The organism is Streptococcus oralis (assembly GCF_023109315.1).
Classification (GTDB): Bacteria; Bacillota; Bacilli; order Lactobacillales; family Streptococcaceae; genus Streptococcus; species Streptococcus oralis_BS.
Map to the genome: position 1 here is coordinate 259833 of NZ_JALDUF010000002.1, position 57671 is coordinate 317503.

General features: G+C 39.8%; 53 protein-coding genes, 1 pseudogene and 1 other annotated feature (2 of these 55 cut by a window edge). Of the genes and pseudogenes, 52 read left to right on the top strand and 2 right to left on the bottom strand.

Annotation, left to right across the window (positions count from 1 at the left end):
• From M1F74_RS03940 to M1F74_RS03995, 12 genes are all read left to right on the top strand, one after another.
• Nucleotides 1-477: the 3' portion of a TIGR01906 family membrane protein gene (locus tag M1F74_RS03940; protein WP_000694706.1), read on the top strand. It extends 141 nt beyond the left edge of the window; 477 of the gene's 618 nt are visible here — the last part of the coding sequence; its start codon lies beyond the left edge, outside the window; its stop codon occupies nt 475-477.
• Between the two features lie 220 nt (nt 478-697).
• Nucleotides 698-1099: a Spx/MgsR family RNA polymerase-binding regulatory protein gene (locus tag M1F74_RS03945; RefSeq protein ID WP_002875821.1), complete on the top strand. Its 402-nt coding sequence runs from the start codon at nt 698-700 to the stop codon at nt 1097-1099.
• The gene (locus M1F74_RS03950) at nt 1100-1378 is read left to right on the top strand and encodes a UPF0223 family protein (RefSeq protein ID WP_247946351.1); all 279 of its coding nucleotides are present in this window, start codon (nt 1100-1102) and stop codon (nt 1376-1378) included.
• Nucleotides 1368-2141, top strand: coding sequence for an inositol monophosphatase family protein (locus tag M1F74_RS03955; RefSeq protein WP_247946352.1), 774 nt, complete (start codon nt 1368-1370; stop codon nt 2139-2141). The genes M1F74_RS03950 and M1F74_RS03955 overlap by 11 nt, the downstream gene beginning before the upstream one ends.
• Nucleotides 2142-3446 carry an RsmF rRNA methyltransferase first C-terminal domain-containing protein gene (locus tag M1F74_RS03960; protein ID WP_247946353.1) on the top strand — a complete coding sequence of 435 codons (1305 nt, stop codon included), beginning with the start codon at nt 2142-2144 and terminating at the stop codon, nt 3444-3446.
• Nucleotides 3447-3656: 210 nt separating this feature from the next.
• Nucleotides 3657-4535, top strand: coding sequence for a phosphate ABC transporter substrate-binding protein PstS (locus M1F74_RS03965; protein ID WP_007520299.1), 879 nt, complete (start codon nt 3657-3659; stop codon nt 4533-4535).
• Nucleotides 4535-5452: a phosphate ABC transporter permease subunit PstC gene (pstC, locus tag M1F74_RS03970; RefSeq protein WP_001070951.1), complete on the top strand. Its 918-nt coding sequence runs from the start codon at nt 4535-4537 to the stop codon at nt 5450-5452. The genes M1F74_RS03965 and pstC overlap by 1 nt, the downstream gene beginning before the upstream one ends.
• Nucleotides 5442-6326, top strand: a complete 885-nt coding sequence (gene pstA / locus M1F74_RS03975; protein WP_247946354.1) for a phosphate ABC transporter permease PstA — start codon at nt 5442-5444, stop codon at nt 6324-6326. Before pstC ends, pstA begins: the two co-directional genes overlap by 11 nt.
• 10 nt (nt 6327-6336) lie before the next feature.
• Nucleotides 6337-7140 (top strand): phosphate ABC transporter ATP-binding protein PstB, encoded by an 804-nt coding sequence (gene pstB / locus M1F74_RS03980; RefSeq protein ID WP_000049851.1) that lies wholly within the window; start codon nt 6337-6339, stop codon nt 7138-7140.
• Between the two features lie 12 nt (nt 7141-7152).
• Entirely contained in the window at nt 7153-7911 is a 759-nt protein-coding gene (gene pstB / locus M1F74_RS03985; RefSeq protein WP_000138671.1) for a phosphate ABC transporter ATP-binding protein PstB, read from the top strand.
• 11 nt (nt 7912-7922) lie between these two features.
• Nucleotides 7923-8576, top strand: a complete 654-nt coding sequence (gene phoU, locus M1F74_RS03990; protein WP_000946476.1) for a phosphate signaling complex protein PhoU — start codon at nt 7923-7925, stop codon at nt 8574-8576.
• Between the two features lie 156 nt (nt 8577-8732).
• The gene (locus M1F74_RS03995) at nt 8733-9548 is read left to right on the top strand and encodes an ABC transporter substrate-binding protein (protein ID WP_247946355.1); all 816 of its coding nucleotides are present in this window, start codon (nt 8733-8735) and stop codon (nt 9546-9548) included.
• A 19-nt stretch (nt 9549-9567) separates the two neighbouring features.
• Here M1F74_RS03995 and M1F74_RS04000 read toward each other — a convergent pair whose 3' ends face one another.
• Nucleotides 9568-10839: a PLP-dependent aminotransferase family protein gene (locus M1F74_RS04000; protein WP_247946356.1), complete on the bottom strand. Its 1272-nt coding sequence runs from the start codon at nt 10837-10839 to the stop codon at nt 9568-9570.
• Nucleotides 10840-10984: 145 nt separating this feature from the next.
• Between M1F74_RS04000 and budA the strand changes: the two genes are divergently transcribed.
• From budA to alaS, 10 genes are all read left to right on the top strand, one after another.
• Nucleotides 10985-11716 (top strand): acetolactate decarboxylase, encoded by a 732-nt coding sequence (budA, locus tag M1F74_RS04005; RefSeq protein ID WP_247946357.1) that lies wholly within the window; start codon nt 10985-10987, stop codon nt 11714-11716.
• Nucleotides 11717-11725: 9 nt separating this feature from the next.
• Complete coding sequence (locus tag M1F74_RS04010) at nt 11726-12481, top strand: YhfC family intramembrane metalloprotease (protein WP_247946358.1); 756 nt, start codon at nt 11726-11728, stop codon at nt 12479-12481.
• Between the two features lie 110 nt (nt 12482-12591).
• Nucleotides 12592-13497 (top strand): UDP-N-acetylmuramate dehydrogenase, encoded by a 906-nt coding sequence (gene murB / locus M1F74_RS04015; protein ID WP_247946359.1) that lies wholly within the window; start codon nt 12592-12594, stop codon nt 13495-13497.
• Between the two features lie 158 nt (nt 13498-13655).
• Nucleotides 13656-14813 (top strand): ABC transporter ATP-binding protein, encoded by a 1158-nt coding sequence (locus M1F74_RS04020; protein ID WP_000742901.1) that lies wholly within the window; start codon nt 13656-13658, stop codon nt 14811-14813.
• The gene (locus M1F74_RS04025) at nt 14794-15600 is read left to right on the top strand and encodes an ABC transporter permease (RefSeq protein WP_247946360.1); all 807 of its coding nucleotides are present in this window, start codon (nt 14794-14796) and stop codon (nt 15598-15600) included. Before M1F74_RS04020 ends, M1F74_RS04025 begins: the two co-directional genes overlap by 20 nt.
• Nucleotides 15597-16370 (top strand): ABC transporter permease, encoded by a 774-nt coding sequence (locus M1F74_RS04030; RefSeq protein ID WP_247946361.1) that lies wholly within the window; start codon nt 15597-15599, stop codon nt 16368-16370. Before M1F74_RS04025 ends, M1F74_RS04030 begins: the two co-directional genes overlap by 4 nt.
• On the top strand, nt 16367-17437 hold the full coding sequence (locus M1F74_RS04035; protein ID WP_247946362.1) for an ABC transporter substrate-binding protein: 1071 nt from the start codon (nt 16367-16369) through the stop codon (nt 17435-17437). Before M1F74_RS04030 ends, M1F74_RS04035 begins: the two co-directional genes overlap by 4 nt.
• A 186-nt stretch (nt 17438-17623) precedes the next feature.
• A complete protein-coding gene (locus tag M1F74_RS04040) occupies nt 17624-17989 on the top strand; it encodes a DUF3021 family protein (protein ID WP_247946363.1) in 366 nt (121 codons plus the stop codon).
• Nucleotides 17990-18240: 251 nt separating this feature from the next.
• Nucleotides 18241-18726: an LURP-one-related/scramblase family protein gene (locus tag M1F74_RS04045; RefSeq protein ID WP_247946364.1), complete on the top strand. Its 486-nt coding sequence runs from the start codon at nt 18241-18243 to the stop codon at nt 18724-18726.
• Between the two features lie 21 nt (nt 18727-18747).
• The gene (gene alaS / locus M1F74_RS04050) at nt 18748-21366 is read left to right on the top strand and encodes an alanine--tRNA ligase (RefSeq protein WP_247946365.1); all 2619 of its coding nucleotides are present in this window, start codon (nt 18748-18750) and stop codon (nt 21364-21366) included.
• Between the two features lie 87 nt (nt 21367-21453).
• On the opposite strand, the gene M1F74_RS04055 is transcribed toward alaS, so the two are convergent.
• Nucleotides 21454-22902: an alpha-amylase gene (locus M1F74_RS04055; protein ID WP_247946366.1), complete on the bottom strand. Its 1449-nt coding sequence runs from the start codon at nt 22900-22902 to the stop codon at nt 21454-21456.
• A 272-nt stretch (nt 22903-23174) separates the two neighbouring features.
• On the opposite strand from M1F74_RS04055, the gene M1F74_RS04060 reads away from it, so the two are divergent.
• From M1F74_RS04060 to rplJ, 30 genes and pseudogenes are all read left to right on the top strand, one after another.
• Nucleotides 23175-24338, top strand: a complete 1164-nt coding sequence (locus tag M1F74_RS04060; protein WP_247946367.1) for a class I SAM-dependent rRNA methyltransferase — start codon at nt 23175-23177, stop codon at nt 24336-24338.
• Nucleotides 24335-25012, top strand: a complete 678-nt coding sequence (gene aroD / locus M1F74_RS04065) for a type I 3-dehydroquinate dehydratase (RefSeq protein ID WP_247946368.1) — start codon at nt 24335-24337, stop codon at nt 25010-25012. Before M1F74_RS04060 ends, aroD begins: the two co-directional genes overlap by 4 nt.
• The gene (locus tag M1F74_RS04070; protein ID WP_247946369.1) at nt 25002-25856 is read left to right on the top strand and encodes a shikimate dehydrogenase; all 855 of its coding nucleotides are present in this window, start codon (nt 25002-25004) and stop codon (nt 25854-25856) included. Before aroD ends, M1F74_RS04070 begins: the two co-directional genes overlap by 11 nt.
• Before the next feature lie 18 nt (nt 25857-25874).
• Nucleotides 25875-26942, top strand: a complete 1068-nt coding sequence (gene aroB / locus M1F74_RS04075) for a 3-dehydroquinate synthase (protein WP_247946370.1) — start codon at nt 25875-25877, stop codon at nt 26940-26942.
• Between the two features lie 9 nt (nt 26943-26951).
• Nucleotides 26952-28118 carry a chorismate synthase gene (gene aroC / locus M1F74_RS04080; protein WP_247946371.1) on the top strand — a complete coding sequence of 389 codons (1167 nt, stop codon included), beginning with the start codon at nt 26952-26954 and terminating at the stop codon, nt 28116-28118.
• 9 nt (nt 28119-28127) lie between these two features.
• Entirely contained in the window at nt 28128-29231 is a 1104-nt protein-coding gene (locus M1F74_RS04085) for a prephenate dehydrogenase (protein ID WP_247946372.1), read from the top strand.
• Nucleotides 29232-29241: 10 nt separating this feature from the next.
• Nucleotides 29242-29580 carry a YlbF/YmcA family competence regulator gene (locus M1F74_RS04090; protein WP_000065973.1) on the top strand — a complete coding sequence of 113 codons (339 nt, stop codon included), beginning with the start codon at nt 29242-29244 and terminating at the stop codon, nt 29578-29580.
• A gap of 90 nt (nt 29581-29670) precedes the next feature.
• A complete protein-coding gene (aroA, locus tag M1F74_RS04095) occupies nt 29671-30954 on the top strand; it encodes a 3-phosphoshikimate 1-carboxyvinyltransferase (RefSeq protein WP_247946373.1) in 1284 nt (427 codons plus the stop codon).
• Nucleotides 30947-31423 carry a shikimate kinase gene (locus tag M1F74_RS04100; RefSeq protein ID WP_247946374.1) on the top strand — a complete coding sequence of 159 codons (477 nt, stop codon included), beginning with the start codon at nt 30947-30949 and terminating at the stop codon, nt 31421-31423. The genes aroA and M1F74_RS04100 overlap by 8 nt, the downstream gene beginning before the upstream one ends.
• Nucleotides 31420-32268, top strand: a complete 849-nt coding sequence (gene pheA / locus M1F74_RS04105) for a prephenate dehydratase (RefSeq protein WP_247946375.1) — start codon at nt 31420-31422, stop codon at nt 32266-32268. The genes M1F74_RS04100 and pheA overlap by 4 nt, the downstream gene beginning before the upstream one ends.
• Entirely contained in the window at nt 32265-33560 is a 1296-nt protein-coding gene (locus M1F74_RS04110) for an LCP family protein (RefSeq protein ID WP_247946376.1), read from the top strand. The genes pheA and M1F74_RS04110 overlap by 4 nt, the downstream gene beginning before the upstream one ends.
• A gap of 145 nt (nt 33561-33705) precedes the next feature.
• Nucleotides 33706-34125, top strand: a pseudogene (locus tag M1F74_RS04115) (LicD family protein); the annotation flags it as partial.
• Nucleotides 34126-34169: 44 nt separating this feature from the next.
• Nucleotides 34170-35384 carry a CDP-glycerol glycerophosphotransferase family protein gene (locus tag M1F74_RS04120; RefSeq protein ID WP_247946377.1) on the top strand — a complete coding sequence of 405 codons (1215 nt, stop codon included), beginning with the start codon at nt 34170-34172 and terminating at the stop codon, nt 35382-35384.
• On the top strand, nt 35381-36346 hold the full coding sequence (locus M1F74_RS04125; RefSeq protein WP_247946378.1) for a glycosyltransferase family 2 protein: 966 nt from the start codon (nt 35381-35383) through the stop codon (nt 36344-36346). Before M1F74_RS04120 ends, M1F74_RS04125 begins: the two co-directional genes overlap by 4 nt.
• 7 nt (nt 36347-36353) lie before the next feature.
• Complete coding sequence (locus M1F74_RS04130; protein WP_247946379.1) at nt 36354-37457, top strand: glycosyltransferase; 1104 nt, start codon at nt 36354-36356, stop codon at nt 37455-37457.
• Between the two features lie 12 nt (nt 37458-37469).
• On the top strand, nt 37470-38489 hold the full coding sequence (locus tag M1F74_RS04135; protein ID WP_006148070.1) for a hypothetical protein: 1020 nt from the start codon (nt 37470-37472) through the stop codon (nt 38487-38489).
• A gap of 32 nt (nt 38490-38521) precedes the next feature.
• Entirely contained in the window at nt 38522-39976 is a 1455-nt protein-coding gene (locus M1F74_RS04140) for an O-antigen polysaccharide polymerase Wzy family protein (protein WP_247946429.1), read from the top strand.
• Nucleotides 39976-41010, top strand: coding sequence for a prephenate dehydratase (locus M1F74_RS04145; protein WP_247946380.1), 1035 nt, complete (start codon nt 39976-39978; stop codon nt 41008-41010). The genes M1F74_RS04140 and M1F74_RS04145 overlap by 1 nt, the downstream gene beginning before the upstream one ends.
• A 640-nt stretch (nt 41011-41650) precedes the next feature.
• Nucleotides 41651-42780 (top strand): IS3 family transposase gene (locus M1F74_RS04150; protein WP_247946381.1). Its coding sequence is split into 2 segments (ribosomal slippage): nt 41651-41915 and nt 41915-42780, totalling 1131 coding nucleotides; the frame shifts between segments, so codons are not numbered across the junction.
• 118 nt (nt 42781-42898) lie between these two features.
• Nucleotides 42899-44380, top strand: a complete 1482-nt coding sequence (locus M1F74_RS04155; RefSeq protein ID WP_247946382.1) for an oligosaccharide flippase family protein — start codon at nt 42899-42901, stop codon at nt 44378-44380.
• A gap of 14 nt (nt 44381-44394) precedes the next feature.
• Entirely contained in the window at nt 44395-45210 is an 816-nt protein-coding gene (locus M1F74_RS04160) for a LicD family protein (protein ID WP_247946383.1), read from the top strand.
• Between the two features lie 91 nt (nt 45211-45301).
• The gene (locus M1F74_RS04165) at nt 45302-47809 is read left to right on the top strand and encodes an MBL fold metallo-hydrolase (protein WP_247946384.1); all 2508 of its coding nucleotides are present in this window, start codon (nt 45302-45304) and stop codon (nt 47807-47809) included.
• A gap of 185 nt (nt 47810-47994) precedes the next feature.
• Complete coding sequence (gene mecA, locus M1F74_RS04170; protein ID WP_247946385.1) at nt 47995-48735, top strand: adaptor protein MecA; 741 nt, start codon at nt 47995-47997, stop codon at nt 48733-48735.
• 147 nt (nt 48736-48882) lie between these two features.
• A complete protein-coding gene (locus tag M1F74_RS04175) occupies nt 48883-50169 on the top strand; it encodes a homoserine dehydrogenase (protein WP_000216365.1) in 1287 nt (428 codons plus the stop codon).
• A gap of 1 nt (nt 50170) precedes the next feature.
• On the top strand, nt 50171-51040 hold the full coding sequence (gene thrB, locus M1F74_RS04180; RefSeq protein ID WP_247946386.1) for a homoserine kinase: 870 nt from the start codon (nt 50171-50173) through the stop codon (nt 51038-51040).
• A 258-nt stretch (nt 51041-51298) separates the two neighbouring features.
• Nucleotides 51299-52237, top strand: coding sequence for a peptide-methionine (R)-S-oxide reductase MsrB (gene msrB / locus M1F74_RS04185; protein WP_084872065.1), 939 nt, complete (start codon nt 51299-51301; stop codon nt 52235-52237).
• A gap of 59 nt (nt 52238-52296) precedes the next feature.
• Nucleotides 52297-54021 carry an ABC transporter ATP-binding protein gene (locus M1F74_RS04190; protein ID WP_247946387.1) on the top strand — a complete coding sequence of 575 codons (1725 nt, stop codon included), beginning with the start codon at nt 52297-52299 and terminating at the stop codon, nt 54019-54021.
• Between the two features lies 1 nt (nt 54022).
• On the top strand, nt 54023-55771 hold the full coding sequence (locus tag M1F74_RS04195; RefSeq protein WP_167265420.1) for an ABC transporter ATP-binding protein: 1749 nt from the start codon (nt 54023-54025) through the stop codon (nt 55769-55771).
• A gap of 96 nt (nt 55772-55867) precedes the next feature.
• Nucleotides 55868-57127 carry a TRZ/ATZ family protein gene (locus M1F74_RS04200; RefSeq protein WP_247946388.1) on the top strand — a complete coding sequence of 420 codons (1260 nt, stop codon included), beginning with the start codon at nt 55868-55870 and terminating at the stop codon, nt 57125-57127.
• Nucleotides 57128-57202: 75 nt separating this feature from the next.
• Nucleotides 57203-57338: a sequence feature (ribosomal protein L10 leader region), on the top strand.
• A gap of 38 nt (nt 57339-57376) precedes the next feature.
• Nucleotides 57377-57671: the 5' portion of a 50S ribosomal protein L10 gene (gene rplJ, locus M1F74_RS04205; RefSeq protein ID WP_001287266.1), read on the top strand. It continues 206 nt past the right edge of the window; the window shows 295 of its 501 coding nt (coding positions 1-295); the start codon lies at nt 57377-57379; its stop codon lies off the right edge, out of view.

The window sequence follows — 57671 nt, forward strand, 5'->3', positions numbered from 1 at the left end:
GAAACCATTCTGTATAATTTTCATATCTTGATGAATTACCTGACCAATCCCTTTAGTCAGGTCTTAGAGATGCCAGATTTTCGTTCATCAGCGGCAGGTTTACACCACTTTGCGGTGGTGAAGAGTCTTTTTCACTTAGTTCAGCTAGTTGCCCTAGTGACGCTACCAAGTTTTTATTTCTTTGTTAGAAAGATTGTGAAAAAAGGCTTTTTGCCCCTATATCGTAAAAGTATCTTGACTTTAGTGCTATTGCCTCTGGTCATTGGGCTTGTGGGAGTGTTGATTGGTTTTGAGCAATTTTTTACTCTGTTCCATCAGATTCTCTTTGTGGGAGACGATACCTGGCTTTTTGATCCAGCAAAGGATCCCGTTATTCTGATTTTGCCAGAGACTTTCTTCCTCCATGCTTTTTTACTTTTCTTTGCTTTGTATGAAGGAATGTTTTGTTTCCTTCTTGTTAAAGCTTCAAGGAAATAGTGGAAAAAATTCTGTATTTTTAATAAAAAACGAGAGAAGGTGCTCTGCTCCCTATTTATTGTTAGGTTATCCTAAAGATAAACTTGCAAAGCAGGAGATTTTTGCAGAAAACAGTCTATTTTCTATGAAAAAATAGGCTTTTTTTCTAAAAATACCTAGTCAAGCGCTTTATTTTTTTGTATAATAGAAATACTAAGTATAGATAAAAGAAGAGAAAAGCATGATTACACTATTTTTATCACCGAGTTGTACATCATGTCGTAAGGCAAAGGCTTGGTTAGAGACGCATAAAGTGCCCTTTCAAGAGCATAATATTATGACTAGTCCTTTAACAAGAAAAGAATTACAACATATTCTTTCCTTGACCGAAAATGGTACTGATGACATCATTTCAACTCGTTCAAAAATTTTTCAAAAATTGGATATTGATGTAGAGAGTATCTCGGTATCGGAGTTGCTTCAGTTGATTGAGCAATATCCTAGTCTTTTGCGTCGCCCAATTATTACAGATACCAAACGCATGCAGATCGGTTTTAATGAAGATGAGATTCGTGCTTTTCTCCCTCGTAGTTACCGTAAACAAGAACTAAAAGAAGCAACATTGAGAGCTGGTATTGGATAGATGAACAAACAGTATAGTTACCCACTAGATTTGTCGTGGAGCACTGAAGAACTTGCTTCAGTGCTCTCTTTTTTTAATGATGTTGAAGCTGCTTATGAAGATAAGGTAGAAGTAAAAAAACTGCTAGATTCCTATAAGGAATTTAAGTCTGTCGTTCCGAGCAAAAGTGAAGAAAAGCGCCTAGGTCGCGAATTTGAGACGGCTAGCGGTTATTCCTTCTATCATGCGGTTCAATTAGCAAAAGAAAAAAGAGAAGGGAAGATTTCTCTTGGAAACTAAATTTGAATTTGCCAAACAGATTGTGCAGGAAGCTGCTGACTATATTTGGGCTCACATGAAAGAAGATTTGCAGGTTGAGTGCAAGTCTTCACCTACTGACTTAGTGACACGTTTGGACAAGGAGGTCCAGGAACTCTTGGTTGATCGGATCAAGTCCTCCTATCCTGAGGACTTGATTTGCGCGGAAGAGGGCTGTTTGCGTGCTGCGGTCGATCAAGGTTCTGTTTGGGTGATTGATCCCATTGACGGTACCAATAACTTTGTCGCTCAGCAGGAAGATTTTGCCGTGATGTTGGCTTATTTTGAGAATGGTGTGGGCAAATTTGGCATCATCTATGATGTTATGAAAGGTGATTGTTACCATGGTGGTGGTGCCTTTCCTCCTTGTCGCAATAATGAGCCCTTACCGCCTTTTAAAAAGAAGCCCCTCAGAGAATTCCTGGTTGCTGGTAACTCAGGTATGTTTGAAAGCAATGAGTGGGGCCTGGCGGATTTGGGGCGAGCAGCGTTGGGAGTCCGTGTCTACGGCAGTGCGGCCATTAGTTTTGCCAAGGTTTTATCGGGTCGTCTTCTGACTTATATTACCTACTTACAGCCATGGGATTACGCTGCGGCCAGTATCTTAGGGGAAAGTCTGGGTTATCGTCTTCTTACAGTATCAGGTGAGCCCGCTGATTTTAAAACGCGTCAGCCTGTCATGATGGTGCCAATCGAGATGCAAGAAGTGATTCAGTCTTATATCTACGAAAGGAAAGAGAACTAAATGCAATTTCCAGAAGGATTTGTTGAAAAATATGAAGCGATACTAGAAGATGAGGCAAGAGACTTTCTTGCCTCTTTTAAGCGGGAAGCGGTTTCGGCTTTTCGAGTCAATCCCTTAAAAGAAAGTCAATTGTCGTTTGCGGATGCTATTCCCAATACACCTTGGGGGTATTATGGTAAAGTTTCTGGGAAATCTCCAGAGCACGCGACAGGTCTTGTTTATTCGCAAGAGCCTGCAGCCCAAATGGTGGCCCAGGTGGCTCAACCAAGTCCTAGCATGAAGGTCTTGGACTTGGCGGCAGCACCAGGTGGAAAATCCACTCAACTAGCCGCTTATCTGGCTAATCAAGGAGTCCTTGTCTCCAACGAAATTTCAAGTAAGCGTGCTAAGATTTTAGTGGAAAATATGGAGCGATTTGGAGCGACAAACGTTGTCGTGACCAATGAATCTGCTGACCGCTTGGCCAAGGTTTTTAAAGGTTACTTTGATGTGATTGTCCTTGATGCACCTTGCTCGGGTGAAGGAATGTTTCGTAAGCAGCCAGATGCCGTGGATTATTGGAGTACCGATTATCCTAGCCAATGTGCTAGTCTCCAAAGAGAAATTTTAGAAGATGCAGTGACCATGCTTGCAGAAGGTGGTTGTTTGGTCTATTCGACCTGTACTTGGGCACCTGAGGAAAATGAAGAAATCGTCCACTGGTTACTTGATACTTATGAATTTGAATTGCTTCCAGTCGAGCATGTGAACGGTATGGTGGCAGGAATTGATCTTCCTGAAACTGCGCGGATGTATCCTCATCATTTCAAGGGAGAAGGCCAGTTTGTTGCCCACCTGCATTTTAAAGGACAAAATCCAGCACCTAAATTCAAAGCTAGCAAGAGCAATCTAAGTCGCGAACAGCAGAACTTGTGGCATGATTTTGTTCAAAAACACTTGCGAGTCAATCTAACTGGTATCTTGCAGACTTTTGGAGATCAACTTTATCTCTTGCCAGAGATGCTACCTGATCTAGGGAAACTCAAAATTGCCCGAAATGGACTTCATCTGGGGACGTTTAAGAAGAAACGTTTTGAACCAAGCTTTGCTCTCGGTTTGGCCTTGAAACCAAGCCAAGTAAAACAAAGTGTCGAAATCAATGATGAGGACTTTGTAAAATATGTGGCTGGTGAGACCGTTCAATTGTCTGAAGCTCGACCAAATGGCTGGTACCAAGTTGTGGTTCAAGGAAACGGATTAGGCTTTGCCAAGGTAACGGGAAATGTTTTGAAAAATTACTATCCAAAAGGACTCAGATTTAGGTGAAAAAGCTAGTCAAAGAGCCTATTCTATGTTATAGTGGAAGTATGAGTTTTTTCTGATAGTCTTTCATTATTACTTATATTATACGATGGAATTTCTCGCTCCTAAGAATGCCTAGATAAAATAAAGCGGGACAATCATTGATGATAATTGGATGATCAGGACAAACGGAAGAAATCAGAACATTTATCATTATGTTCAAGGAGAATAACAGTGAAAAAAAGAAAAAAGCTCGTCATGTCTCTTGCAGCACTTTTGATGGCAGGTTCTCTAGCAGGATGCGCTAGCTGGATTGATCGTGGAGAATCTATGACAGCTGTTGGTTCAACAGCTCTTCAACCTCTTGTCGAAGCAGCAGCAGATGAATTCGGTTCTAGAAACATCGGAAAAACAGTCAATGTTCAAGGTGGAGGATCGGGTACAGGACTTTCCCAAGTCCAGTCTGGAGCAGTTGACATCGGGAACTCTGACGTCTTTGCAGAGGAAAAAGAAGGAATCGATGCTTCGGCTCTAGTAGACCACAAGGTTGCAGTGGCTGGTCTTGCAGTGATTGTAAACAAAGAAGTGGATGTTGAAAATCTCACAACCGAGCAACTTCGCAAAATCTTTACAGGTGAAGTGACCAACTGGAAAGAAGTTGGGGGCAAAGACCTGGCAATTTCAATCATCAACCGAGCAGCAAGTTCTGGTTCACGAGCGACGTTTGATACGGTCGTTATGAATGGCCAATCGGCAATGCAGAGCCAAGAACAGGATTCTAACGGGATGGTCAAGTCCATTGTATCCCAAACTCCTGGAGCCATTTCTTATCTAGCCTTTGCCTATGTAGATGATTCCGTGAAAAGCATGAAACTGAATGGGTATGAACCTACGTCTGAAAATGTAACGACCAACAACTGGCCTTTGTGGTCTTATGAACATATGTACACACTCGGTCAGCCAAATGAGTTAGCTGCTGAATTCCTGAATTTCGTCCTCTCAGATGAAGCCCAAAATGGAATTGTTAAGGGCATGGGCTATATCTCTATCAATGAAATGAAAGTCCAAAAGGATGCTTCAGGTACCGTTACAGCAGTAGAAGGAGGTCAATAATGAATCAAGAAGAATTATCTAAAAAATTACTCTCTCCTTCAAAGAACTCTCGCCTTGAGAAGTTTGGTAAAGGTTTGACCTTCACCTGCCTTTCTTTGATTGTCATCATTGTGGCGATGATTTTGATTTTTGTAGCCCAAAAAGGCTTATCAACCTTCTTTGTCAATGGAGTGAACATCTTTGATTTCCTCTTTGGACAAACTTGGAATCCTTCAGGGAAACAATTTGGTGCCCTTCCGATGATTTTGGGTTCCTTTATTGTGACGATTTTATCGGCCCTCATCGCAACACCCTTTGCTATCGGTGCTGCAGTCTTTATGACAGAAGTCTCACCAAAGGGTGCAAAGATTTTGCAACCGGCCATTGAACTCCTCGTCGGGATTCCTTCAGTCGTCTATGGATTTATCGGTTTGCAAGTTGTGGTGCCTTTTGTCCGTAGCGTCTTTGGTGGAACTGGTTTCGGGATTTTGTCAGGGATTTTCGTTCTCTTTGTCATGATCCTACCAACTGTAACCTTTATGACAACAGACAGCTTGCGTGCTGTTCCTCGTCATTACCGTGAAGCCAGTTTAGCTATGGGAGCCACTCGCTGGCAAACCATCTGGCGTGTGACCTTGAAAGCAGCACGTTCAGGTATTTTCACTGCAGTGGTCTTTGGGATGGCGCGTGCCTTCGGTGAAGCCCTTGCTATTCAGATGGTTGTCGGAAACTCAGCAGTTATCCCAACCTCGCTAACAACACCAGCTGCGACTTTGACTTCTGTTTTGACTATGGGTATCGGAAATACCGTCATGGGAACGGTTGATAATAACGTTCTCTGGTCATTGGCCTTAGTATTGCTCTTGATGAGTTTGGCCTTTAACAGTGTGATTAAATTGATTACGAAAGAAAGAGGAAAGAAAAACTATGCACGCTAAGAAATTAGATAAACTTGCAACAGCTGTCCTCTATACCATCGCTGGTATCATCGTGGCCATCTTGGCATCCTTGATTCTCTATATCTTGGTGAGAGGGTTACCGCATATCTCTTGGTCCTTCTTGACAGGGAAATCTTCCTCTTATCAAGCAGGTGGGGGTATCGGGATTCAGCTCTACAATTCCTTCTTCCTTTTGATCATTACCTTGATCATTTCTGTTCCCCTGTCTATGGGAGCTGGCGTTTTCCTAGCTGAGTATGCAAAAAAAGGACCTGTGACCAATTTTATTCGTACCTGTATTGAGATTTTGTCTTCTCTACCATCAGTCGTTGTGGGTCTCTTTGGTTACTTGATCTTTGTTGTCCAGTTTGAGTATGGATTTTCAATCATTTCAGGTGCCTTGGCCTTGACGGTCTTTAACCTCCCTCAGATGACTCGAAATGTTGAGGACAGTTTAAAACACGTTCACCATACGCAACGTGAGGCTGGTCTGGCCCTTGGAATTTCTCGTTGGGAGACGGTGGTCCATGTCGTCATTCCAGAGGCCCTTCCAGGTATCGTAACGGGTGTTGTCTTGGCATCTGGCCGTATCTTTGGTGAGGCCGCCGCTCTTATCTATACGGCAGGACAATCTGCTCCAGCCCTTGACTGGTCTAACTGGAATGTCCTCAGTGTTACCAGCCCTATCTCAATCTTCCGACAAGCAGAAACTCTGGCTGTCCACATCTGGAAGGTCAACAGTGAAGGAACCATTCCTGATGCTACCATTGTATCTGCTGGTTCTGCCGCAGTGCTCCTCATCTTTATCTTGATTTTTAACTTTGGAGCTCGCAAACTCGGAAGCTATTTACACAAGAAATTAACCGCTGCCTAAAGGAGAAGCCATGTCAAAATATAACTGGGATGAAAAGCATATCATCACCTTCCCTGAAGAAAAAGTGGCCCTCTCTACCAAGGATTTACATGTTTACTATGGTAAAAATGAATCCATCAAGGGCATCGATATGCAATTTGAAAAAAATAAAATTACAGCCTTGATTGGTCCTTCTGGATCTGGGAAATCTACTTATCTTCGCAGTCTCAATCGGATGAATGATACCATTGATATTGCCAAGGTAACAGGTCAAATCCTCTACCGAGGGATTGACGTCAACCGTCCAGAAATCAATGTCTATGAGATGCGCAAGCATATCGGAATGGTCTTTCAACGTCCAAATCCATTTGCCAAGTCTATCTACCGTAATATCACTTTTGCTCATGAACGTGCAGGAGTCAAGGATAAGAAGGTCTTAGATGAAATTGTCGAAACCTCTCTCCGACAGGCTGCCCTTTGGGACCAGGTCAAAGACGACCTCCACAAATCAGCCTTGATGCTTTCTGGTGGTCAACAGCAACGTCTCTGTATCGCTCGCGCCATCTCTGTCAAGCCAGACATCCTCTTGATGGATGAGCCAGCGTCAGCCTTGGATCCGATTGCGACAGCCCAGCTAGAAGAAACCATGTTGGAATTGAAGAAAGACTTTACCATCATCATCGTTACCCACAGTATGCAGCAGGCTGCGCGTGCAAGTGACTACACAGGATTTTTCTACTTGGGCGATTTGATCGAGTATGATAAGACATCCAATATTTTCCAAAATGCCAAGCTACAGTCTACCAATGACTATGTAACGGGACACTTTGGTTAGAAAGGAAGCAGTATGACAGAACCGATTTTGCAGGTTAAGGACCTGTCCGTTTATTACAATAAAAAGAAGGCTTTGAATAGTGTTTCCCTTTCTTTCCAACCTAAGGAAATAACCGCCTTGATTGGTCCTTCTGGATCAGGAAAGTCCACCCTGCTCAAAGCCATCAACCGCATGGGCGATCTAAATCCTGAGGTGACAACAACTGGAACAGTGATTTATAATGGCCACAATATCTACAGCCCCCGTACCGATACGGTTGAATTGCGTAAGGAAATCGGTATGGTTTTTCAACAGCCCAATCCCTTCCCTATGTCTATCTATGAAAATGTTGTCTACGGCTTACGTATCAATGGAGTCAGGGATAAACATGTTTTGGATGAAGCGGTGGAAAAAGCCTTGCAACGCGCTTCTATTTGGGATGAGGTCAAGGATCGCTTGCATGATTCAGCCATTGGTCTCTCAGGTGGACAACAACAACGTGTTTGTGTTGCCCGTGTCTTAGCAACCAGTCCCAAGATTATTCTCTTGGATGAACCGACTTCAGCTTTGGATCCTATCTCGGCTGGTAAGATTGAGGAAACCTTGTATGGTCTGAAAGATAAATACACCATGCTCTTGGTAACACGTTCGATGCAACAGGCCTCTCGTATCTCTGATAAAACAGGATTTTTCCTAGATGGGGATTTGATTGAGTTTAACGATACGAAGAAAATGTTCCTAGACCCACAAAACAAGGAAACAGAAGACTATATTACAGGAAAATTTGGATAAGGAGTTGAATGATGTTACGATCTCAATTTGAAGAAGATTTGGAGAAATTGCACAACCAGTTCTATGCCATGGGACAAGAAGTGCTCTCACAAATCAATCGTACAGTGCGTGCCTTTGTCACACATGACCGTGATTTGGCAAAAGAAGTTATTGAGGAAGATGCAGAAGTAAATGGATATGAAGTGAAACTCGAAAAGAAATCATTTGAAATGATCGCGCTTCAACAACCTGTTTCTCAAGACCTCCGTACTGTATTGACCGTTCTTAAGGCAGTATCAGACCTGGAACGCATGGGAGACCATGCAGTGTCAATCGCAAAAGCAACTATTCGTATGAAGGGGGAACAACGCATCCCTGCCGTTGAAGAAGAAATCAAAAAAATGGGGCGCGATGTGAAAAACTTCGTTGAAGCTGCTCTCGAACTTTACCTGAATGGTTCTGTGGATCAAGCCTATGAAGTAGCGGCTATGGACGAAAAAATCAACCATTACTTTGATAGTATTCGTGATCTTACTACAGAGGAGATTAGGAAACATCCTGAAGCCATCGTTACAGGCCGTGATTACTTCCAGGTAATTTCCTTCTTGGAACGTATCGGAGACTACGCTAAAAATATCTGTGAATGGGTTGTTTACTTTGAAACAGGGAAGATTGTCGAACTATAAGAAACGGTTTAAATATACAGAATAAAAGGCTGATTGTGATAAATCAGTCTTCTTTTTATGAAAAGAATTGTTTTGCAGTCAAAATCTCTAAAAGGGTTGACAACTATTTTTAAAAGAGTTATAATTATTCAGAAATAATAGAAAGGTCGTTTATTTATGAAATTTAAGAAATGGATATTAGTTGTGTGTAGCATGCTGACCAGCATGGTTTTGGTAGCTTGCCAGTCAGGAACGGATAATTCCCAGTCAGCTGTGGACGCTATTAAACAAAAAGGGAAGCTAGTTGTTGCGACCAGCCCAGACTATGCACCTTTTGAATTCCAATCCTTGGTAGATGGTAAAAACCAAGTGGTTGGGGCAGATATTGATATGGCTCAAGCGATTGCGGATGAGCTTGGGGTTAAACTTGAAATCTCTAGCATGAGTTTTGACAATGTTTTGACCAGCCTTCAAACTGGAAAGGCTGACTTAGCCATTGCAGGAATTAGTGCTACAGATGAGAGAAAGGAAGTCTTTGACTTTTCAATCCCTTACTATGAAAACAAGATGAGTTTCTTGGTTAGAAAAGCCGATTTAGACAAATACAAGGATCTCTCAAGCCTTGCAAGTACGAATATCGCAGCTCAAAAGGGAACTGTTCCAGAAACCATGGTTAAGGAACAATTGCCAAATGCCCAGTTGACATCTTTGACCAATATGGGGGAAGCCGTCAATGAATTGCAGGCTGGAAAAGTGGATGCTGTTCATATGGATGAACCAGTTGCTCTTAGCTACGCAGGTAAAAACTCAGACCTTGTCGTTGCATCTGTTAACTTGACGATGAAAGATGGCGAAGCCAATGCTGTTGCTATCAAGAAGGATCAATCCAACTTGAAAGCAGTAGTCGATAAGGTTATCCAAAAACTAAAAGATGACGGAACCTATCAAACTTATCTTGAAAAGGCAGCGAAACTAACAGAAGTTGAACAATAAGAAAAAGCAGAGTTGGACTTTAATCCAACTCTGTTTTTATGTATTCTAATAGCTCTTCTAGATTTTCAAGAGTGACTTTGGCGAACTGATAAGGGCAGGCATCCAAATAAGCCTTCTCAAAAAAGTCTAGTTTGAGTGAGCTGTGTTTCAAACTGGCAATCTTAGGATAGTGTCTCAAATCAAGCAAAAGACCATCGTGTAGAGGATAGTGGGGCAAGGGACAGGTGTTTCCTTCAAGCACTTTTTTTATCCGAGCCTGATAGTTCTCTTGAAGGCTCAATCGAGCCAGTCGATTTTTTTCAAATAACTGGCTATCGATGTAAAGAGAAAGAGCCTTTTGCATGATGAGATTGCTGTCATAGTCCAGGATATTTTTGTAGGAAACAAAAGCCTCTTTTAGGGCATTTGGGAGAATGAGAGCGGTGATACGAAGGGCTGGAAAGAGGCTGGTTGAGAAGGACTTGATATAAATGACCCGATCCTCAGTGTCCAGATAGTGGAAAGTTTGCCCTTTTTTAGGGTCTAAATCCCCTAGATAGTCATCCTCTACGATGTAAACACCATACTGATTTGCTAGATCCAGAATAGCCCTTTTTTCCTGATCAGAATAGGAATGGCCGAGAGGATAGTGGAAGCGAGGAATGGTATAGAAAAACTTGATTTTCCCAGATTTGAACTGTTTTTCCAGTTCTTCAAGGTCAATGCCATCAATACGGCGTTCAATGGTCTGGTAGGCTAATCCTTGAGCGACCAAGAGGCGGTTCATTCGGTGGTAGGTCGGCTGTTCGACCAAAATCTCAGCTCCCTCGCTCGGAAAGTTGATCTGAGAAAGGATAAAGAGAGCTTGCTGGGTGCCAGAAGTCAGAACCAGTTGGTCGGGTTTGCAGTAGAGGGCTTGGTTGAAAAGAAGTTGATGGACAGATTGTCTCAGTTCCTCAAGTCCTTCTTGGTTGTCATAGTAGTTGAAGAGGTAGTTTTCTCTTCCAATTAGGGTTTCATTGACGCAGATTCTGAAGTCGTCATAGGCACTGGCATGTTCATCAGTGACTTCGATTTCCAAGTCTTGGTGCTGTCCTTGTTCCAGAACATAGTAACCACTCTGGGGTTTGGCATAGAGGTATTGTTCATGGCGTAATTCCAGTAGGGCTCGTTGGATAGTGTCCTTGCTACAGTGGAAGTCCTGGCTCAGTTGACGGATAGAGGGAAGCCGGCTACCTGTTGGAAATTTTCCTGATTCGATCCCCTTTTTTAGGAAGGAAACGACTGCTTGGTATTTACTTTCTTTCTTCATTCCAGACCTTCCTTGATTTTGTTACATTGTACCTTTTTTTTGCCTCCTTTGCAATGGGAAAAGCATTTCTCCCTTTCACAACTAGGAGCAAATGTGGTATACTTAGAAAGTATGATGATTCATTGAATAAAAGATAAGAAAGAGAATGGATAGAAAAGTGCAGGAACCGGTAAAATTATTTCAATACAATACTTTAGGTGCCCTAATGGCAGGTCTCTATGGTGGAACCATGACAGTGGGAGAATTGTTGGAGCATGGTGACCTTGGTTTGGGAACCCTTGATTCGATTGATGGAGAGTTGATTGTCCTTGATGGCAAGGCTTATCAAGCCAAAGGTTCAGGGGAGCAACCTGAAATTGTAGAAGTTGCACCTGATGCCCTTATCCCTTATGCGGCAGTGGTCCCCCATCAGGCAGAAGTGATTTTCCGCCAGCGCTTTGAGATGACGGACAAGGAATTAGAAAAGCGGATTGAGTCCTACTATGATGGGGAAAATCTCTTTCGTTCCATCAAGATTCATGGGGAATTTGCCCACATGCATATACGGATGATTCCCAAGTCAACAACAGACACCAAGTTTGCTGAGGTTGCCACTCATCAGCCTGAATATAGTCGTGAAAATGTATCGGGAACCATCGTTGGTTTTTGGACACCAGAGATTTTCCATGGGGTCAGTGTTGCAGGCTACCATTTGCACTTTATCTCTGATGATTTGACCTTTGGTGGGCATGTGATGGACTTTGTTATCAAAGAAGGAATGATCGAGGTTGGAGCAGTCGACCAGTTGGACCAACGTTTTCCAGTCCAAGATCGCCAGTATTTATTTGCCAAATTTAACGTTGACGAGATGAAGAAAGATATTGATAAGTCAGAATAGGAGAAAAAGATGACACTACATATTATCCTTACTATGATCGCTTTGGTTTTAGTCCTAGTGGGTGGGACTTGGTACGCCAAAAAACGCTTTAAGATTTCTCTTGCAGTGATGGGTTTGGGGGCAATCGCATTTTTTGTTTCTTCTCAAGTGTTAGAGAAGATAGTTCACCTTCTGGTACTTCATCCGCAAAAAGACGGAACCATTTTACTCGCGCAGGAGCATCCTTTCTTATACGTTCTTTACGGGATTGCCATGGCAGCCCTCTTTGAGGAAACTGCCCGCCTTGTCTTTTTTAAATGGTTGGAGAAAAAGAGAAAGTTGGAAGATAGAGATGCTTGGGCTTATGGCTTAGGACATGGAGGCTTAGAGATGCTCTACCTCGGAATGGGAAGTTTGATTAGCCTTTTGATCCTCTTTTCACTAGTACAGTCATCAAATACTGATATGGCGAATCTTCTTACAAAGAGTACATTAGAAACAGTTCAGTCTCTATCAGCATGGCAGATCTATCTACTAGGAGTTGAGCGTGTTTTGGCTCTAGTTTTGCAAATCGGTCTTTCCATCTGGGTTTACCAAAGTGTTAGCCAAAAGAAATGGATCTATCTCTTTGCTGCCTATGGCTTACATGCCTTGTTTGACTTAGCTCCAGCTCTATCTCAAGTGGACTGGATTGCAAATCCACTTCTAGTGGAGGGCATTCTTCTTGTAGAAGTACTGGCCTTCGTCTGGCTTACAAAATCTACATTTTGGAAAAAATCATCATAAAAAGAGGTTCACCTCTTTTTTTATGCGATGCTTTGATACTTCCATTTTTCGGTTCGTCAAAAGCCTTTAAAAATGGTATAATGAAATGACTTTACAAAAGGATAAGAGATATGACATTAGTAACTAAAATACAAGAACAATTAGAAGGAATTGATATTCGTTTCAAGGAACCCTTGAAGACCTATACCTATACCAAGGTTGGAGGTCGAGCGGATTACCTAGTTTTACCACGCAATCGCTATGAGATGGCGCGTGTCGTCCAATTTGCCAATCAAGAGAATATTCCTTGGATGGTGCTAGGAAATGCCAGCAATATCATCGTGCGTGAAGGTGGAATCCGTGGTTTTGTCATCTTATGCGATAAGCTCAATAACGTTTCAGTTGATGGTTACACTATTGAAGCAGAAGCGGGTGCTAATTTGATCGAGACAACACGCATTGCACTCCGTCATAGTTTGACTGGTTTTGAGTTTGCTTGTGGCATTCCGGGAAGCATCGGCGGTGCGGTCTTTATGAATGCGGGTGCCTATGGAGGAGAGATTGCCCATATCTTGCAGTCTTGTCAAATTTTGACCAAGGAAGGGGAAATCGAAACCTTGTCTGCCAAGGACTTGGCTTTTGGTTACCGCCATTCAGCTGTTCAAAATTCTGGAGCTGTTGTTTTGTCAGCTAAATTTGCCTTAGCTCCAGGAAATCACCAGGTTATCAAGCAGGAAATGGATCGCTTGACTCACCTTCGTGAACTCAAACAACCTCTAGAGTACCCATCTTGTGGTTCAGTCTTTAAGCGTCCAGTGGGGCATTTTGCAGGTCAGTTGATTTCAGAGGCTGGTTTGAAAGGCTATCGTATCGGTGGTGTTGAAGTATCTGAAAAGCACGCTGGTTTCATGGTCAATGTTGCTGACGGTACAGCTAAAGACTACGAGGACTTGATCCAATCTGTTATTGAAAAAGTCAAGGAACACTCAGGTGTCACCCTTGAGAGGGAAGTCCGAATCTTGGGTGAGAAAGAGTAAAATTTAGGCAGAAAAGCTGCTACTATGTCAATGGAAAGGGGGTGAAAGCCTATCGTTAGCGAAGATGCATGTAGGCAGTTCAATCTCCTACACGAGGTAGTAGTGGCCTGACAGAGCCCTGATCTGTTAATTTATGAAAAAGAAGGAATTTATGCCAATTGAAAAAACCAATTATCGAATTCAAAAACGTCTCTAAAGTTTTTGAAGATAGCAACACCAAGGTTCTCAAGGACATTAACTTTGAGTTGGAAGAAGGGAAGTTCTACACCCTACTAGGCGCATCTGGTTCAGGGAAATCAACTATTCTGAACATCATTGCAGGTTTACTGGATGCGACGACAGGAGATATTTTACTGGACGGGGTGCGGATCAATGATATCCCGACCAACAAGCGAGACGTCCATACGGTCTTTCAATCCTATGCCTTGTTTCCACATATGAATGTGTTTGAAAATGTTGCCTTTCCACTCCGCTTGCGTAAAATCGACAAGAAAGAAATCGAGCAGCGTGTAGCAGAAGTTCTCAAGATGGTTCAGTTGGAAGGTTACGAAAAACGTTCCATCCGTAAACTCTCTGGAGGACAACGGCAGCGTGTGGCTATTGCCCGCGCCATCATCAACCAACCTCGTGTGGTCTTGTTGGATGAGCCTTTGTCAGCGTTGGACTTGAAATTGCGAACAGACATGCAGTACGAACTGCGTGAACTGCAACAACGATTGGGGATTACCTTTGTCTTTGTCACTCACGATCAGGAGGAAGCCCTGGCTATGAGTGACTGGATTTTCGTTATGAATGATGGCGAGATTGTCCAGTCAGGAACACCTGTGGATATCTACGATGAGCCCATTAACCATTTTGTTGCCACCTTTATCGGTGAGTCCAACATCTTGCCGGGAACCATGATTGAGGACTACTTGGTTGAGTTCAATGGCAAACGTTTTGAAGCGGTCGATGGAGGGATGAAGCCAAATGAACCTGTTGAGGTTGTTATTCGTCCAGAGGACTTGCGTATTACTCTTCCTGAAGAAGGCAAGCTCCAAGTTAAGGTCGATACCCAGCTCTTCCGTGGGGTTCACTACGAGATTATCGCCTATGACGAACTCGGAAATGAATGGATGATTCACTCGACTCGTAAGGCCATTGTGGGTGAGGAAATCGGTCTGGACTTTGAACCAGAAGATATCCATATCATGCGTCTCAACGAAACCGAAGAAGAGTTCGATGCTCGTATCGAAGAATACGTAGAAATCGAAGAGCAAGAAGCAGGTCTGATTAACGCGATCGAGGAGGAAAGAGATGAAGAAAACAACCTCTAAACTCTTTGTAGTGCCCTACATGCTTTGGATTGCACTCTTTGTATTGGCACCCTTGGTCTTGATTTTTGGGCAATCCTTTTTCAATATTGAAGGGCAGTTCAGCTTAGAAAACTATAAATCTTACTTTGCGTCACAAAACTTGACCTATCTCAAAATGAGCTTCAACTCTGTGCTCTATGCAGGGATTGTGACCCTAGTGACTCTTTTCATCAGCTATCCAACAGCTCTCTTTTTGACCCGTCTCAAGCACCGTCAACTCTGGCTCATGCTGATTATCCTGCCGACTTGGATCAATCTCCTCCTAAAGGCCTATGCCTTTATCGGGATTTTTGGTCAAGATGGCTCCATTAACCAATTTCTAGAATTTATCGGAATCGGTTCGCAACAGTTGCTCTTTACGGATTTCTCCTTTATTTTTGTCGCAAGCTACATCGAGCTTCCCTTTATGATTTTGCCGATTTTCAATGTCTTGGATGATATGGACAATAATCTCATCAATGCCAGCTATGACCTCGGTGCGACCAAGTGGGAAACCTTCCGCCACGTTATTTTCCCTCTGTCTATGAATGGAGTGCGAAGTGGGGTTCAATCCGTCTTTATCCCAAGTTTGAGTCTCTTCATGCTGACACGTTTGATTGGTGGGAACCGTGTTATCACACTGGGAACGGCTATTGAGCAGAACTTCCTGACCAATGACAACTACGGTATGGGTTCCACCATCGGTGTGATTCTCATCCTGACTATGTTCATCACCATGTGGGTGACCAAGGAAAGGAGAGAACGATGAAAAAATTTGCCAATCTCTACCTAGCCTTTGTCTTTATCATCCTTTACTTGCCAATTTTTTACTTGATTGGCTATGCCTTTAATGCTGGCGATGATATGAACAGCTTTACTGGTTTTAGCTTGAGCCATTTTCAAACCATGTTTGGTGATGGTCGCCTTATGTTGATCCTCACCCAAACCTTTTTCTTGGCCTTTCTATCAGCCTTGATAGCGACTATTATTGGGACTTTCGGTGCCATCTATATCTATCAGTCTCGTAAGAAATACCAAGAAGCCTTTCTATCACTCAATAATATTCTCATGGTTGCGCCTGACGTTATGATTGGTGCCAGCTTCTTGATTCTCTTTACACAACTTAAGTTTTCACTTGGATTTTTGACGGTTCTATCTAGTCATGTGGCCTTTTCCATCCCTATCGTGGTCTTGATGGTCTTGCCTCGTATCAAGGAGATGAATGATGACATGATTCATGCGGCTTATGACCTTGGCGCCAGTCAGTTTCAGATGTTTAAGGAAATCATGCTTCCTTACCTGACTCCGTCTATCATTGCAGGTTATTTCATGGCCTTCACCTATTCGCTAGATGACTTTGCCGTGACCTTCTTTGTAACGGGAAATGGCTTTTCGACTCTGTCAGTCGAGATTTACTCTCGTGCTCGTAAGGGAATTTCGCTAGAAATCAATGCCCTGTCTGCCCTTGTCTTTCTCTTTAGTATTATCCTAGTTGTAGGTTATTACTTTATCTCACGTGAGAAGGAGGAGCAAGCATGAAAAAACTCTATTCATTTTTAGCAGGAATTGTAGCAATTATCCTTGTCTTGTGGGGAATTGCGACGCATCTAGATAGTAAAATCAACAGCCGAGATAGTCAGAAACTGGTTATCTACAACTGGGGGGATTATATCGATCCCGAACTCTTGGAGCAATTCACAGAAGAAACAGGTATCCAAGTCCAGTACGAGACCTTTGACTCCAACGAAGCCATGTATACCAAAATCAAGCAGGGTGGAACAACCTACGATATTGCCATCCCGAGTGAGTACATGATTAATAAGATGAAGGACGAAGACCTCTTGATACCACTCGATTATTCAAAAATTGAAGGAATCGAAAATATCGGACCTGAGTTCCTCAACCAGTCTTTTGACCCAAACAACAAGTACTCGATCCCATACTTCTGGGGGACTTTGGGAATTGTCTACAATGAAACCATGGTAGAAGAAGCACCTGAACATTGGGATGACCTCTGGAAACCAGAATACAAGGATTCGATCATGCTCTTTGATGGGGCGCGTGAAGTGCTTGGGTTAGGTCTTAACTCACTAGGCTATAGCCTCAACTCTAAAGATCCACAACAACTGTCACAAACGGTCGATAAACTTTATGAGCTAACTCCTAATATCAAGGCTATTGTAGCCGATGAGATGAAGGGTTACATGATTCAGAACAATGCTGCTATCGGTGTGACTTTCTCAGGGGAAGCCAGCCAGATGTTGGAAAAGAATCCTAACCTCAAATATGTCGTTCCGACAGAAGCAAGCAACCTCTGGTTTGACAACATGGTTATTCCTAAAACTGTCAAGAACCAGGATGCTGCCTATGCCTTTATCAACTTCATGTTGAAGCCTGAAAATGCTCTGAAAAATGCAGAATATGTCGGTTATTCAACACCAAACAATGCTGCTAAGGAAATGCTCCCTGAGGAGACAAAAGAGGACAAGTCCTTCTATCCAGATGCAGATACTATGAAACACCTAGAAGTTTATGAAAAATTTGACCATAAATGGACAGGAATTTACAGTGACCTCTTCCTACAATTTAAGATGTATCGAAAGTAAGAGATTATCTGCTATCGGAAATAATTTCAATCAGACAAAAAAATAAAACCTAGCCATAGAAAATTAACCATTTTATGGCTAGGTTATTTATTAAAATAGATTATGAATTAGTAGAAAAATATACTTAACTATGCTATAATTTCGATAGAGTTAAAGGCATTTTAATTTATGATTGAGGTAGTAGCTATGATTAAAAAAGCTATTTTTAGAGGAATGATTCCTTTTGTCATTATGACCAGTTTGGCAATTTTTATGAGACTTCAAGGGATTGATATTTTTCAGGTTAAAAGTACATTTTTGGTTGGCATTATTGCTACCTCGATAGCATCAGCCTCGGTAATTTATGAAATTGAAAAATGGTCGCTATTTAAACAATCTATTATACATTTTATCATTATGCTTTTTACTGTTCTTCCCTGTCTTCTATTTAGTGGATGGTATAAGTTGATCTCAATTTTGGATTATCTCATTGTTTTAGGCCAATTCTTATTGGTTGGATGTTTCTTGTGGTCTATCGCCTATATAATATTTGGTAAACTGTTAAAAAAATGAGTTTTACTTCATGGTTATTAAACTTGACGAACCTCTTCAAAAACGGTATAATACTAGAGTTGAGAATTGATTTTCTCTCCATCTTAGTTCAGAGAATTGGCGGTGCTGCGAGCCATCTAAGATAGAAAATCATGCTACTCGATTGTAACAATTGCATAAGAATCAAGAATGACAAGTTCATTGAATGAAGGTGGTACCGCGGTTTTTCGCCCTTCGTGATATGGATTTGTCTTTTAATTTTGGAGGTGTTTATGAGAACATTTCATGTCAAACAAAAATTTCGCCTAGGTGGTGAACGCTTTGATATCAAAGATGAAATGGGCAATGTTGCCTATCAGGTTGAAGGTTCATTTTTCAAAATCCCAAAGACTTTTACCATCTACGATGCAGTTGGTGAACAGGTCAGTGGAATTAGTAAAGAAATTCTTACCTTTATGCCACGCTTTGAGATTCAACTCAGTAATGGAGATAGTTTCTATATCCGAAAGAAGTTGACTTTCTTTAGAGATAAGTATGAATTTGACAACCTTGGTCTTCGTATAGAAGGAAATATTTGGGATTTGAATTTTAGACTCCTAGATGATCGTGATCAAGTGATTGCTGAGATTACCAAGGAACTTTTTCATTTAACCTCTACCTATACTGTAACCGTCTATGAAGACTCTTATGCAGATCTGGTCATTTCCCTTTGTGTCGCAATTGACTATGTGGAGATGCTGGAAAGCCAATCAAATTAAATAAGTAAATAAGGAGATATTATGAAACAATTATCTAGTGCTCAAGTTCGCCAAATGTGGCTTGACTTCTGGGCAAGCAAAGGTCACTCTGTAGAACCATCAGTGAGTTTGGTTCCTGTAAATGACCCAACTCTTTTATGGATTAACTCTGGGGTAGCAACCCTTAAGAAATACTTTGACGGGACTATCAAACCTGAAAATCCACGTATCACCAATGCGCAAAAGGCTATCCGTACCAACGACATCGAAAATGTCGGAAAAACTGCGCGTCACCATACTATGTTTGAAATGTTGGGGAACTTCTCTATCGGGGATTACTTCCGTGATGAAGCTATCACTTGGGCTTATGAGCTTTTGACAAGCCCAGAATGGTTTGACTTTCCAGCTGAAAAACTTTACATGACTTATTACCCTGATGACAAAGATTCATACAATCGTTGGATTGCTGTTGGTGTAGATCCAAGTCACTTGATCCCAATCGAGGATAATTTCTGGGAAATCGGTGCTGGACCTTCTGGACCAGATACAGAGATCTTCTTTGACCGTGGAGAAGCCTTTGATCCAGAAAATATCGGTATTCGTCTTCTTGCAGAAGATATCGAAAACGACCGTTACATCGAAATCTGGAACATCGTTTTGTCACAATTTAACGCAGACCCTGCTGTTCCTCGTAGCGAGTACAAGGAATTGCCACACAAGAATATTGATACGGGTGCTGGTTTGGAGCGTTTGGTGGCGGTTATCCAAGGGGCTAAGACAAACTTTGAAACTGACCTCTTTATGCCGATTATCCGTGAAGTTGAGAAATTGTCTGGTAAGGTCTATGACCAAGATGGCGACAACATGAGCTTCAAGGTCATCGCAGACCACATCCGTTCCCTTTCATTTGCCATCGGTGATGGTGCTCTTCCGGGAAATGAAGGCCGTGGTTATGTCCTTCGTCGTCTCCTTCGTCGTGCTTCCATGCACGGTCAAAAATTGGGTATCAACGAGCCTTTCCTTTACAAACTCGTTCCAACTGTTGGAAAAATCATGGAAAGCTACTACCCAGAAGTGCTTGAAAAACGTGACTTTATCGAAAAAATCATCAAGAGCGAAGAAGAGTCATTTGCCCGTACCCTTCATTCAGGTCAACACTTTGCTCAAGGTATCGTAGCAGACTTGAAAGAAAAAGGTCAATCTTTGATTGCTGGGCAAGATGTCTTTAAACTCTACGACACTTACGGCTTCCCAGTAGAATTGACCGAAGAAATCGCAGAAGAAGCGGGTATGACAGTAGACCGCGATGGTTTTGAAGCTGCAATGAAAGAGCAGCAAGAACGTGCGCGTGCGTCAGCTGTCAAAGGTGGCTCAATGGGAATGCAAAATGAAACCCTTCAGAACATCACAGTGGAGAGTGTCTTTAACTATGAAGTATCTCAATTGTCTTCTAAATTAGTGGCAATCGTAGCTGACAATGCTGAAGTAGAAGCTGTTTCTGGAGGAACTGCCTCTCTTATCTTTGCGGAAACACCATTCTACGCGGAAATGGGTGGACAAGTGGCTGACCACGGTCAAATCTTGGACGTTACTGGAAATATTGTAGCTACTGTGACAGATGTTCAAAAAGCACCAAATGGCCAAGCTCTTCATACTGTTGAAGTTCTTGCTCCTCTTGCTTTGAACCAAGAATACGCCTTGGCTATTGATACTGACCGTCGTCTTCGTGTCATGAAGAACCACACGGCGACTCACTTGCTTCATGCGGCTCTTCACAATATCCTTGGTAGCCACGCAACTCAAGCAGGATCTCTGAACGAAGTCGAATTTCTTCGCTTTGACTTTACTCACTTCCAAGCTGTGACTCCTGAAGAATTGCGCGCCATTGAACAGCAAGTTAATGAGAAAATTTGGGAAGCAATTGCTGTAGAAACTGTTGAGACAGATATTGATACTGCTAAAGAAATGGGAGCTATGGCCCTCTTTGGTGAGAAATACGGTAAAGAAGTTCGTGTTGTGACCATCGGTGATTACTCAGTTGAGCTTTGTGGTGGTACCCACGTTGGCAACACTTCTGAGATTGGTCTCTTCAAGATCGTCAAAGAAGAAGGAATCGGATCAGGAACTCGCCGTATCTTGGCAGTGACTGGTAAGGAAGCCTTTGAAGCCTACCGCGAACAAGAAGACGCTCTGAAAGCCGTCGCAGCAACCTTGAAAGCACCTCAACTCAAGGAAGTTCCTCATAAGGTTGAAGGACTTCAAGAACAACTTCGTCAGCTTCAAAAAGAAAATGCAGAATTGAAAGAAAAAGCCGCAGCCGCAGCCGCAGGCGATGTCTTCAAGGATGTGAAGGAAGTCAACGGACACCGTTACATTGCAAGCCAAGTTTCTGTATCAGATGCAGGTGCCCTTCGTACCTTTGCGGATAACTGGAAACAAAAAGACTATTCTGATGTGCTTGTCTTAGTCGCAGCTATTGGCGACAAAGTCAATGTCCTTGTAGCAAGCAAGACAAAAGACCTTCATGCAGGAAACCTTGTCAAAGAATTGGCTCCAATCGTCGATGGACGTGGTGGTGGTAAACCAGACATGGCCATGGCAGGAGGAAGCAACCAAGCGAAAATACAAGAACTCTTGGATGCAGTAGCAGGTAAATTATAAGACATTAAAGATCTATCCCTTTGGGTAGGTCTTTTTGTGCATACAAAAAAGCCAAATCCGGTTGGATTTGACTTGTAACTGATAGGTTTATTTTGTTGCCCAGACACTGACTGAACCCGCTGCTACTGGGAATTCTCCATAACCTTCAGCATTGATTGTAACTTGATCGTGGTGGTTTCCAAGTAAATCTACGAAAGTTTGGTCAGCCCATTCTTGCCCGACAAACATAGACTTGCTATTTTCTTGGTCATTTGAAATCAAGACTGCGATTGGGGATTGATGTTCAGCACCTGAACGAACCCAACCGATACAGTTAGCATCGTCAAAGTAGTCTGTTTGCTCTCCATAGGCTAAATCTTTTCGGATGGCTAGGAGACGGTCAAGAACTTCTTTGAAATCTTGTTGAGCAAATTGCCCAGAAATACCATAATAGTCTCCGTAAAAGACACATGGAAGCCCATCTTGGCGTAATAGAATAAGGGCATAGGCTGCTGGCTTGAACCATTCTTCAACAGTAGACTCAAGGGCTTGTCCTCGTTGAGTATCGTGGTTGTCGACAAAGGTCACAGCCTTATCGGGCTTTAGTTCAACCAAGCTATCTGTGAAAATGTTACGAAGGTCGTAGCTTGCTCCAGCATGGCTAGCTTCAAAGAGGTTTTGGTGGAGGCGAACATCGACAAGGTCAAAACGTTCTTCTATTTTCTCGAGATAGTCTAGGTTAGCTTCCTTGTCAGGGTTCCAAAATTCTCCGAAAACATAGAAATCTTGACCGTATTTTTCCTTCATATCACGAATGAAATTGCCCATAAAGAAGGAGTCGATGTGCTTAACGGCATCCAAGCGGAAACCAGCTACACCAGTCGTTTCCATGAACCAGTCAGCCCAGTCATAGATGTTTTGGATGACTTCAGGATGCTTAAAGTCTAGGTCGGCATACATGAGGTAGTCGTAGTTACCGTTTTCGTTATCGACCAATTCCTCATTTGCCCAACCTTTATTGTCTCCCTGGATCAGGTAAATGCCAGACTTACGACGTTTGGCATCATAGTCTGTGCCAGTAAAGTGGTACCAGTGCCAGTGGAAGTCATTGTAGGTATTTTGACGACCATCGAAAGTAAAGTGAGTCCAGCCATTGATAGTGAAGGGCTCGCTTAGTTGAACGGTACGGTCCTCAGGGTCCACTTCAATAACCTGAAAGGATTCCATGTGATCGGCAGCAGCCTTGTGATTGAGCACCACATCGGCCATAGGTCGAATTCCCTGAGCCTTTAGGGCTTGAATGGCTTGAAGATAGTCTTCTTTAACCCCATACTTGGTACGGACAGTCCCTTTTTGGTGAAATTCACCTAGGTCAAAAAGATCGTAAACACCATAGCCGACATCTTTTTCGTTGGTTGCCTTGAAGGCAGGTGGCATCCAGACATGGCTGATACCAAGGTTTGCTAGGTGCTCTGCATCATTTGTCAGTCGCGTCCAGTGTTGGCCGTCGTGAGGCAGATACCATTCAAAGTATTGCATAAGTGTCTGATTTTGCATTGTTTTTCCTCTTGCTTATCAATGTTGTGTTTTATTCTACCATAAAGTTTAGAACTAGGCAAACGTTTGCGCAATTTTCTATACTCATTTCTAGAATTGTCTATTTTTAGCGAATAGAATCTCTCCTTCCATTATAAGGGAAAAGATGTTTTGGTGAAAAAGTAAATGGAATAAACTTGTTTTAACAAAAATGGCACTTAGTAAACTAAAGTAAAAATGGATAAGCGGTTTCTTTTTTGAGAATTGTCATAAAATTTGCTATAATAGTAGCTATGAATAGAATTAGGGTCAGCAGACATGTTGAAAAAAAGCTAGCTAAGGGTCTAGTTCTTTTGGAAGCAAGTGATTTAACAGATATTGATCTGACGGATCAGGCAGTAGAAGTTCTTAGTCAAGACGGGAAGTTTTTAGGGAGCGCCTATCTTTCTCAGCAGAACAAAGGCATCGGCTGGATGGTCAGTAAGGAAAAGGTTAGCTTTAACCAAATCTTTTTTGAAGCTCTGTTTCGTAAGGCCAAGGAAGTTAGAAAGCCTTATTATCAGGATGACTTGACTACTGCCTTTCGCCTTTTTAACCAAGAGGGGGATGGCTTTGGCGGTCTGACTGTTGATCTCTACGGAGATTATGCTGTCTTTTCGTGGTACAACTCCTTTGTTTACCAGATTCGGAAGTTGATAGTAAAGGCTTTTAAGGAAGTTTTTCCTGAGGTCTTGGGTGCTTATGAGAAGATTCGTTTTAAAGGTCTAGACTACGAGTCTGCCTATGTTTATGGTGAGGAAGCGCCAGACTATTTTACTGTTCTTGAGAATGGCGTGCTCTATCAAGTCTTTATGAATGATGGCTTGATGACAGGGATTTTTCTAGACCAGCATGAAGTTCGTGGGAGTCTGGTTGACGGTCTAGCCATGGGCAAATCCTTGCTCAATATGTTTTCCTATACGGCTGCCTTTTCTGTTGCTACAGCTATGGGAGGCGCGAGTGAGACAACTTCTGTCGATTTGGCCAAACGGTCCAGAGAGTTGTCAGAAGCTCATTTTCAGGCAAATGGATTTAGCACGGACAATCATCGTTTTATCGTTATGGATGTCTTTGAGTACTTCAAGTATGCCAAGCGAAAAGGCTTGTCCTATGATGTGATTGTTCTTGATCCGCCTAGTTTTGCCCGCAATAAAAAACAAACATTCTCTGTAGCTAAGGATTATCACAAGTTGATTTCCCAGAGCCTAGAGATTTTAAATCCGGGAGGGATTATCATTGCCAGTACCAATGCTGCCAATGTTTCCCGCCAGAAATTTACAGAACAAATTGATAAAGGTTTTGCAGGAAGAAGGTATCAGATCTTGAACCAATATGGCCTTCCAGCAGACTTTGCCTATAATAAAAAAGATGAAAGCAGTAATTACCTCAAGGTGATTAGTATGAAGGTTAGTACATGAAATTAGTCGTCTCAGTAATGCCAAAAAGTTTAGAAGAAGCGCAAGAACTGGATGCCACTAGGTATGAAGATGCCGACATCATTGAGTGGCGTGCAGACTTTCTTGCAAAGGACGCTATTTTACAGGTAGCACCCGCTATCTTTGAGAAATTTGCAGGACGCGAACTTGTCTTTACCCTTCGGACTCGCGCTGAGGGAGGAGAAATCGAACTTTCCTCAGAAGAGTATGTTCAAATCATCAAGGAAGTGACCCAACTCTACCAACCAGACTATGTGGATTTTGAGTATTTCAGCCACAAGGATGTTTTTGAGGAGATGTTGGATTTTCCAAATCTGGTCTTGAGTTATCACAATTTCCAAGAAACACCTGAAAACATGATGGAAATCTTGTCTGAATTAACCAGCTTGACTCCAAAAGTGGTCAAGGTATCAGTAATGGCAAATACAGCTCAGGATGTTTTGGATCTGATGAATTATACGCGAGGTTTCAAGACACTCAATCCTGAGCAAGAGTACGTGACTATTTCCATGGGGAAAATTGGTAAGGTTTCGCGTATCACTTCAGATGTGACAGGTTCTAGCTGGTCTTTTGCTAGCATGGATGCGGCCAGTGCACCGGGTCAGATTTCTCTATCAAGTATGAAAAAAATCAGGGAGATTCTGGATGAAGCTTGATGGCTATACACGTTTAGCTGCAGTTGTTGCCAATCCCATCAAACACTCTATTTCACCCTTTATCCACAATAGGGCCTTTGAGGCGACAGCTATTAATGGTGCCTATGTGGCTTGGGAGATTGAAGCGGGTGATTTGGCAGAAACAGTCGCCAATATTCGCCGTTACCAGATGTTTGGCATCAACCTGTCTATGCCTTACAAGGAGCAGGTTATTCCTTATCTGGATGAGTTGAGTGATGAGGCTCGTTTGATTGGGGCGGTCAATACTGTTGTCAATCATAATGGCACTTTAATTGGATATAATACAGATGGCAAGGGATTTTTTAAGAGCTTGCCTTCTTTTACAATCTCGGATAAGAAAATGACCATTCTGGGCGCAGGTGGTGCGGCCAAATCAATATTGGCACAAGCCATTTTGGACGGCGTCAGTCAGATTTCTGTCTTTGTGCGTTCAGCTTCCGTGGAAAAAACAAGACCTTACCTAGACAAGTTGCAGGAGCAAACAGGCTTTAAAGTGGACTTGTATGCTTTAGAAAATCTTTCTGAACTGCAATCAAGGATTGCCGAGTCGGACCTACTCGTCAATGCGACCAGTGTAGGGATGGATGGCAAATCATCCCCAGTTCCTGAAAGCATAGTCTTACCAGAAACTCTCTTGGTGGCAGATATTATTTACCAACCCTTTGAGACGCCATTTTTGAAATGGGCTAGAAGTCAGGGCAATCCAGCCGTCAATGGCCTGGGGATGTTGCTCTATCAGGCTGCTGAAGCTTTTCAACTGTGGACAGGTAAAGAAATGCCGACAGACGAGATTTGGCAGTCCTTAACAGAAAAATACCAATAAAGAAAGGGAGATTCTCCTATGAAAATCAGAATCGATATTCCTCATCATCCTTATGATATTCAGATTGAAAAAGGTTGTCTAGCCCATGCTGGTCAATGGTTGCGTGAACTCTGGCAACCACAAAAGGTAGTCATTGTGACAGATAACCATGTAGCCTCTCTCTATGCAGAGAAGGTTAAACTCAGCCTAGAAGATGCTGGTTTTCAGGTAGCTGTTTTTGACTTTTTAGAAGGCGAAGAAAGAAAGAATTTAACCACTGTTCAGAAAGTCTATGAATTTCTAGTTAAGCAAGGTCTGACTCGTAGTGATGGAATTGTGGCCCTTGGTGGTGGTGTCGTTGGGGACCTGGCTGGCTTTGTAGCCTCTACCTATATGCGGGGCATTCACTTTGTTCAGATTCCGACTAGTTTGACAGCCCAGGTTGATTCTTCTATCGGTGGAAAGACAGGTGTTAACACTCCATTTGCTAAAAATATGGTGGGAACTTTTGCCCAACCTGATGGGGTTCTGATTGATCCGCTTGTCCTTGAAACACTCGGAAAAAGAGAGTTGATTGAAGGAATGGGTGAGGTTATCAAGTACGGCTTGATTGAGGATCCAGAACTTTGGTCTCTCTTGACGGAGCTAGATGGTTCTATTGAGAGCATTCTGGAATATGCAGAGACTTTGATTGAACATTCTTGTCAGGTGAAGCGCAAGATGGTGGTTGAGGATGAGTTGGACAATGGTGTTCGCCTTTACCTCAATTTTGGGCACACTATTGGCCATGCCATTGAAGCGACTGCCGGTTATGGCAAGGTCATGCATGGAGAAGCCGTGGCCATGGGCATGGTGCAGATTTCCAAGGTTGCTGAGGAAAAAGGCCTCATGCCAGCTGGTATAACCCAGTCCATCAAAGAGATGTGTCAGAAATTTGGTTTGCCTGTTGACTATGAAAACTGGGATGTTGATAAACTTTATCAAGCTTTGACTCATGATAAGAAAGCGCGTGGGAACACCTTGAAATTGGTCTTGGTACCAGAGCTTGGTTCAGCGACCATTCACCCAGTTTCTCTGGAAGAGATGAAAGACTACTTGGTAAAATAAGGAGAACGTATGAGATATTTAACTGCGGGAGAATCACACGGACCCCGTATGACAACTATCATCGAGGGAATTCCGGCTGGACTTCCTTTGACAGCAGAGGACATCAATGAGGATTTGAAACGTCGTCAGGGTGGATACGGACGTGGTGGTCGTATGAAGATTGAGAGTGACCAGGTTGTCTTTACTTCGGGTGTCCGCCATGGGAAGACGACTGGGGCTCCTATTACCATGGATGTCGTCAATAAGGACCACCAAAAATGGCTAGATATCATGTCTGCAGAAGACATAGAAGACCGCCTTAAAAGCAAGCGGAAAATCACTCATCCTCGCCCAGGCCACGCCGACTTGGTAGGGGGGATCAAGTATCGTTTTGATGATTTGCGAAATTCCTTGGAGCGTTCGTCTGCCCGTGAAACCACCATGCGGGTGGCAGTTGGAGCGGTAGCCAAACGTCTCTTAGCTGAGCTGGATATGGAGATTGCCAACCACGTTGTGGTCTTTGGTGGTAAGGAAATCGATGTTCCAGAAAACTTAACAGTCGCAGAGATTAAGAAACTGGCAGCCCAGTCTGAAGTTTCTATTGTTAACCAAGAACGGGAACAGGAAATCAAAGACTATATTGACCAAATCAAGCGTGACGGCGATACCATCGGTGGAGTTGTTGAGACAGTCGTCGGAGGAGTTCCAGTCGGCCTCGGTTCCTATGTCCAATGGGACCGAAAATTAGATGCCAGATTGGCCCAAGCTGTCGTCTCTATCAATGCCTTTAAAGGGGTGGAATTTGGTCTTGGGTTTGAAGCTGGTAACCGAAAAGGCAGCCAAGTCATGGACGAAATTCTCTGGTCTAGAGAAGACGGCTATACTCGTCGCACCAATAATCTAGGTGGTTTTGAAGGTGGTATGACCAATGGGCAACCCATCGTTGTTCGAGGTGTCATGAAACCCATTCCCACTCTCTACAAACCACTTATGAGTGTGGATATCGAAACCCACGAACCTTACAAGGCAACCGTGGAGAGAAGTGATCCGACCGCCCTTCCAGCAGCAGGTGTGGTCATGGAAGCTGTTGTGGCAACGGTTCTGGCGCAAGAAATCCTTGAAAAATTCTCATCTGACAATCTAGAGGAATTAAAAGAGGCAGTTGCCAAGCACCGAGACTATACAAAGAACTATTAAGGAGTCCTTATGGCAAAAACCATCTATATCACAGGTCTCGGTTTGATTGGTGCTTCTATGGCACTCGGTATTAAGCGTGATCATCCTGATTATGAAATTTTGGGTTATAATCGCAGTCAGGCTTCGAGAGACATTGCCTTGGAGCGGGGGATGATTGACCGTGCGACGGATGATTTTGCCAGTTTCGCTCCCCTAGCAGATGTCATCATCCTGACCTTGCCAATCAAGCAGACCATTGCTTTTATTAAGGAGTTGGCAGATTTAGACTTGAAAGAAGGCGTCATTATCTCGGATGCAGGCTCGACCAAGTCAGCCATCGTGGATGCGGCGGAGGAACATTTAGCTGGCAATCCTGTTCGCTTTGTCGGGGCCCATCCCATGGCCGGTAGCCACAAGACAGGGGCTGCCTCTGCGGATGTTAATCTCTTTGAAAATGCCTACTATATCTTCACACCTTCGAGCCTGACAAGTCCTGACACACTTGAGGAAATGAAGGATCTGCTTTCAGGCCTTCATGCTCGTTTTATCGAGATTGATGCCAAGGAGCATGATCGGGTGACTTCTCAGATTAGCCATTTTCCTCATATTCTGGCTTCCAGCCTTATGGAGCAGACAGCAGTTTATGCTCAAGAACATGAAATGGCAAGGCGCTTTGCAGCGGGTGGTTTTCGAGATATGACTCGGATTGCAGAGAGTGAGCCAGGTATGTGGACTTCCATTCTCTTGTCTAATCGTGAGACCATTCTAGAGCGAATTGCGGATTTCAAGGAGCGTTTGGAAGCGATTGGTCAGTCTATCAGCAAGGGAGATGAAGAGCAAATTTGGAACTTTTTCAATCAAGCACGTGAGCAACGGCAGGCTATGGAAATCCATAAGCGTGGTGGTGTGGATAGCTTTTACGACCTCTATGTCGACGTTCCCGATGAAGAAGATGTCATCTTGCGGATTTTGGAATTGCTACGTGGAACTTCCTTGGTCAACATTCACATCAACGAAGAAAACCGTGAGGATGTTCACGGGATTCTACAAATTTCCTTTAAAAATGCTCAGGATCTGGAACGAGCTGAGCGCTTAATTACAGAAAATACAGACTACACAGTCGTCATCAAATAAGGAGAAAATCATGTCAAATATTTACGATAGTGCAAATGAACTCAGTCGTGGGTTACGCGAATTACCAGAATACAAGGCGGTCAAGGCAGCAAAAGATGCCATCCAAGCTGATGAACAAGCTAGCAAGATTTTTGCAGACTATCTCGCTTTCCAGCAAGAAATCCAAGTCATGGCGCAAACGGGACAAATGCCAGACGCCTCTTTCCAAGAAAAGATGCAGTCTTTCAGTAAGCAAATCCAAGAGAACGCTCTTTTGTCAGATTTCTTTGCCAAACAGCAACAATTGTCTATATACCTTTCAGACATTGAAAAAATTGTCTTTGAACCTGTTTCAGAATTGTTGAAATAGTATTTTATCTGTATAAAAGCCAGAAATTTCAGGAATTTCTGGCTTTTTTGTGATAAAATAAGAAAAAGTATTGCAAGTATGAGGTCAACTATGAAACTAAAAACAAATATTCGCCACTTACATGGCAGTATCCGGGTTCCAGGTGACAAGTCTATCAGCCATCGTTCGATTATTTTTGGAAGTTTGGCTGAGGGCGAGACTAAGGTTTATGATATTTTGCGTGGAGAGGATGTACTTTCAACCATGCAGGTTTTTCGTGACCTTGGTGTTGAAATTGAGGACAAAGATGGGGTCATTACCATTCAAGGTGTAGGCATGGATGGCTTAAAAGCTCCGCAAAACGCCTTGGATATGGGAAATTCTGGCACCTCGATTCGTCTGATCTCAGGTGTCCTTGCTGGTGCAGACTTCGAAGTAGAGATGTTCGGAGACGATAGTCTTTCCAAACGTCCTATGGATCGTGTGACGATTCCATTGAAAAAAATGGGCGTTAGTATTTCAGGGCAAACTGAGCGAGACCTGCCTCCTCTTCGCCTCAAAGGAACAAAAAATCTAACACCTATTCACTATGAGTTGCCAATCGCCTCTGCTCAAGTTAAGTCTGCCTTGATATTTGCAGGCTTGCAGGCTCAGGGGGAGTCCGTTATTATCGAGAAAGAATGTACTCGCAACCACACCGAAGATATGCTACAGCAATTTGGTGGTCATTTAAGTGTGGATGGCAAAAAAATCACAGTTCAAGGACCACAAAAACTGATCGGACAAAAGGTAGTTGTTCCAGGAGATATTTCCAGTGCAGCCTTTTGGTTGGTCGCAGGTTTGATTGTTCCAAATTCTCGTGTGGTGCTGCAGAATGTGGGCATTAATGAAACGCGTACTGGTATTATTGATGTCATTCGTGCCATGGGTGGAAAACTAGAAATAACTGAAATTGACCCAGTCGCTAAATCTGCTACTTTGACTGTTGAGTCTTCAGACTTGAAAGGGACAGAGATTGGTGGAGCCTTGATTCCCCGTTTGATTGATGAATTGCCTATTATTGCCCTTCTAGCGACGCAAGCCCAAGGTGTAACAGTTATTAAGGATGCTGAAGAACTCAAGGTTAAGGAAACCGACCGCATTCAGGTGGTGGCAGATGCTTTAAATAGCATGGGGGCGGATATCACTCCTACAGCAGATGGGATGATTATCAAAGGAAAATCAAGACTTCATGGCACTAGAGTCAATACGTTTGGTGACCATCGTATCGGAATGATGACAGCTATTGCAGCCCTCTTGGTTGCGGATGGAGAAGTGGAACTTGACCGTGCTGAAGCCATCAATACCAGCTATCCTAGCTTCTTTAATGATTTGGAGAGCTTGATTCATGGCTAAGGTATTACTCGGATTTATGGGGGCAGGCAAGTCGACAATCGCTAGAGGATTGGACCCAGACTACATTGATATGGACGCCTTAATCGAGGAAGGCTTAGGAATGTCCATTGCGGATTTCTTCTCTGAAAAGGGAGAAGAGGCCTTTCGTCAAGTAGAGTCAGAAGTGCTAGCTGACTTACTAAAAACGGATCACGTTGTGTCAACTGGCGGAGGAGTTGTCATTTCTCAGAGAAATCGCGATTTGCTCAAAACCAATCCTGATAACATCTATCTAAAAGCAGATTTTGAAACCCTCTACCAACGTATCGCAGCTGACAAGGACAACCAGCGTCCGCTTTTTCTCAACAAAAGTAAAGAAGAACTAGCCAGTATTTTCCATGAAAGACAAGCTTGGTATGAGGAAGTAGCCAGTCGGGTTCTAGATGTGACCAAGCTAAGCCAAGAGGAAATTATAGAGGAGCTGAGATGAAAATTGCCTTTCTAGGTCCCAAGGGATCTTTTTCTCATCATGTTGTGCAGACAGCCTTTCCCAAAGAGGAATTGCAGGCTTTTGCCAATATCACAGATGTTATCAAAGCTTATGAGCAAGGCTTGGTGGATTATTCTGTGGTGCCAGTTGAAAATTCTATCGAGGGTAGTGTTCATGAAACCTTGGATTACCTTTTTCATCAGGCTCGTATCCAAGCAGTTGCAGAAATCGTCCAGCCTATTCACCAGCAGTTGATGGTGGTTCCAGGTCACTCAAAAATTGAAAAGATCTTTTCTCATCCTCAGGCTCTGGCTCAAGGAAAGAGGTTCATTGATGCACACTATCCAGATGCTAAAATAGAGGTAACCGCTAGTACTGCCTATGCAGCTCGATTTATTTCAGAACATCCAGACCAGCCATACGCAGCCATTGCACCAAGAAGTTCTGCCGAAGAATATGGCTTGGAATTAATTGCAGAGGATATTCAGGAGATGGAAGCCAATTTCACACGTTTTTGGGTGTTAGGGGAAGAGATACCGAAGATTCCTTTGAACTCGCAAGCTGAAAAAATGAGTTTGGCCTTGACCTTACCAGACAACCTACCTGGTGCTCTTTACAAGGCACTTTCGACCTTTGCTTGGAGGGGGATTGACTTAACAAAGATTGAAAGTCGCCCCCTTAAAACAGCCTTGGGAGAATACTTTTTCATTATCGATATAGACTATAGTGACAAAGAACTGGTTCATTTTGCCAGACAAGAACTAGAGGCCATTGGGATCCAGCACAAGATACTGGGAACCTACCCGATTTTTACCATAACTGATATAGAAAAGGAGAGTCAATGAGCAAAGAAAATCCTTTAAGTCATCACGAGCAGTTACGTTATGACTATCTCTTCAAAAATATTCATTACCTCAACGATCGTGAACGGAGGGAGTTTGATTATCTGCAGCAAAAAATGACAGGTCCCAAGTCTGAAGTTCACCACTTCTCCCAAGAAGAAAAAGAAGAAACTTGGGGTAGAGATATTGATCTTCCGACTTATGGCAGTAGAAGTCGATCTAAGAGACGTGAAAAGGTAGCTCCTCTGCCTAAAGTCAAAAAGAAAAAAAGAAGAATTCGCTTCAAACGAATCCTGACTTGGTTCCTGCTGTTGATTACCTGTGTGCTTGCAGGGATGATTTTTATGTTTCTTCGAGGGTTCCAGTCAGCGGCAAATCCAACAAATAAACCAGCTGATGCTAAAGCAGCTCAGGTAGAGGTCTTTAACGGTCAGGATACCAAAGACGGTGTGAATATCCTAGTCATGGGGACAGATGGCCGTATCGGTCAAAATAGTGCAGAAACCCGTACCGATACGATCATGGTGCTGAATGTCAGCGGATCGGATAAGAAGATCAAACTAGTCAGCTTTATGCGTGACAACTTAGTTTATATCGACGGGTATAGTAAGATTGTAAATGGCCAGAAACAAATGGATAACAAACTAAACGTCGCTTATGAACTTGGGGAACAAGAAGGGCAAAAAGGTGCTGAAATGGTCCGCAAGGTTCTAAAAGACAACTTTGATCTGGATATTAAGTACTATGCTCTAGTTGACTTTCAGGCCTTTGCAACAGCCATTGATACCCTCTTCCCTGACGGAGTAACGATTGATGCCCAATTCTCAACATTGAATGGTCAACCTTTGACAGAAGCCACAGTTGGAGATGACCTTCATGCAACAGAGACAGAGTCGCCAACTCAAACTATCAAAGTTGGAAAACAGCAGATGAATGGATCCACCTTGCTGAACTATGCTCGCTTCCGTGATGATGATGAGGGAGACTACGGTCGTACCAAACGTCAGCAACAAGTCATGTCAGCTGTTCTTGAGCAAATCAAAGATCCAACCAAGCTCTTTACGGGATCAGAGGCACTTGGAAAAGTCTTTGGCATGACATCAACAAATCTACCGTATAGCTTCTTGTTGACCAATGGATTATCTGTCCTAGAAGGTGCTCAAAATGGAATTGAAAGACTCACAGTACCAGAACTTGGTGACTGGGTAGATGCTTATGATGTCTATGGAGGGCAAGGACTTCTTGTCGATCAAAATAAATACCAAACCAAACTCGCTCAAATGGGGATGAGATAAGAGGCGATAAATGAAAATCAAAGTTTGATTCACTAGTGAAATGGTGGTCTGAGCTTTGGTTTTTCTTACTATCTGATAGATTTTTAAGGCTTTTTTATGGTATAATAAAATGATATAACTCGTTATTGGACAGAAGAGGAGAGATATGAGTGATTTGAAAGCGATTCAGGCTCGTAGCCTGGAAATGGCTGAATATTTCGTCGCATTTTGTAAAGAACATGATTTGTTGTGCTACCTCTGTGGAGGAGGAGCTATTGGCGCCCTTCGTAATAAGGGCTTCATTCCTTGGGATGATGACTTAGACTTTTTCATGCCCCGCAAGGACTATGAAAAATTGGCAGAACTGTGGCCCCGTTATGCAGATGAGCGCTATTTCTTGTCAAAGAGCAAGAAGGATTTTGTAGACCGTAACCTTTTTATTACCATTCGTGACGAGGAAACAACTTGTATCAAGCCTTATCAAAAGGATTTGGATTTGCCATACGGTTTGGCCTTGGATGTTTTGCCTTTGGATTATTTTTTCAAATATCAGCTTTTTGCTCTAATAAAAAAGAGAATAAGTTGGAAATTTTCATTAAACTATAAGCACGTATATGAGGAGGTACTAAGATGGGTAGAAATTTTTTTGAAAAATTAAGATTAATTTCTATAAGAGATATTATTTCGCTTTTATTTATTTTTCCTATAGCCTATGTTATTTCTCTATTCTTTAGACGCAAGAATAAGAATCTAATACTAATATGTGAAAGTGAAAGAGAAGCTAGAGATAATGGCTATTGGTTGTTTAAGTATATTAGAGAAAATCACCCAGAGGAAAATGTAATATATGTTATTGATTTTGAATCTCCTGACGTTCATAAAGTCAAAGAGTTAGGAGAATGTATCCAATATTGGTCTTTGAAACACTGGATTTATTATCTAAGTGCAGGAGTAAATATAAGTACACAAAAAGCAGGGAATCCAAATGCGGCTGTTTTCAATCTCATGGAGGTATATCTAGGTTTAAAAACAAACAAAGTTTTTTTGCAACATGGAATTACAGTTTCTGATGCTAAATGGCTATATTATGAAAATACAAAGATGCGTGGCTTTATATGTGGAGCGGAAAAAGAATACAATGAAATTAAAGAAAAATTTGGTTATCCTAGTGGCTACGTACAATATTTAGGTTTTCCAAGATTTGATAATCTTCATAATAATAGTGTCAATAATAAACAAATTCTTGTAATGCCTACATGGAGAGAATGGTTAAACTTAAATACTAAAGCTAGAACTAGCTTTAATGAAGGTAATATTTTTACAGAAAGTGAATATTTTAAAAAATGGAATGAGTTTTTATTAAATAAGGACCTAAAAACTTTTTTAGAAGTAAATGACTTAACTTTAATTTTTTATCCGCATAGAAATATGCAAGGAAATCTACATGAATTCCAAACCTCATCAAAAAATATAATATTGGCAGATTGGAAAAAATATGATATACAAGAATTATTAAAAGAGTCAGCTTTTTTAATTACAGATTATTCTAGTGTATTTATGGACTTTGCTTATATGAGAAAGCCAGTTTTGTTTTATCAATTTGATTATAAAAAATTTAGGGAGGGTCAGTACGAAGAAGGATACTATGACTATAAAGATGGATTTGGAAGAACAATAGACACTCTAGATGAATTAATAATAGAAATTGAAAAGCAGTATTATAATAATTGGATTTTGGAAGATAAATATAAAGAAAAAATTGAAAATTTTTTTAGAATATATGATTCTAATAATTCTAAAAGAGTATATACATTTATAAAGGAAGTAATGGGAAAAAAGGAATGAAATTAACTATAGGCATACCAGTATACAACGGAGAAAAATATATATCCCGTTGTATAGATTCTATACTCAAAGAGTATGAGAAGGCAAAAGAAAACATAGAGTTAGAATTGTTAATCGTAAACGATGGTTCAAAAGACAATAGTGAAACAATATTAAAAGAGTATAGTGAAAAAATATCCTTGATAAAAGTAATAACACAAACCAATTCAGGTTTAGCTCATGTAAGAAGAGTAATTCTAGAAGAAGCTAGTGGAGATTATCTATGGTTTGTAGATGTAGATGATGAGATAGAAGAAGGGGCAATAGAATTTATAGCTAATCAAAAATTAGAAGAAGTAAATATATTTAATTATAGAGTAGGATACGAGAATAGTAAATTAGAGACTATAAGTATGGGAATACAAGAAAACATTATAGTTATTCCTAATAAAGAAAAGAAAATTTTCACTCTTCCAAATGCCGTTTGGCATTATATATATGATTTAGAATTTTTAAGAAAAACTAAAGTAACCTTTAAAAGTGGCTATTTATATGAAGATTTTGAATTTATGGCAAGATTATGGCCTAATGTAAGTAAAGCAAAATATTTTAATTTTAGCATATACAAATATTATTTAACAGAAGGTTCTATTATGCGTGGTGGCACTGCTATAAATAAAATAAGAGATATAGAAATTATGGTAAAGAGTGTAGAAGAATACTATGCAGAAAATTATCCAGGAGAATATAAAGAAGAGTTAGAATATTTTAACTGGTACCATATTTTATACGGAGGATACGCAAATATCTTAAGAATAGATGAAACCTCTCCTCTATTAGATGAATATCTAAAAAAAGTTAAAATTAAATATCCAAATTGGATAAAAAATAAATATTTAAAGAGTCAACCTTTAAAGAGAAAAATACTAATGTATTTGATAAAATATAATCAAAGAAAAATAGTGAAAAAACTTTTGAAATAGGTGAGATATGGATAAAAAGAAAATTTTGTTTATAACCTGGTCATTTAGTATGGGGGGCGGAGCTGAAAAAATTCTGGAAAATATTTCTAAAGGCTTAAGCGATGAATATGATATTGATGTTTTAGAGATAAATCATCATGGTATTGCAGTGAGTGACGATGAAAATATTAATGTATTAGAACCTGTATTCAAAAATTTAGAAAATACTAGTCTTTTTAAAAGTATTAAATGGAAGCTGTTCTTGTTCTTTCCAAAATTTTTTAGAAATAGGATAACTCGAAAAAAATACGATTATGAGATTGCTTTTAATTATCTTTATCCAGTTTATTTACTTAATGATGATGTGAAAACAATATCGTGGAATCATGGAACAATTTATAATTTGCAAAAGCATAAAATATCTAGGATTAGACAAGGCAAAAAACTAAGATCTGTTAACAAAATAATAGCTATTTCAGAAAAAACAGAAGAATCCATCAAAGAAATTTATCCTGAGTATAAGAAAAAAATAGAACTAGTATATAATGGATATGATTTTAATGATATCAATGCTAAATCTCTTGAAAATGCGGAAATTAAATTTGAAGAGGACAGTCTTATCTATATAGGACGAATAGAAGAATCAAAAGGCATAAAGAGACTGTTAGAAGTTTTTAAGAATGTGGTTGAAAAGATTCCCGATAAAAAATTATATCTATTAGGCAAAGGCGATTTAGAGGAATATGTCAGTAAATTTATACTTGATAATCAATTAGAGAACAATGTTTTTATGCTGGGCTATGTTAAAAACCCGTATCCATACATAAAAAAATCTTCTTATGTCATTTTATTATCAGAAGCAGAGGGCTTTCCTACCGTTTTAGTCGAAAGTTTAGCTTTGGGAAAGGGATTCATTAGTACACCTGTAGGGGGAACAAATGAACTATATAATTCTCAAAAATGTGGCTTTGTTTCGGATAACAATGAGGAAATTACCAATTATATTGTAGAAGAACTTAGTAAAAATAAGGAAAACAGAATTATTAAATCAGAAGTATGTAGAAAACATGTAGACAATTTTTCCTTAGATAAACAAATTGCTAGTATAAAAAAAATCATTAAAGAATTATAGGATGATAAAAATATGGATAAAATCATAGTTCCTATGAGTTATATGGGAAGTGGATCTTCTGCTGTGACAGATTTATTAAAAGAATATGAAGGGATAAACACAAAAAATTCAGACTTTGAGTATGTATTCTTATATGCACCCGATGGATTATTTGATTTAGAATATAAATTACTATATAATAATAATGCTATAAGAAGCGATGAAGCCATAAAGAATTTTAGAAAACTCATGGAAAAGTTGTATCATTATGATGGTTGGGGAATAGCTAATTATAAAGATAAAATATCGCATAACTTCATGAATGTGGTAGAATCTTATTTGGATTCTATAATAACTAATAAATATCAGGGGATTTGGTATTATCATCAAAAACCTTCAAAAATTGCCTGGCTTATGAGAGTTATAAAGAGAATTATCTTTAAAAAGACGACAAAGCCAAAACAAGTGCAATTAGAAATGAGTATGGTATCGTCGGATGATTTTTATGAAAAAAGTAGAAAATTTATTTTAAATGTAATAAAAGAAATTTCGGATAAAGAAGAGTATATAGTCCTAGATCAGCTTTTATTGCCTCATAATCTTAATATAATTGATAATTATAAAATTGAAGAGTTATTTCCAATAATAATCTCTAGAGATCCTCGGGATGTATTTATAATGAATAAATACTTTTGGAAGCCCAGAAATCAAGAGGTGCCATATCCAACCGATGTTAAGGAATTTTGTAATTATTACAAAATGATGAGAGAAAATGAGAAAAAAACAAATACTTTAGCATTACGATTAAATTTTGAAGATTTAGTTTTGAATTATGAGGAAACAAAACAAGATATAGAAAATTTCATCGGTATAGATTCTATCCATCATAAAGCAAAGTTTGAGTATTTCAACCCAGCTATTTCTGTGAATAATTTACAAGTTTACAATAGAGACGATAAATACAGGGAGGAAGTAGAAGTGATAGAGTTAGAATTATCAGAGTACCTATATAATTTTAAGGAACGTATTGTTTCTACTGGGGATGTTTTTTAAATTATCATGTAAAGGAATGAGGTGAGTATTTGATATTAGATTGGAAAAGAGTGTATTATTTGATTACGCTATTTAGTTATGTTGTAACAATTTTTTTAGGAATTATATATATATACAATAATTCCATTGTTACATTATTGATAACTTTAGTTATGCTTATTATAAGTAGTGTTTTATATTGTTTTAATAATATAAAGTATTATATAATACACCTTATTTTTTACATTACAATTTTCCTTTTTTTAGTCTCTAGGCCAACAATAGATTATTTCAAATATGGGCTAATAAATACTTATCAGGAAGATGCCTATAGATTTTCATTTATAGCAGTTATTATTTCTATTATTGGGCTAACTATAGGAGGTTTATTAGTTTCTAAAAAAGAAAATAATAAAAAAGAGGGATATGAAACCCAAAAATCTAGATTATTCATACATAGTATAAGAAAGATATCTCTAACAGTATTTTTAATTTCATATCCGTTCTATTTAATTAGGTTAATCGAACGGCTATTGTATAGAATAAATGTATCATATTATGAATATTATGCAGAGTTCAAAAGTGAACTACCCTATTTTACATATACATTATCGACGTTTGTAGTTTATGCTATGTGTATTTACTTAGCTACTAAACCAAGTAAACGTCATTCTACAATAGTATTAGGCCTGTTTGTTACGGGTAATGTAATAAACCTTTTAATAGGAACAAGAAATCCATTTGTACTTAGTTTGATATTTTCATTTATTTATTATTTTATGAGAAATCAGACAGAAAAAGGAGTATGGATAGGTATTAAAGAAAAAGCTATGCTCTATATAGGTACACCAATCATGATGCTAGTTATGGGTTTTTTGAATTATGCCCGTGATGGGGCAGGAATTGGTAATATGAGTTTTTCTGAACTTTTGATAGATTTTATCTATAAACAAGGGACTAGTTTTGGTGTTTTAGCGAGAGGCTACTTATACGGAAGTAATTTGCCGATACGAGAATTTAGAAATTATACCTTTAGTCCCATAATTGAGTATATCACTAGGGGAAATTTAGGAATTTTATTTGGTGGGACTCCATTTGTTAGTGCTAATAATAGCATCGAGTTAGCTCTTGAAAGTGATAGATATGCTCATAATATCTCGTACATTGTTTTGAGACAAGATTATTTAGCAGGACATGGAATAGGCGGAAGCTATATAATGGAGATATATACTGATTATGGTATGATTGGAATATTTTTGCTGAGCATTATAATGGGAATATGTTTTATATTCATGATGAAAACTTCATATAAACCAGGGATACTGTTGTTTAGTATTACATTATTAATTTTAAATAATTTGTTCTTTATGCCAAGAGGGAGCTTTACAGAGAGTTTCTTTAATTTAGTTACATTGCAATATTGGGGGATAGTTATTGTTATATTTTTTGTAGCAGGTTTAATAAATAGAAAAGTAAAACACGTAATTAACAATAAAGGAGATGTATAATGTTTGATAATTATTCGATTGCAGATTTATTTGCAAATATTTATAAAAAAAGAGTATTAAATCTAGTTTCATTAGTCGTTCTATTTCTATGTTTAGCAGTTCCATACTCTTATAAAGTGCTTACAACAAAGTCTATTGTAAAGGATACTAGTAATTATTCTAGTTATCTTTCATATAAGATAACTGCGCCGTTAGAGGAGAACACAGTACCTAATAATACAATTGGAGGATACAGTGATTTCTATGGTCATTTAATTAAATCTAATTTAAATGGTGCTTATTTATTCAATGATCTACCTGAAGAAGATATGAAAAAAATTGCTTCAGAGTTAGGGACAAGTGAGATTACACTTAAAAATTCAAATTTTGATTTTTGGGACAAAAAAGTAGAAGTGAGTTCCTTATTAAACAATGCTGGGATCACGGTAAAAATATTGACACAGAGTAAATTAGCGAATGATAATATCGAACAGAAATTAGATTTGTTAATAGATAAATATAAACATGTATACTCTGGTGTCACAGTTGAAAAATTAGAGACAGTTTATTCAAAAGAGCTTAAAAATAGTGACAGAGAATCTGGAGTTAGTAAAGCTACTTTGTTTATTCGTTTGATTATACTAGGAATAGGTGCTTTGATTTTAGTATTATTTGCTAATATAGCAGTTTATATTTTCAATCCAACCATCAATAGGGCGGGCGATTATGAAAAATATGGTGTAGATTTTATTGTAAAAATAGATGATCAAGAGAATTTTAAAGACATTTTAGATTACAAAAATGGGAATAAGAATTTACTATTATTGGCAACAAATAAAAAAGTTATTGATAAATTCTCTAAAAAATATGCCAAAGTTTTACCAGAAAATATTCGAATAGGAAATATGAGTGATATTAAGTCAATACTAGAATCTGATAATATTTTATTTATTGAAGAATATGGCATAACTAAATATAAAAACTTTGAAGAAAGTTTACAGGTTATAAAAAATTTAAATAAAAAATTGTTAGGTGTTGTCACATATAGATTATAGCATATGTAAAAGATAGAGAGTGGTATACTATTTTTTAAAATTTAGCCATCTTTACAAACTGTTGTTGATTGAATAAAAGTTAAATCTGAAGTGGATAGAAGAAGTCTACTACATGAAAAGTCATCATTTGATGGCTTTTTTATGTGCAACGAGCACATCGGACATTGGCACTACAATTTTATCTTGTTATTTGTTTTCATTTATAAAAAAACTTTGAGAGTGCTTTAATTGACAGATACTTGCAAATTTTCAATTTCAATAGATTGCTGATAAAAGTTAGTTGTTAGTATTACAATGCTAACGTATAGATTACCTAAGTTTAGAGTCATCACTCAAGAAAGTTTTCAATCCGTAGTAGAATTAATGATTAAGGTAAAAAATCAAATTCGCCGTGGAGAGGTCAGTTGTATAAGATAGTCATAATTTTCACATCACTATTAAAATAATGGTTAATACATCCTATAAATTTAGAACAGTTAATCGTCTCCTTTCCATAGATAACTTTTACTAAGTAATTAGATAGTACAATTGTATGTATTTTAAAAAAAACTACGAAACTCTTGGCACTGCACCCATAAAATGAGACACAAGAAAACACTCCTGTTGAAATCTGGTAAACTAGAAACAGGAGTGTTTTGTTATGGTCAAAAAAGCATATTCAGTAGTAACTAAGCTAGCCTGTATCGAAATGAAGAAGGCAGGTAAATCAAATAAGGTTATCATGGATACCCTCGGTATCAAAAATGCTAGTCAGGTCAAGACCTGGTGGCGTTGGTATCAGAATGGTGAATTGTACCGTTTCCACCAACCTGTTGGGAAACAATATACTTATGGTAAAGGAATGAAACAATTATCTAAAGTCGAACAGTTACGTTTGCAGGTGGAATTACTAAAAGAGTATCAGAGCTTGGTAAGAAAATCGACAAAGTAAGTCTTATCAAGCTAGTGGAAGAGTATAAGAAAACGTGCCCTGTATCTATTATTTTAGAGTGTTTCGGCGTCAAATGCTCCACCTTTTATCGCTGGAAACAGGAGTGTAAGAATTCTCAGAAAAGAGACGAAATAGCGGATAAAATCGAACAACTCTGTATGGCAAATCGCTTTATTTACGGCTATCGAACCATCACTCGTTTACTAAAGAAAGTTTATAACCTCGTCGTTAATCGCAAGAAGGTCTATCGTATCATGAAGGAAAAAGGCTACATTTGCCGTGTCCGTCCCAAGAAGGGACCTAAATTAGGGAAGCCTTACCATGTAACAGACAATAAGCTGGATCGTGATTTTCAGGCAGACAAGCCTATGGAGAAGCTTGTCACAGATATCACCTACCTCTACTTTGGAAACTGTAAACTTTATCTATCTTCGATCATGGATCTCTATAATCGTGAAATAGTAGCTTATAGCATCTCCGAGTGTCAAGATACGGACTTTGTGCTCGACACACTTCATCAACTTGAGCTACCTCAAGGAGCACTCTTACACAGCGACCAGGGATCTGTCTACACCTCAAAAGCCTACTATCAAGCTTGTACAGAAAAAGGCATCACCCGCTCTATGTCCCGAAAAGGAACACCAGCAGATAATGCCTGTATCAAATGGTTTCATTCCGTCCTAAAGTCTGAAACCTTCTATCTCCATAATTGGAGAAACCTAACTAAAGATAGTATAACAGATATTGTTAAAAATTACATCATATTTTATAATGAAACTAGAATTCAACAGAGATTAAATGACCAGTCTCCTGTAGAGTACAGAAAACTGGTCGCATAAGAGGTTTTTTCTATTGTCCCATTATTGGGGTGTAATGCCCTTCTTTTGAGATTTTTTATATCTGTATGTGCTATAATAGTAATTAGAATTTCATATAGTAGAGAGGAACAATTTTTCCATGAAAAGTATTAAACTGAATGCTTTAGCATATTTAGGAATAAGAATACTAAATATTATATTCCCTATTTTAACGGGTACATATGTAGCTCGTGTATTAGATAAAACATATTACGGATACTTTAATTCTGTTGATACCATACTTTCATTTTTCTTACCTTTTGCTACTTACGGAGTATATTCATATGGTCTAAGGGGAATCAGTAACGTAAAAGATAATAAAAACGAGGTTAATAAGGTATTCTCCCAATTATTCTTTCTCTGTGTAATTTGTACAAGCTTATGTATCGTAGTATATGTATTTGCCTATCCTCTATTCTTTGAGAATAACCCAGTACTGAAAAAGGTATATTTAGTAATGGGTATTCAATTAATTGCACAAATGTTTTCCATAGAGTGGGTGAACGAGGCTTTGGAAAATTATGATTTCCTTTTTTATAAGACTGCTTTGATTCGAACCATTATGTTAGTTTCTATTTTTATATTTGTAAAAGAAGAAAAGGATATTATACCTTATACACTAATCATGAGTTTATCGACTTTTATAAATTATTTGATTAGTTATTTTTGGATAAAAAGAGAAATAAAATTAGTCAAAATAGATATTAAAGATTTTAAACCACTGTTTCTACCGCTTACTGCTATGCTTATTTTTTCAAGTGCAAATATGCTTTTCACTTTCCTTGATAGATTATACCTAGTTAAAATAGGTGAAGAATTATATGTCACATACTATACAATGGCACAAAGAATAGTTGGCGTCATCGCTGGATTAATTACTGGAGTTGTAAGTGTAAGTGTACCTAGACTTAATTATTATTTAGGAAAGGGTGATAAAACTTCTTATTATAATTTAGTAAATAAAGGAAGCCGTATGTTTATGTTTTTCATTATTCCGATAAGCATTGGATTAACAGTGTTAGGAACCGAAACAATACTAATATACGGAAGTGAAAAATATGTTGAAGGCGGGATGTTGACATCGCTATTTGCTTTCAGGACAATTTTCTTATCTTTAGATATTATTTTAGGAACTCAAATTATATTTGCTCATGGCTACGAAAAACAACTAACTATTTTCACTTTATTTTCGGGTATTATAAATATCCTATTAGATAGTCTATTGTTTATAAACAATATTTCAAAACCAGAATTGTACTTGATAACTACAATGGTTTCTGAAGTTATTTTATTAATAATCTATTCAAGATTTATTATAAAAAAACAATTAATATCGTTAAAAAATATATTTCACTATACTATGCGATATTTTATATTTAGCCTCACCTTTATACCGATTTACTATATAGTTAATATTGTTAATCCTACAGAAATGATAATAACTTCCAAATTAATTATGAATATAGCTGTTATTATTGTCCTATCAATAACAAGCTATTCGCTTTTATTATATATAACTAATGATGCTATCTTACAAGAAGTTTTTGAATATTTTAAAAAAATAAAAAAGAAATTTTGTTAATTTTGGAGAAGAAAATGAAAAAAATAACGGTAGAAGAAGCTAAAAATATTGAATTAGAGATTTTATCATATATAGATACTTTTTGTAAAAAAAATGATATAGAATATTTTCTTAATTACGGATCTCTTATTGGGGCTATTAGGCACAAAGGCTTTATACCTTGGGATGACGATATCGATATTAGTATGACGCGTGAAAATTATAACAAATTCATAAAGTTGTTTGAAAAAGAGAGTTCAAAGTATAAACTACTTTCATTAGAAACTCAAAAAGAATACTATAATAACTTTATAAAGATAATAGATCCATCCACTGTTATAGATAACACAAGAGTATATACAACTTATCCCACGGGTGTATTTATTGACATATTTCCTATGGATACCTTTAATGATAAAAAAATTATGAAATTATTTTATAGATTGGATAGTTTAAGATTACTAGCATCAAGCAAGAGAAAGAATATTATATACAAAGACAATCGTATTAAGGATATTATAAGGCAAGTTATTTGGTTCTTATTACTGCCGATATCACCGAGAATTTTTGCTATTTTTATGGAAAAACTTACGAGTAAATATTATGATCCAAATGGAAAATATATAGCTTTTCTTTCCTCGAAGTTAGGAGAAAGAGAGATATTTAAAAGAGAAATTTTTGAAGGAATAATAACTGTAGATTTTGAACATCTTAGACTACCAGCTCCTAAAAATTATGATTTCATTTTAACTCAATATTATGGTGATTATATGCAGTTGCCTCCGGAGGAAGAAAGAGGTTTTGGGCATGAGTTTGATGTCTATTTAATTGAAAACAAGAAACAATCGTAATTAGAAATTTGAACTCAAATCAGTATTACTCCCTTAAAGATGTAAGCTAATATCTAAGGAAAGATCATTAGAAAGAAAGTGTGATTCGCAGATGAATTTGAAACAAAAAAAATTAATCTTATTTATCTTTGTATTTTTCGCTATTGCAATAAGCCAATTACAGTTTGTGCAAGCAAATATAATCTCAACTGGTTCAGGAAATCGTATACATTTTATCAATACAAAAGGGGCAACAGGGAGTGACGCCATTATTTTAGAAAGTAACGGACATTATGCTCTAATTGATATGGGAGAAGACTACGATTTTCCGGATGGTAGTGATCCACGATATCCAAGTCGTGTTGGTATTAGTACAAACAATGGGTATGTATTAGAAGACAGACTTTTCCGACATATGAAATATTTAGGTGTAAAAAAGCTTGACTTTATTTTAGGAACTCACGTCCATAGTGATCATATTGGTGGTGCGGATGAAATTCTAAAACGTTATCCAGTCGGAAAACTTTATTTAAAAAAATATACTGATGAGAGAATTACCAGTAAATGGCGTTTGTGGGATAACCTTTTTAATTATGATAATGCACTCAATGTTGCTCGTGAAAAAGGAGTAACTATTGTTCAAGATATTAAGGAAGAAGATAGTCGCTTCAAATTGGGTGATATGGATATCCAACTCTACAACTATAAAAATGAGTATGGTCCAGATGGCAAATTGAAAAGAGTCTATGATGATAATTCAAACTCAATAGTTGCTGTTGTTACTGTAGCTGGAAAGAGAATCTATCTAGGTGGAGATTTGGATAATGCCGAAGGAGCAGAAGATAAGTTAGGCCCGGTTATCGGTAAGGTTGATATGATGAAATGGAACCATCATTATGATGCGACAATTTCAAATACAGTTAACTTTATTAATAATTTATCACCAAGTATTGTTGTTCAGACAAGTGGATCAGATATTAATCGTGAATCCACTAGAGCTCTACTTCGAGAAAAGAATATAAAAATAGTAAAAGCTTATAGTCATACCAAAGATGCGACTGTTTTTGATATAGATAAAGAAGGATTTACTAACGTTTCGGAAGTTTTTCCCAATATACCAATAGTTAGAGAAAAATGGTATAAAGAAGATGGTTACTGGAAATATCGCTTGTCCGATGATGAAATGACAATTGGTTGGCGAAAAATAGATGGGGTTTATTATTTCTTTAATGGACAAGGACAAATGCAAGCTGGCAAATGGTTGCATTTGAAAGATTCTAGAGAAAAAATTGATGGAAACTGGTATTACCTAAATAACAACGGTGACATGCGAGAAACTGGTTGGTTTAACCAAGATGGCAATTGGTACTATATCACATCAACGGGAGCAAGAAGCTATAATGAACTCTTAGAAATTGCGGGGCAGAAATACCTATTTGATAAAGATGGTAAGATGCTAACAGGATATCAAGTCTTTAATGGCAAGAAGATGTTCTTTAGCGAAAGTGGTGCACTACAAACAGCAGGTAATCCTTCAACTTGGCAAAAGATTGGCTCAGATTGGTATTTCTATGATGAGGATGGATTACGGACTGTCGGTAAAAAGAATATCAATGGGAGCACATACTACTTTAATCAAGAAGGTATGATGCAAACAGGCTGGGCCTTTGTTGATGGTCACTGGAACTATTTTGCAAGTTCTGGAGCTATGAAAACCGGTTGGGTCAAGGAACAGGAAACATGGTATTATCTGGATAAAGATGGCATCATGTTAACTGGCAGACAAGATATTAATGGTGTTCGTTACTATTTGAATGCTAGTGGTGCCATGCAGACTGGCTGGAAGTGGCAAGACAATAGCTGGTACTTCTATACGAACTCAGGTGCTATGAAAACTGGTTGGTTGAAAGATAAAGAATCATGGTATTATTTGGATCCAGAAACAGGTATCATGGCTGTAGGATCTAAAGAAATTGACGGTAAGAACTATCTCTTCAGCTCTGTAGGTACTATGCAAGTTGGATGGCAATGGTCAAATGATTCTTGGCATTACTACGCTACGTCTGGTGCACTCCAAACTGGTTGGTTGAAAGATGATGATGCCTGGTATTATCTTGAAGGTAAGGAAGGCGTTATGTTAGTCGGCCTCCACCAAGTAGATGGTAAGCAATATTACTTTAGTAGATCTGGAGCCATGCAAACTGGCTGGAAATGGTCTGATAATCATTACCGTTACTTTGAATCAAATGGAGCCATGAAAACTGGTTGGATAAAAGACAAAGGCGTTTGGTATTATCTAAATCCTGAAGATGGTATCATGTTGGTTGGCCTTCATAAAGTAAATGGTGAACATTATTACTTTGATGAAACAGGAGCTATGGAAACTGGTTGGAAACAGATTGATAGTAACTGGTACTATTTCCAAGCTGATGGTTCTTTATTGAAGAATGCAACGACACCTGATGGTTACAAGGTAAACGAAGAAGGAATTTGGAAAATAAGTCAAACCACTGTAGCAGTGGAACAAGATAAGAAAGAGCAGATAACTGAAACTTCTACTTCAGCTGAGAATTCATCTCATGTTGAGGATAATTCTTCACACCCTATGATTGAGGAATAAATGTGATGTGTAAACACCTTAGAATCAGGTAGGACTAAACCTGATTTTAAGGTGTTTTTTAAGTTTTATATTGACGCTGATATTATAAAGTTAACTCTAAATATACAATATTCTCGCTTCATTCTTTTGATAAAATCGTAAAAATCTAGTATAATAGATAGACTGAAAGTATGAGGTTACTAGATATGAAGATGAAACAAATTAGTGATACAACACTAAAAATCACGATGACTTTAGATGATTTGATAGATCGGGGAATGGAGATTGCAGACTTTCTCGTTCCTCAGGAAAAAACTGAAGAGTTTTTCTATGCTATTTTAGATGAATTGGATATGCCAGACAATTTCTTGGACAGTGGCATGCTGAGTTTCCGTGTGACGCCAAAACCTGATAAGGTCGACGTCTTTGTGACCAAGTCCAAGATTGACCAAAATCTGGATTTTGAAGATTTGGCGGATTTACCCGATATGGAAGAATTAGCCCAAATGTCGCCGGATGAATTTCTCAAAACCTTAGAAAAGAGCATTGCAGACAAGACCAAGGATGATATTGAGGCCATCCAATCTCTAGAGCAGGTCGAAGCAAAGGAAGAAGAGCAAGAGCAAACAGAAACGGAGACTGAGAGTAAGAAAGAACCTTATATCTACTATATCCTGCATTTTACAAGTCTTGCTGACTTAGTTGCTTTTGCAAAGACGGTTAACTACCAGATGGAAACATCTGAACTCTATAAGATGAATGGACACTATTATTTGACAATCTTAGTCGATGTGGAAAATCATCCAAGTCCATATCCAGCCTGGCTCTTGGCTCGTATGCGTGAATTTGCAGATGATAGTGACATCAGTCGTTCAGTTTTGCAAGAGTATGGGCAAATCTTGATCAATCACGATGCAGTTCTTAATCTGCAAAAGATTCATTCATAATTTTTAAAATCAGTTTTCATTTATCAAGAAAGACGAATCATGGGATTCGTTTTTTCTTTACTAGACTGAAATAGTGATTTACTATAATAGGAATTTTCACAAAATTCTGTTATAATGGCTATATCAGAAAATTTCTAGGAGACAAACATGACAGTTAAAATTGCTTTACTTGGATTTGGTACCGTTGCAAGTGGTGTGCCATTCCTCCTAAAGGAAAATGGAGAAAAAATCGTTCAGTCAGCTCATTCAGAGATTGAAGTAGCCAAGGTATTGGTCAAGGATGAAGATGAAAAGAACCGCTTGCTTGCAGCAGGAAATGACTTTAACTTTGTAACCAATGTAGACGATATTTTATCAGACAAGGACATTACTATCGTAGTGGAATTGATGGGGCGTATCGAACCAGCTAAAACCTTTATCACTCGTGCCTTAGAAGCTGGGAAACACGTTGTAACAGCAAACAAGGACCTTTTGGCTGTCCATGGCGCAGAATTGTTAGAAATTGCTAAAGAGCATAACGTAGCACTTTACTACGAAGCGGCGGTAGCTGGTGGGATTCCAATTCTTCGCACTCTAGCAAATTCGTTGGCTTCTGACAAAATCACGCGCGTTCTTGGTGTCGTTAACGGAACTTCTAACTTTATGATGACCAAGATGGTGGAAGAAGGCTGGTCTTATGATGATGCTCTTGCTGAAGCGCAAAGACTTGGTTTTGCCGAAAGCGACCCTACAAATGACGTGGATGGGATTGATGCAGCCTACAAGATGGTGATTTTGAGCCAATTTGCTTTTGGTATGAAGGTTGCCTTTGACGATGTAGCCCACAAGGGAATCCGTAACATCACACCAGAAGACGTAGCTGTTGCCCAAGATCTGGGCTATGTAGTGAAATTGGTTGGTTCTATCGAGGAAACTCCTTCAGGTATTGCTGCGGAAGTAACTCCAACCTTCCTTCCTAAAGCACATCCACTTGCCAGTGTGAATGGCGTAATGAATGCCGTCTTTGTAGAATCTATCGGTATCGGTGAATCGATGTACTACGGTCCAGGTGCGGGTCAAAAACCGACTGCAACCAGTGTGGTAGCGGACATTGTCCGTATCGTTCGTCGCTTGAATGATGGTACCATTGGTAAAGACTTCAACGAATATAGCCGTGACTTGGTTTTGGCAAATCCAGAAGATGTTAAAGCAAACTACTATTTCTCAATCTTGGCACCAGACTCAAAAGGTCAGGTCTTGAAATTGGCTGAAATCTTTAATGCTCAAGATATTTCCTTCAAGCAAATCCTCCAAGATGGAAAAGAAGGTGATAAGGCGCGTGTAGTGATTATCACTCATAAGATTAATAAAGCACAACTTGAGAATGTTTCAGCTGAGTTGGCCAAAGCTTCAGAATTTGACCTCTTGAATACCTTCAAGGTGTTAGGAGAATAGGATGAAGATTATTGTACCTGCAACCAGTGCCAATATTGGGCCAGGTTTTGATTCGGTCGGTGTAGCTGTAACTAAGTATCTTCAAATTGAGGTCTGTGAAGAACGAGATGAGTGGTTAATTGAACACCAGATTGGCAAATGGATTCCCCATGACGAGCGTAACCTTTTGCTTAAGATTGCCTTGCAAATTGCGCCTAACTTGCAACCGAGACGTTTGAAAATGATCAGTGATGTTCCCTTGGCGCGTGGCTTGGGTTCTTCTAGCTCGGTTATTGTTGCTGGGATTGAACTGGCCAACCAGCTGGGCAAGCTCAACTTATCTGACCATGAAAAGTTGCAGTTGGCGACCAAGATTGAAGGGCATCCTGACAATGTGGCTCCGGCTATCTATGGAAATCTCGTTGTTGCGAGCTCTGTTGAAGGGCACGTTTCAGCAATTGTGGCAGACTTCCCCGAGTGTGATTTTCTAGCTTATATTCCCAACTATGAATTACGCACTCGCGATAGCCGTGGTGTCTTGCCTAAGAAATTATCCTATAAGGAAGCAGTTGCAGCTAGTTCTATCGCCAATGTGGCCGTTGCAGCCTTGTTAGCAGGAGATATGGTGACAGCTGGACAAGCAATCGAGGGGGACCTCTTCCACGAGCGTTATCGTCAAAGTCTGGTCCGTGAATTTGCGACGATTAAGCAAGTAGCTAAAGAGAATGGAGCCTATGCGACCTATCTCTCTGGTGCCGGGCCAACAGTGATGGTCTTGGCTTCTCACGACAAGATGCCGGCGATTAAGGCAGAATTGCAAAAGCAACCTTTCAAAGGAAAATTGCATGATTTGAAAGTTGATACGCAAGGTGTCCGTGTCGAAGCAAAATAAAGAATAGAAGATAGGATGGGGAAACTCTTGGCCAGAGGGCTTCCTATCCTTTTTTTGAAAAGAAGTTTATACTCAATGAAAATCAAAGAGCAAACTAGGAAGCTAGCCGCAGGTTGCTCAAAACAGTGTTTTGAGGTTGTGGATAGAACTGACGAAGTTAGCTCAAAATACTGTTTTGAGGTTGCAGATGTAAGCTGACGTGGTTTGAAGAGATTTTCGAAGAGTATTAGTTAAAAACTTGATAAAGGAGAAATAAAGATGGCAGAAATTTATCTAGCAGGTGGTTGTTTTTGGGGATTAGAGGAATATTTTTCTCGAATTTCGGGAGTGCTAGCTACCAGTGTCGGCTACGCTAATGGGCAAGTCGAAACGACCAATTACCAGCTGATTAAGGAAACAGACCATGCAGAGACTGTTCAAGTGATTTATGATGAGAAAGCTGTGTCACTCAGAGAGATTTTGCTTTATTATTTCCGTGTTATTGATCCCTTGTCTATTAACCAGCAGGGGAATGACCGTGGTCGCCAATATCGAACGGGGATCTATTATCAGGATGAAGCAGACTTGCCTGCTATCTACACAGTGGTGCAGGAGCAGGAGCGTATGCTGGGTCGAAAGATTGCAGTAGAAGTGGAGAAACTTCGCCACTACATTTTGGCTGAAGACTACCACCAAGACTATCTCAAGAAAAATCCTTCAGGTTATTGTCATATCGATGTGACCGATGCTGAGAAGCCATTGATTGACGCATCTAACTATGAAAAGCCTAGTCAAGAGGTGTTAAAGGAAAGTTTAACTGAAGAGTCTTACCGTGTTACGCAAGAAGCTGCTACAGAGGCTCCATTTAGTAATGCTTATGACCAGACCTTTGAAGAAGGGATTTATGTAGACATCACGACGGGTGAACCGCTTTTTTTCGCTAAGGATAAGTTTGCCTCAGGTTGTGGTTGGCCAAGTTTTAGTCGTCCGATTTCTAAGGAATTGATTCACTATTACAAAGATCTGAGTCATGGAATGGAGCGAATCGAGGTTCGTTCTCGGTCAGGAAATGCTCACTTGGGTCATGTTTTCACAGATGGACCTCAGGAATTAGGTGGCCTGCGTTACTGTATTAATTCTGCATCTTTGCGTTTTGTAGCTAAGGATGAGATGGAAAAAGCAGGATATGGCTATCTATTACCTTACTTAAACAAATAAAACTGAGAGGGTGGGGCTTCCCACTTTCTTCATTTCCAGAATAAGAATAGAAGGGATTTATGAAACACTTACTATCTTACTTCAAACCCTACATCAAAGAGTCGATTCTAGCACCCCTGTTCAAGCTGCTAGAAGCTGTTTTTGAACTCTTGGTTCCCATGGTGATTGCTGGGATTGTTGACCAGTCCTTGCCCCAGAGAGATCAGGGACACCTCTGGATGCAGATTGGCCTGCTCCTTATCTTTGCAGTGATTGGCGTTTTAGTGGCCTTGATAGCCCAGTTTTACTCAGCTAAGGCAGCGGTTGGGTTTGCCAAAGAACTGACAGACGACCTTTATCGTCATATTCTTTCCTTACCCAAGGACAGCAGAGATCGTTTGACAACTTCTAGCTTGGTGATTCGCTTGACTTCGGATACTTACCAGATTCAGACTGGTATCAATCAATTCCTGCGCCTCTTTTTGCGAGCGCCCATTATCGTTTTTGGAGCTATCTTTATGGCCTATCGCATCTCGGCTGAGCTGACTTTCTGGTTTTTAGTTATGGTTGTCATTTTGACGATTGTCATTGTCGGTCTCTCTCGACTGGTCAATCCTCTCTACAGCAGTCTCAGAAAGAAAACGGACCAGCTGGTTCAGGAAACGCGCCAGCAATTGCAAGGGATGCGAGTTATTCGTGCTTTTGGCCAGGAAAAACGAGAGTTACAGATTTTTCAAACCCTTAACCAACTTTATGCTAGATTGCAAGAAAAAACAGGCTTCTGGTCTAGTTTATTAACACCTCTGACCTATCTGATTGTTAATGGAACTCTTCTCGTCATCATCTGGCAGGGCTATATTTCGATTCAAGGAGATTTACTCAGCCAAGGTGCTCTTATTGCCCTTATCAACTACCTCTTGCAGATTTTGGTGGAATTGGTTAAGCTCGCCATGCTGATCAATTCACTCAACCAATCCTATATCTCAGCCAAGCGAATTGAGGAAGTTTTTACTGAAGCTCCAGAAGATATTTTTTCAGAATTAGAACAAAAACAAGCTACCGGTGATCGGGTTTTGCAAGTCAAAGAATTAACCTTTACCTATCCTGATGCGGCCCAGCCTTCTCTAAGAAACATTTCCTTTGATATGAAGCAAGGGCAGCTCCTTGGTATCATTGGAGGTACTGGTTCTGGTAAATCAAGCTTGGTGCAAGTATTACTTGGTCTTTATCCAGCAGACAAGGGAAGCATTGACTTTTATCGAGATGGGCGTAGTCCTCGTAATTTGGAGCAGTGGCGGTCTTGGATTGCCTATGTACCTCAAAAAGTCGAACTCTTTAAAGGAACCATTCGTTCCAACTTGACTTTGGGTTTAAATCAAGAAGTATCTGACCAGGAACTATGGCAGGCCTTGGAAATTGCGCAAGCTAAGGATTTTGTCAGTGAAAAGGAAGGACTTTTGGATGCCACTATTGAGGCAGGAGGGCGAAATTTCTCAGGCGGACAAAAACAAAGGCTGTCTATCGCACGAGCAGTCTTGCGCCAAGCTCCATTTCTCATCCTAGATGATGCGACCTCGGCACTGGACACCATTACCGAGTCCAAGCTCTTGAAAGCCATTCGAGAAAATCTGCCAAATACGAGCTTAATCTTGATTTCTCAACGGACTTCGACACTTCAGATGGCTGACCAGATTCTCCTCTTGGAAAAAGGTGAGCTCCTAGCTGTTGGCAAGCACGAGGATTTGATGAAGACTAGTCAAGTCTATCGTGAAATCAATGCATCCCAACATGGAAAGGAGGACTAGCATGAAACGACAAACTGCAAACCAGACGCTCAAACGTTTAGCCGTAGATTTAGCAAGCCATCCCTTCCTCCTTTTCCTAGCCTTTCTAGGAACTATTGCCCAAGTTGGCTTGTCAATTTACCTACCTATTTTGATTGGGCAGGTCATTGACCAGGTCCTTGTGGCTGGTTCTTCACCAGTTTTTTGGCAGATTTTTATCCAGATGATCTTGGTGGTTATAGGAAATACACTGGTACAATGGGCTAATCCTCTTCTTTATAATCGCCTAATCTTTTCTTATACCAGAGACTTGCGAGAGCGAATCATCCATAAGCTCCATCGGTTACCGATTGCTTTTGTGGATCGGCAAGGCAGTGGAGAGATGGTCAGTCGTGTGACCACGGATATAGAACAGCTGGCAGCCGGCTTGACCATGATTTTTAACCAATTTTTCATTGGTGTTTTGATGATTTTGGTTAGTATTCTAGCCATGCTCCAAATTCACCTCCTCATGACCCTCTTGGTCTTGCTGTTAACGCCGCTGTCTATGGTGATTTCACGCTTTATTGCCAAACGTTCCTATCATCTCTTTCAGAAGCAAACAGAGACGAGGGGAATTCAGACTCAGTTGATTGAAGAATCGCTTAGCCAGCAGACTATTATCCAGTCCTTTAATGCTCAGACAGAGTTTATCCGAAGACTGCACGAGGCGAATGCCAACTACTCAGGATATTCTCAATCAGCCATCTTTTATTCATCAACGGTCAATCCTTCGACTCGCTTTGTCAATGCGCTCATTTATGCGCTTTTAGCTGGAGTAGGAGCTTATCGTATCATGATGAGGTCCACCTTGACCATCGGACGTTTAGTGACTTTTTTGAATTACGTCCAACAGTACACCAAGCCCTTTAATGATATTTCTTCTGTTTTAGCCGAGTTGCAAAGTGCTCTCGCTTGCGCAGAGCGCGTCTATGCTGTCTTAGAAAGTCCAGAGGTGGCTGAAACAGGTAAGGAAGTCTTGACCAGTGACCAAGTGAAGGGAGCTATTTCCTTTAAACAGGTCTCTTTTGGCTACAATCCTGAAAGGATCTTGATTAAGGATTTGTCTATCGATATCCCAGCTGGTAGCAAGGTGGCCATCGTTGGTCCGACAGGTGCTGGTAAGTCAACTCTTATCAATCTCCTCATGCGTTTTTATCCTATTAACTCGGGAGATATCTTGTTAGATGGGCAATCCATTTATGATTATACCCGAGCGTCATTGAGACAGCAGTTTGGCATGGTGCTCCAAGAAACCTGGCTCAAGCAAGGAACCATTCATGACAATATTGCCTTTGGAAATCCTGATGCCAGTCGGGAACAAGTGATTGCTGCTGCCAAAGCAGCCAACGCAGATTTTTTCATTAAACAGTTGCCACAGGGATACGATACTAAGTTGGAAAATGCAGGAGAATCCCTCTCTGTTGGGCAAGCCCAGCTCTTAACTATCGCCCGAGTCTTTCTAGCTATCCCAAAGATTCTTATCTTAGACGAGGCAACTTCCTCCATCGATACACGGACAGAAGTGCTGGTCCAGGATGCCTTTGCCAAACTCATGAAGGGGCGCACAAGCTTTATCATTGCTCACCGTTTGTCAACTATTCAGGATGCGGATTTGATTCTTGTCTTGGTAGATGGAGATATTGTTGAGTATGGTAACCATCAGGACCTCATGACTAGAAAGGGCAAGTATTACCAAATGCAAAAAGCTGCGGCTTTTAGCTCTGAATAATCCTTTCTATTTTGAAATATTATGGAAAAAAGTTGCCTTCGGGTAACTTTTTTGTTACAATAGCTAGAAAAATCAGGGTCTTAGAAGGAGAAAACAATGAAAGTCTATCAGCATGTAAATATCGTGACTTGTGACAAAGATTTCCATGTTTATTTGGATGGTGTCTTAGCCGTTAAGGACTCTCAAATCGTCTATGTCGGCCAAGAGGAGCCAGAGATTTTAGAGCAAGCTGAGCAGATTATAGACTATCAGGGAGCCTGGATCATGCCTGGTTTGGTCAATTGCCACACCCATTCTGCTATGACAGGCTTGCGAGGGATCCGGGATGATAGCAACCTCCATGAATGGCTCAATGACTATATCTGGCCGGCAGAAGCAGGATTTACTCCCGACATGACTACCAAGGCAGTCAAAGAAGCTCTGACAGAGATGCTCCAGTCAGGGACAACAACCTTCAACGATATGTATAATCCCAATGGTGTGGATATTGAGAGAATTTATCAGGCAGTCAAGGCATCTAAGATGCGTTGTTATTTCTCACCGACCCTCTTTTCTTCAGAGACAGAAACAACTGCTGAGACTATAAGTAGAACACGGTCCATTATAGAAGAAATCTTAGGATATAAAAATTCAAATTTCAGGGTTATGGTAGCTCCACATTCTCCGTATAGCTGTAGTAGAGACTTGCTAGAAGCGAGCTTAGATATGGCAAAAGAGCTGGACATTCCTATCCATATTCATGTGGCGGAGACTAAGGAGGAATCAGTAATTATCCTGAAACGATACGGCAAACGCCCCCTCGCATTTCTAGAAGAACTAGGTTACTTAGATCATCCGTCTGTCTTTGCTCATGGGGTCGAGTTAAACGAGCGAGAAATTGAACGCTTGGCAACTTCTCAAGTGGCTATCGCCCATAATCCTATCAGTAACCTCAAACTGGCCTCAGGGATCGCTCCAATCATCCAACTCCAAAAAGCAGGAGTAGCAGTCGGAATTGCGACAGACTCGGTTGCTTCCAATAACAATCTAGATATGTTCGAGGAAGGACGGATAGCAGCTCTTCTTCAGAAAATGAAGAGTGGAGATGCCAGCCAATTTCCTATCGAAACAGCCCTTAAGGCACTGACAATCGAAGGAGCTAAGGTTCTAGGAATGGAAAAGCAGATAGGAAGCCTAGAAGTCGGCAAGCAGGCAGATTTTCTGGTCATTAATCCTCAAGGAAAAATCCATCTCCAACCTCAGGGAAATATGCTCTCTCACCTAGTTTATGCAGTCAAAGACAGTGATGTTGATGATGTTTATATCGCTGGAGAACAGGTCGTTAAGCAGGGTCAAGTCCTGACAGTAGAACTTTAACAGAAAAATCACGAAAAATTTTAAAAAAAGTTTGCAAAAATCTTGCATTCTTTTTTTGTCTATGCTATACTTATATACGGTTTGAAAAAACTGCCTAAGACAGTAGGGGAGCTCGACTCATAAAGATCCTACCGAGGACAAAACGTATCATGTAAAAAGAAGCGTATTGTACTTTCGTGTCTAGGTTTGGGCGCGTTTTTCTTTTGAAAAAATTCCCCAAGCAAAATAATTACGGAGGTGAACACACTAATGAGTGAAGCAATTATTGCTAAAAAAGCGGAACTAGTTGACGTAGTAGCTGAAAAAATGAAAGCTGCTGCATCTATCGTCGTTGTAGACGCTCGTGGTTTGACAGTTGATCAAGATACAGTTCTTCGTCGTGAGCTTCGTGGAAGCGAAGTTGAGTATAAAGTTATTAAAAACTCAATCTTGCGTCGTGCAGCTGAAAAAGCTGGTCTTGAAGATCTTGCATCAGTATTTGTTGGACCATCTGCCGTAGCATTTTCTAATGAAGATGTTATCGCGCCAGCGAAAATCTTGAACG

Bases quoted from the DNA above. Each gene is read 5' to 3' on its own strand.
- M1F74_RS04030 (WP_247946361.1), top strand. From the start codon at position 15,597: ATGAAAAAATTTGCCAATCTCTACCTAGCCTTTGTCTTTATCATCCTT.
- M1F74_RS04055 (WP_247946366.1), bottom strand. From the start codon at position 22,902: ATGCAAAATCAGACACTTATGCAATACTTTGAATGGTATCTGCCTCAC.
- mecA (WP_247946385.1), top strand. From the start codon at position 47,995: ATGAAGATGAAACAAATTAGTGATACAACACTAAAAATCACGATGACT.
- M1F74_RS04165 (WP_247946384.1), top strand. From the start codon at position 45,302: ATGAATTTGAAACAAAAAAAATTAATCTTATTTATCTTTGTATTTTTC.
- M1F74_RS04110 (WP_247946376.1), top strand. From the start codon at position 32,265: ATGAGCAAAGAAAATCCTTTAAGTCATCACGAGCAGTTACGTTATGAC.
- M1F74_RS03945 (WP_002875821.1), top strand. From the start codon at position 698: ATGATTACACTATTTTTATCACCGAGTTGTACATCATGTCGTAAGGCA.
- M1F74_RS04025 (WP_247946360.1), top strand. From the start codon at position 14,794: ATGAAGAAAACAACCTCTAAACTCTTTGTAGTGCCCTACATGCTTTGG.
- M1F74_RS04175 (WP_000216365.1), top strand. From the start codon at position 48,883: ATGACAGTTAAAATTGCTTTACTTGGATTTGGTACCGTTGCAAGTGGT.
- aroB (WP_247946370.1), top strand. From the start codon at position 25,875: ATGAAAATCAGAATCGATATTCCTCATCATCCTTATGATATTCAGATT.
- M1F74_RS04040 (WP_247946363.1), top strand. From the start codon at position 17,624: ATGATTAAAAAAGCTATTTTTAGAGGAATGATTCCTTTTGTCATTATG.
- alaS (WP_247946365.1), top strand. From the start codon at position 18,748: ATGAAACAATTATCTAGTGCTCAAGTTCGCCAAATGTGGCTTGACTTC.
- budA (WP_247946357.1), top strand. From the start codon at position 10,985: ATGGATAGAAAAGTGCAGGAACCGGTAAAATTATTTCAATACAATACT.
- M1F74_RS04010 (WP_247946358.1), top strand. From the start codon at position 11,726: ATGACACTACATATTATCCTTACTATGATCGCTTTGGTTTTAGTCCTA.
- pheA (WP_247946375.1), top strand. From the start codon at position 31,420: ATGAAAATTGCCTTTCTAGGTCCCAAGGGATCTTTTTCTCATCATGTT.
- aroA (WP_247946373.1), top strand. From the start codon at position 29,671: ATGAAACTAAAAACAAATATTCGCCACTTACATGGCAGTATCCGGGTT.
- murB (WP_247946359.1), top strand. From the start codon at position 12,592: ATGACATTAGTAACTAAAATACAAGAACAATTAGAAGGAATTGATATT.
- M1F74_RS04200 (WP_247946388.1), top strand. From the start codon at position 55,868: ATGAAAGTCTATCAGCATGTAAATATCGTGACTTGTGACAAAGATTTC.
- phoU (WP_000946476.1), top strand. From the start codon at position 7,923: ATGTTACGATCTCAATTTGAAGAAGATTTGGAGAAATTGCACAACCAG.
- pstB (WP_000049851.1), top strand. From the start codon at position 6,337: ATGTCAAAATATAACTGGGATGAAAAGCATATCATCACCTTCCCTGAA.
- pstA (WP_247946354.1), top strand. From the start codon at position 5,442: ATGCACGCTAAGAAATTAGATAAACTTGCAACAGCTGTCCTCTATACC.
- M1F74_RS04145 (WP_247946380.1), top strand. From the start codon at position 39,976: ATGTTTGATAATTATTCGATTGCAGATTTATTTGCAAATATTTATAAA.
- msrB (WP_084872065.1), top strand. From the start codon at position 51,299: ATGGCAGAAATTTATCTAGCAGGTGGTTGTTTTTGGGGATTAGAGGAA.
- M1F74_RS04000 (WP_247946356.1), bottom strand. From the start codon at position 10,839: ATGAAGAAAGAAAGTAAATACCAAGCAGTCGTTTCCTTCCTAAAAAAG.
- pstB (WP_000138671.1), top strand. From the start codon at position 7,153: ATGACAGAACCGATTTTGCAGGTTAAGGACCTGTCCGTTTATTACAAT.
- M1F74_RS04085 (WP_247946372.1), top strand. From the start codon at position 28,128: ATGGCAAAAACCATCTATATCACAGGTCTCGGTTTGATTGGTGCTTCT.
- M1F74_RS04090 (WP_000065973.1), top strand. From the start codon at position 29,242: ATGTCAAATATTTACGATAGTGCAAATGAACTCAGTCGTGGGTTACGC.
- M1F74_RS04070 (WP_247946369.1), top strand. From the start codon at position 25,002: ATGAAGCTTGATGGCTATACACGTTTAGCTGCAGTTGTTGCCAATCCC.
- M1F74_RS04195 (WP_167265420.1), top strand. From the start codon at position 54,023: ATGAAACGACAAACTGCAAACCAGACGCTCAAACGTTTAGCCGTAGAT.
- M1F74_RS04125 (WP_247946378.1), top strand. From the start codon at position 35,381: ATGAAATTAACTATAGGCATACCAGTATACAACGGAGAAAAATATATA.
- M1F74_RS04045 (WP_247946364.1), top strand. From the start codon at position 18,241: ATGAGAACATTTCATGTCAAACAAAAATTTCGCCTAGGTGGTGAACGC.
- M1F74_RS04155 (WP_247946382.1), top strand. From the start codon at position 42,899: ATGAAAAGTATTAAACTGAATGCTTTAGCATATTTAGGAATAAGAATA.
- M1F74_RS03960 (WP_247946353.1), top strand. From the start codon at position 2,142: ATGCAATTTCCAGAAGGATTTGTTGAAAAATATGAAGCGATACTAGAA.
- M1F74_RS03950 (WP_247946351.1), top strand. From the start codon at position 1,100: ATGAACAAACAGTATAGTTACCCACTAGATTTGTCGTGGAGCACTGAA.
- M1F74_RS04120 (WP_247946377.1), top strand. From the start codon at position 34,170: ATGGGTAGAAATTTTTTTGAAAAATTAAGATTAATTTCTATAAGAGAT.
- M1F74_RS04130 (WP_247946379.1), top strand. From the start codon at position 36,354: ATGGATAAAAAGAAAATTTTGTTTATAACCTGGTCATTTAGTATGGGG.
- M1F74_RS04135 (WP_006148070.1), top strand. From the start codon at position 37,470: ATGGATAAAATCATAGTTCCTATGAGTTATATGGGAAGTGGATCTTCT.
- M1F74_RS04035 (WP_247946362.1), top strand. From the start codon at position 16,367: ATGAAAAAACTCTATTCATTTTTAGCAGGAATTGTAGCAATTATCCTT.
- thrB (WP_247946386.1), top strand. From the start codon at position 50,171: ATGAAGATTATTGTACCTGCAACCAGTGCCAATATTGGGCCAGGTTTT.
- aroD (WP_247946368.1), top strand. From the start codon at position 24,335: ATGAAATTAGTCGTCTCAGTAATGCCAAAAAGTTTAGAAGAAGCGCAA.
- M1F74_RS04100 (WP_247946374.1), top strand. From the start codon at position 30,947: ATGGCTAAGGTATTACTCGGATTTATGGGGGCAGGCAAGTCGACAATC.
- M1F74_RS04160 (WP_247946383.1), top strand. From the start codon at position 44,395: ATGAAAAAAATAACGGTAGAAGAAGCTAAAAATATTGAATTAGAGATT.
- aroC (WP_247946371.1), top strand. From the start codon at position 26,952: ATGAGATATTTAACTGCGGGAGAATCACACGGACCCCGTATGACAACT.
- M1F74_RS04060 (WP_247946367.1), top strand. From the start codon at position 23,175: ATGAATAGAATTAGGGTCAGCAGACATGTTGAAAAAAAGCTAGCTAAG.
- pstC (WP_001070951.1), top strand. From the start codon at position 4,535: ATGAATCAAGAAGAATTATCTAAAAAATTACTCTCTCCTTCAAAGAAC.
- M1F74_RS03995 (WP_247946355.1), top strand. From the start codon at position 8,733: ATGAAATTTAAGAAATGGATATTAGTTGTGTGTAGCATGCTGACCAGC.
- M1F74_RS04190 (WP_247946387.1), top strand. From the start codon at position 52,297: ATGAAACACTTACTATCTTACTTCAAACCCTACATCAAAGAGTCGATT.